This window comes from Geobacillus sp. YHL (genome assembly GCF_022341265.1).
Taxonomy (GTDB): domain Bacteria; phylum Bacillota; class Bacilli; order Bacillales; family Anoxybacillaceae; genus Geobacillus; species Geobacillus thermoleovorans.
The window spans coordinates 57,260-112,232 of record NZ_JAEIGB010000010.1 but is presented as its reverse complement, the minus strand read 5'-3'; the positions used below and the strand labels follow the sequence as shown (position 1 = coordinate 112,232).

The window sequence follows — 54,973 nt, the reverse complement described above, 5'->3', positions numbered from 1 at the left end:
GCTTACGATATTAATTCCTGAAAATGGTTCGCTAACTAGTGATTGACAACGCCCGTAGTGAACCGAAAAAATGTTCTCCACAAAGTCTTGACTGACTCCCGGCCTGTTTTGGAAGGAACATGATCATCAGCGAGGATGTACAATAGGAGAGGTTCGTTATTTATCTCGCTTTTAGCGCGCGGATTTCACTTTCATGCTCGAGCAAGTGCAAAGCGAGGGATTGAAGTACGAGCTCTTGCCGCGCTTGTCCGGCAATGACTTCATTGACTTTTTGTTGCATTTCTGTGAGGGTTTGTTTCATCGCCGAAATTTCATGGAGCGTTTCTAACGTTTCCACGACAGCTTGCCGAATAAACGGCAATTCGGCAACGTCCTCTTTCGTCGCCATCGTTTGTTCCATGCGCCCAATCCGGCTGTCGAGCGCCGCAATGTCGTCTCTGTTAGCCGCCACGGTCTCTTCGAGTTGCCCGATGCGCCCATCCAGCGCTGCGACATCCTCTTTCGTTGCCATCGTCCGCTCGATGGTCCCGATGCGCTCATCCAGCGCTGCGACGTCTTCTCTCGTCGCTGCCACGGTCTGCTCAAGCCGCCCGATGCGATCATTCATCCGGACAACGTCTTCTCTCGTCGCTGCCACGGTCTCTTCGAGTTGCCCGACGCGTCCATTTAACCGCGCAACATCCTCTTTCGTCGCGCTCACCGTTTGTTCAAGCCGATCGATGCGATCATTCACCCGCACAACATCCTGTTTGGTCGCCATCTGATTCCGTATTTGCCGCAGCTCATCGAAAAGGCGCTCCACCCATTCATCCATTGTTTCACCCCCTTTCCTATTCGCTTTCCATTATACCATCATCCCTCCACCAGTTTCTATCATTTTCTCTGCCAATCGACACGCCAATAAAAAAGCCACCCCCATTTCCCGAGCAGTGGCCGGAAAACGAAGATGGCTATAAAAGCGATCAACACCATTATGAAATTTTTTGTTCCTGCAGCGGCAGTGCAGCCGATTTTCTTGCCTTACCGAAATGGAAGACGGCGTTTAAGATGATGGCGGTCATGCTGCCGGCGACGATGCCGCTGTCGGTTAAAATGCGCAAGCCGGTCGGCAGCTCGGCAAACAAGTTCGGCACCGCCGTCACCCCAAGCCCCACGCCGACCGAGCAGGCGATGATCAGCAAGTTCTCTTGCACAGTTAGGTCAACTTGGCCTAACATTTTCACACCGTAGGCAATGACCATGCCGAACATCGCGATCAGCGCCCCGCCGACGATGAGCGGAACGACGATCGCCCCGGCGTACATGGCCAATACATGTTGGATGCCGAGCGATCCGACTTGCCACCATTTCATCTTCATCGACTCATCACCTCGTCAGCAAATTGAATGGCGCCGCCATCAAGCGATGCGATGCGGGCGAGCGACGCAACGCGGAAGCCGCGCGAACGAAGCAGCCGGCCGCCGTCTTGAAACGCTTTTTCAATGACAATGCCGATGCCGACCATATCAGCTCCCGCTTGCTCGATGATCTCCACCATTCCGAGCGCCGCTTGGCCGTTGGCTAAAAAATCATCAATGATCGATAGGCTTAATCTCTTTGCTGCATCGCATTGCCTGTTCAATCGCCGGCGCTTTACATGCCAGCAAAAAGAACATTGGCGGGCTCTGCTGCCGCGAGAGAAAATGACGTCTTCATCATTTTTTCACAAACGTCACCATTTGTTCACACTTCCAGCATCGTTTTTGTGAGAAAAGTCACTGTTGCCCCAGTTTTGTACAGTTATGATAGTGTCAAAGCAGGGAAATTGGCCGTTTGGCGCACCTGCCGAATTGCTGTTATGGGGGATGAATCCAACAAAGAGGAGGGATACGGCATGGCAAAACTGATCACAGCGGCCCGGCAAACGAAAAAGGAAAAAGAGCCGGCGCTCAAAGGCACGCTGGCCTCTGTGTTTCTGCTCGGCTTTTTCATCATTTTTTCTTGGGTCAGCGTCTACTTTTTATTTTTGCACCGCCTGTAAGCGGCAAAGGAGGGAATCGGTATGCACATCCATAAGTATGAAAAAATTTGGCTTGCGTTTGGCATCGGCTGTTTGATCGTTTTTTTGACGGTCGTCGGCGTAAGTGCATTCGCCGCCGGACAGCAGCCGCCGAGCTGCCTGACGACGATCGATCCAGAAAAAGTCGATTCGACCCCGCCGTTTGATCATCCGGGGCTCGTCAAAAAAGGAGACAAGGAATACGAGTTGAACATCGTCGTCGCCGCGTTTTCTTTTACACCGAATGCGATCGAAATTCCAAAAGGAGCGAAAGTGACGATCAACGTCACTTCGAAAGACGTCATCCACGGATTTGAAATCCCGGGAACGAACGTGAACATGATGGTCGAACCCGGTTATGTGAACAGCTTAACAACCACGTTTGACAAACCGGGCGAATATACGATTCTTTGCAACGAGTATTGCGGCGCCGGCCACCATATGATGACGGCGCGCATAAAGGTGGTGGAGTAACATGGCACAACCGTTGGAAAAAGTCGATCGCCGCGATGCGAAACTGGCGCTTGCCCATTTGTTCGTCGCCTTTACCGCCCTCGCGCTCGGGGGGTTCGCCGGCCTATTGCAAACATTAGTCCGTTCCGGCAAGTTTGAGCTCCCGGCTGGGATCAGCTATTACACGATTTTGACGACGCATGGCGTCTTGCTTGGACTCGTGCTGACGACGTTTTTCATTATCGGCTTTCAGTTCGCCGCGGTCAGCCGTACAACCGGGGCGCTCTCAGACGGTTCGCGCCGGACCGGTTGGATCGGTTTTTGGCTGATGACAATCGGAACAGCCATGAGTGCGTTTTTCATCTTAACCGGCAAGGCATCTGTCTTATATACGTTTTACGCGCCGCTGCAAGCGCACGCCGGCTTTTACATCGGCTTGGCGCTTGTCGTCGTCGGCAGCTGGGTGAGCGGCTTTGCGATGTTCGCTCATTATGCCCGCTGGCGGAAAACGCACCGCGGTCAAGTGAGCCCGCTGCTGGCGTTCATGTCAGTGACGAATATGGTGCTATGGCTCGTCTGTTCGCTTGGCGTCGCCGCCACCGTCGTCTTCCAGCTCATTCCGTGGTCGCTTGGGCTCACGGATCGGGTGAACGTGCTCTTGAGCCGGACGCTGTTTTGGTATTTTGGGCATCCGCTCGTCTACTTCTGGCTATTGCCGGCGTATATGGTTTGGTACGCCGTCATTCCGAAAGTGATCGGCGGCAAAATGTTCTCCGATTCACTCGCACGGCTGGCGTTTATCTTGTTTTTGCTGTTTTCGATTCCGGTCGGCTTCCATCACCAATTGCTTGAGCCGGGAATTTCGCCGTTTTGGAAATACGTGCAAGTCGTCTTGACGTTCATGGTCATCATTCCGTCGCTCATGACCGCGTTCGCCATGTTTGCGACGTTTGAATCGTACGGCCGCTCGCAGGGAGCGACCGGCTTGTTCGGCTGGCTGCGGAAACTCCCGTGGAGCGACGCCCGCTTTTTCGCCCCGTTTGTCGGAATGCTGTTTTTTATTCCGGCCGGCACCGGCGGGATTATTAACGCCTCGCACCAACTCAACCAAGTCGTCCATAATACGATTTGGGTGACCGGCCACTTCCATTTAACGGTGGCAACGACTGTCGTCCTAACATTTTTTGGTGCGTCATACTGGCTCATTCCGCATTTGACCGGCCGGGTGATGACGAAAGCGATGAACCGGCTCGCCATCATTCAAACGATCGTTTGGGCGGTTGGGATGACGTTCATGTCCGGCTCGATGCATTTTGCCGGTCTGCTCGGCGCACCGCGACGCTCGGCGTTCTCAACGTACGGCAATTCGCCGCAAGCGCTTGAATGGATTCCGTACCAAATCGCGCAAGCGGTCGGCGGCACCATCTTGTTCATCGGCATTATTTTGATTCTCGTCATCGTGATCAACTTGGCCTTTTTCGCCCCGAAAGGCGAAACGGAGTTTCCGGTCGCCGAGGCAGCTGCTCCGTATGAACGGGCTGCGCTGGCGCTTGAAAACTGGAAGCTTTGGATCGGCCTCGTCGTTGCGCTCATTTTGATCGCCTATACGGTGCCGATCATCGACATCATTCAAAACGCTCCGCCGGGGTCGAAAGGATACAAATTATGGTGAAACAAGAAGGTGTCCCCAAGCGATCGGGACACCTTCCTCTTTATGTGCATAAAACCGAGACACAATAGGACTTTGTCGACAGAAAAACTAAACGAACAGCGTAAGAACGATGTTTGCACTGACGCGCCTGTTTCTATAATCGATAAAGCGCCTTATATTTTTCTTCTAAATATTGAATAAGATAATCGGCTTTCAGCGTTTCGCCCGTCGCATCGCGCACAAGTTCGAGCGGCTTTTTCATTTTTCCAAACTGGTGGATATGAACGGTCAGCCATTCACGGATCGGTGCGATGTTCCCCTCTTCAAGCAGCCCAGCTACATCCAACTCTTTTTCCATCGCTTGCTTGAATTGCGCCGCATACATATAGCCGAGCGCATACGATGGGAAATAGCCGAAGCTGCCGCCGGACCAATGGACGTCCTGCAACACGCCGACCGCATCGTTGTGCGGGCGGATGCCAAGGTATTGTTCATATTTCTCATTCCATACATCCGGCAAGTCGATCGCTTCCAGCTCCCCAGCAAACAGCTGCTTTTCGATTTCATAGCGGATGATAATATGGAGCGGATACGTCAGTTCGTCCGCTTCAATACGAATGAGCGACGGCTTCGCTTCATTGATCGCCCGGTAAAACGCATCAAGCGAAACGTCGGCGAACTGCGTGGGCGCGTATTGCTGCAGGCGCGGATAATGCCGCTTCCAAAACGCATAGTGGCGTCCGATCATATTTTCAAAAAAGAGCGACTGCGATTCATGAATGCCCATCGACGCCCCGCTTGCAAGCGGAGTGCCGACAAGCGCCTCGGAAATGTGTTGTTCATACAGCGCATGGCCGCATTCATGGATCGTGCCAAACACCGCGGTGCGGAAGTCGCGCTCGTCGTAGCGCGTCGTAATGCGCACATCGTTCGGGTTGAGCCCGATCGCAAATGGATGGACCGTCTCATCAAGTCTCCCCTTGCCAAAATCATAGCCGAGCTCTTTAAGCAACTCAAGCAGAAAAGCGCGCTGCTTTTCTTTTGGAAACGGCGCGAACAAAAAGGACGTGTCCGGCTTGTCGGACGCGGCGGAAATGGCGTGCACAAGCGGGACGATGCGTTCGCGCAGGCGGCTGAACAGTTCGTCAAGCAAATCGACGGTCATGCCCGGCTCGTATTGATCGAGCAGCGTATTGTACGGGTGTCCTTCATACCCCCAATAACGGATAAAGCGGCGCTGAAACTCGATGATTTGCTCCAAATACGGGCGAAACCGGGCGAAATCAGCAGCCGCTTTCGCTTCTTCCCAAACGCTTTCCGCTTTGGAACAAAGCACGACAAACTCTTTGTATTCATCCGCTGGAATTTTTTTATTGCGCTCGTATTCTTTTTTGCATTCATCAAGCGTTTTCTTTGTCACATCATCCAGCTGCTCGTAGACGGCTTTGGGCGACAGCTTGGCGATAAAGGCTGCCATCTCCTCGGATGTCGACATGCGAAACACTTCTTCTGACAGCATGCCGATCACTTCTGATCGCTGCTCGACCCCTTTTTTCGGGGCGCCAGTCCGCAAATCCCAATACATGAGGCCAATCGCTTCGCGGTAGCCCGTCATTTTTTTCACGTATTGCAAAAACTGCGCTTCGATTGGTTTCACTATACTCAGTCCCCCTATGTATTTCATGGCCGTATCATCATTTCCATAACAAGGTGCCATTTTCCTGCTTGCCAGCGAGAAAATGCTATTTTTGTGGAAAATGAAAAAGGGAAGAATATCATTCTTCCCTCACCGCTGTCGGCAACACGTCTTTGATCGCCGCAATGACCCGTTCATCTTCCCTGTCGGTGACGAAAATGGAAACGATGCCGCGGTCATCGCGCGTGCGGATGAGCCGTCCGACTCCTTGGCGAAGGCGAAGAAGCATATACGGCACATCGACGTCCCAAAACGGGTTGCTATACGCTTTTCGCTTCGCCTGAAACACCGGATCATTCGGCGGATACGGCAGCGACCAAATAATGACGTTCGAAAGCGACGGCCCCGGGATGTCAAGTCCTTCCCATAAATGTTCGGAACAAAGCACCGTTTCCTCGTTACGCTGAAACTCGGCGACCAAATCGCTGATTTCACGGTCGCCTTCAAACAAAAACGAAAATGGTTCGCCGGCTGCCGCCTCTTTAAACTGAAGAAGCTCCTCGCGCGTCGGGAACAAGATGAGCGCCCGGCCTCCGGTTTCGCGCAATTTTTCAAGCGCATATGCGTATTTTTTGGCAAACAGCGTCTCATCCGTGCGGAACGTCGGCATAAAAATCGTCATCTGTTCGTCGTAATCAAACGGCGACGGCACACTGAACGATAAATAGTCATCAATGCCTAAGCTTTGGGCGATATAGGCAAACGATTTTCCGCTCGATAGCGTCGCTGACGAAAAGATAAACGGCATTCGTTTGCTGAACACTTTTTCGCGCAACACTTCTTGAACGGTGCGCGGCATGACGACAAACGTCGCCTCTTGACGCGACGACTCAAGCCACGTAATGGCGTCGGCGTTTTTCAAAAACAAATCGAGTGAATACTGGATTTGGTCCAAATATTCATCCACAATGTTCAGCTGGTAATGATCGATCGTATACGTCTCGCTTTCAAACACAAGCTCGTTGCCGATTTCGACCATTTGGCCGCGGAGCCGCTTCGCCCATTGTTCAAGACGCGGCGACGGCAAAATTTCTTTCCGGTTCGAACCCGGAACGTCTTTCGCGCACGCTTTCAGCTCATCAAAAAAGCGCGTGCTCGTCTCCAGCGTCTCCTCAATTAAATAGGCGAGCTCTTCACGGATGTCGTTTTCAAGAAGACGTGTCAGCAACGTCTCAAGCGTCGTCTCTTTCATTCGATATGTCAACGCCTTTTGCGCAGCGAACTCCAATAAATGCCCTTCGTCAAACACGACACAGCTCGCTTCCGGCAACAGCGGCAGCTGTCCTTCCCGCTTGCGCGCTTCATACGTCCAAACATGTTCCATATAAAAATCGTGCGAGCAGACGATCAAATCCGCCGCCTTCCGGTAATAGTCGCGCCAAAGCGTCTGTCCGCAGCGATGCCGCTTTTCGCACGTGAAACAGTCTTGAAACGGATCCCAGGCGATTTTTTTCCACTGTTCATCAGTCAGGTGGGCGTATTCTTTTCGGTCGCCGTAGCGGTAGAACGACTGCAACGGTTTGTTGTCATGGACGAAGGCCGGAAGTTCATCGTAAATTTGCTCATACAGCTCGATGTCGTCATCGTCATACGTCGTCACTTCTTCCAGTTTATTCAAACATAAATATTGATCCGGCGATTTCGCCAGCCGGACGTCGATTTCCAGCCCGAGCACGTTGGATAGCTTCGCAATATCGCCTTCCTTTTTGACGAGCTGCTCAATGAGCGTCTCATCGGCGCAGGCGATAATGGCCGGCTTGCCTGTATAACGGGCGTAACAAATCGCATACAACAAATACACGATCGTTTTCCCTGTGCCAACTCCCGCTTCGGCGAAGATCACCTTTTTTTCTCGAAACGCCCGCTCGAGCTGAAACGCCATATAAATTTGCTCGTCGCGCAGCTCAAAGCCGGCTTCCGGCAAAATGTCATAAAAAACATCGCCGATCCACTGGCTCAACTTATCAAAAAAGTTTTCATTTTTTTCTACAACAAACGGATAACGCTCATGGCCCATCGTCGCCACCCCTCCAATTGGCATAAACTCCCCCGGCATATCATGCATAAGCGCGCAACAAGTTTGTTGCGCGCCCGATCCCTAGTAACAAAACAATATTATGATCGATGGCCGCCGAGAAGTCAACTTCGAGCTTCGCGCGGCGGCCGCGGCCCCCAGTACTGGTAGTAATGCGTTTCAATAAAGCCGTTAAACAGTTTGCGCCGCTTCGTCGCCGGGCGGCCGTAATGCGTTTCAAAACCGCGGTGGGCGGTTAAAATGTACACCGACCACGTATCCAAGGCGGCGAAGGCGCGGCCGATGGCGCGATAGAGCGCTTCGACCTCCCGTTGTTCGCCAAGCCGTTCGCCGTATGGCGGGTTGCCGACGATCACCCCGTATTGTGCATCGGTCCGAAACTGCTCGGCGCGGCCCTCCCGAAAAGAAATGAGATCGGAAAGCCCCGCTTCGGCTGCATTCATCTTGGCGATCTCGACCATGTGCGGGTCAAGGTCAATCCCGCAAATATCAAGCGGTTGGTCGTAACGCGCCATCTGTTCCGCCTCTTGGCGCGCCTCTTCCCATACCGATTCCCCGATCCACGGCCATTGCTCTGAGACGAAATCCCGGTTAAACCCTGGGGCGATGTTTTGGCCGATCAGCGCCGCCTCAATGGCAATCGTGCCCGACCCACAAAACGGATCGACAAACGGGCGCTCGGGCGTCCAATTGGTGAGCAACACTAAGGCGGCCGCGAGCGTCTCTCTTAGCGGCGCCTCCCCTTGGCGAGCACGGTAGCCGCGTTTATGCAGCCCGGCGCCGCTTGTATCGATCGTCAACGTAGCGATATCTTTGTGAAGCGCCACCTCGATCCGATACAACGGCCCGGTTTCCGGGAACCACGACAAATGATAGCGCGCTTTTAAGCTTTCGACGACTGCCTTTTTCACAATGGCTTGGCAGTCGGAAACGCTGAACAGCGTTGATTTGACCGACTTCCCGATCACCGGAAACTCGGCATCTTTCGGCAAGTAATCGGCCCATGGCAACGCCTTCGTTTGTTCAAACAACTCCTCAAACGTCGTCGCTCGAAACTCACCGACTTTCAGCTTCACGCGGTCAGCAGTGCGCAGCCAAAGGTTGGCCCGGCAAATGGCGAGCGCATCGCCTTCAAACGTCACTTTGCCGTTCTCCACTTGGCACTCATAGCCAAGCCGGCGCACTTCTTCCGCGACGACTGATTCGAGCCCCATCGCGGCCGTGGCAATCAGTGAAAACGAAGTCATCCTGTTCCCCCTATCTGATAGGTGTATGTATCCTCATTCATGGCCTATACTTCCATTATAGTCATATGGAAGGAAAACACACAAAAGAGAAAGCCCTCCTTCCTGCAGGAGGGCTTTCCCACGATTCCAATCACCGCGTTAATCATGTTCTGTAAGCCATGTTCTGTACCTTCGTACTGCAAGCGGCTTTCGCCTCGTACTCCGGCGGTAATCATCTATCTACAGGCAGCGTACGCCGCCTGTCCTTCCCTCCGTTCATTTCCTTCGGGAAGGTGCCCCTACCATCATTTGGGTTTCTCGCTCGTGGGGTTTACCGCGTTCCACCTCTAAGGTTTCCCTTAGAGCTGCGTCACTGTGGCACTTTCAGGGTAATCGAACCATATCCGCATGCGGACGTAGGTTCTTTCCCCGCCGTCAGCCCAGCCGAAGCCAGACTGCCCTAGCTTATGGATTCGCTAGGCACGAACACTACGGGCATCTCAGCACCGTGCGAGCATGGACTTTCCTCTACGGCCGAAACCGGCCGCAGCGATTACCCGAACATGATTAACGCTGCGAGCATCTTACAGTATAGCTGATCTTGGTGTGAGAATCAAGAAGAAAAAATTAGAAATCCCTGCATCAACTTCGCCCTGCCGGCTGGTTATTCATACAGTTTCCGGCCAAACACATGCTTTTCTAAGTTGGAAAGGCGCTGCAAAATGTCGTAGTTCGTCGTTCCCGCCGACATCGCCGGCCGTTTTTGAAGCTCCTCGACTTGCCGCTTCAGCCGGGCGTTTTCCTGGCGCAGCTCGTCAATTTCTTGCTGAAATGCTTCATAATCTTTAATAATGAGATCCAAAAATTGATCCACTTCGTCTTGGTTGTACCCCCGTATGCTTACCTTAAATTCCTTTTCTAAAATGTCTTTCGGCGTCAGTTTCACTTGATGGGCTGACATGGCTTTTCACCTCAATCCGCATTCAACGATCATCTTCTCTTTATTTTTTCAGAAATTCAGCCGGTTGTCAATTGACGGATGGCTTGCCGCATCGATCGGGAAGCCGCATGGCGCCCACGCAGACTTCCCGGCGGCGCCGAAACGCCGTCCTCCCGCCCAAACGCCGCCGGCTGCCGGCGTTTTCCATCCGTAAAAAAACAGAAGCCGACAAAGCGGCTTCTGTTTTTGGCCCTTACTATCGCAACGGAAACGGCGGAAATGGCATCGGTCCCGGACCCGGGCAGTACAGATGGCGATTGGCAGCCTGAGCCACCGCCGATTCCGTATGCGGGAAATAATGTTGATGTTCATACAGGTGATGATAAACATGCGTCGTATGCGATGGATGGATATGCGGCACAATCGTTGCTTCGAAATGATGCAAAACGTTGCAACGAGGCGGATGAACGATCGGCGCCGTTACATTCGGCAGGCAATGCATCATATTCCTCTCCTTTCATCAATTTAGGCTGTTGCTTGACAATACTAGCCTATGATGAACGGAGTGGACTCGTACTAGTATAAACACCCATTTTGAAGAGCCATTCGCGCCAACAATCTACCGGCTCTCTCGCCCCCGGTGCTTCGGACGTTTTGGCATCGTCATTCGTCTTTTTGAATCCGTTATGCGGCGCCGGCCTCTCTGACGTTCATTAATAGATATAATTGAACACGACAAACGTCAAACCGACGACAATAAAAAAGAGATACAAAATTTTTTTGTACATGCTCCGCATCGTCTTCTTCTCCCTGCCATCGTTTTCGTTCATTCCGATGCCATTGTACACGTTTTTTCTTTTTTCTACAAGATTCACAACAAAAAGACGAAACATTTTCGTTTTCTGTCATATTTTGCGCTTGCCAGGGAAATGGACGAGTTCTCACCCGTTTTTCTTGCGTTCAAGCCGCGCGAGCCGCCTGCGCCATTCCGCTTCTTCTTTCTCGCTATGTTGTCGGCTCATCCTAGCGAGCGACCGCCACGCTTCATATGCCATAACGGCATAACGGTGCGCTTCGGCCGCATCCCGGAAATAATGTTCATACACCTTCGCCAGTTCAAGCCCGGCCTTCGCCTTCCAATAGCCATTTCCGTGGATCAACAAGTCGCGCCAAAGGAGAGCAGCCTCTTCATATCGTTTTTCTTTTCGGTATAAAAGCGAAAGCTGCCATTTCGCCGCCTGCGCTTCCTTCGCCCCTTTGCCGCTCGCCTCCTCGTACACCCCCCTTGCAGCCGCTGTTTCCCCGACCGCTTCGAACCAACGGGCGGCGGCCAACTGCTCCTTGGGGTCAGCGAGCCGGTCCGCTTCAAGCAGCTGAACGGATAGGTGAATGTAGAGAGCAATGAGCGACAACACGTCGCGCTCGTTATGGCGCAATACTGGCATGAGCCGGTCTGGATGGGGCGTTTGCAAAAACTCCTTGTACATCATCGGCGCCAAAAAGCCCGGCACATCATCGCCCCGCTCGACATGGAGAATGTGCCGCTCCACTTCCGAAAGGCGCAGCGAATCCAATTTGTCTTTCCATAAGCGGCGGGCGGCGTGATACAAATCAAAATGACCGAACGCTGGCAATTTTGGCACCATGTTGCGGACAAGCGCATGGCGCGTTTTCAGGCGCGGCCAGTCGAACGCTTTTCCATTATAGGTAACAAGCGTCGTATAATCGACGTCAGACAAAAAACTTTGATAGAGCGCCACTTCCGCCCCTGGGTATGGCAGAAGATGCTGGCGGATGGTGACGAAATCGCCAAGAATGCGGGCGTGGCCAAGCAAGAACATGATGTTTCCCGCCCCGCTTGAAAGTCCCATCGTCTCCGTGTCAAAAAAGAATAAGTCGCGAACGGCAAAGCCGCGGCAGGAGAGCGGATGGGAAAACGGCGCTTTCTGCCATCTTTCGTGCATTTCATACAGCGCTCCGAGCCGATAGCGGCCGTGCTGATAGTCAAGCGGATACACCGTTTCCCGAATGAGGCAGTAATCGCCGGCAAACCAATACGGCTTGGCGCCGTACTCCCGCCAAACGTCGGCATACGGCACGTCCGTCACAGGTCGTCCGTCCGGTTTCTCTTCTTCTTTTTCTTCATCGTTCTCCTTTTTATGCCGGGCGGCAAGCAATTCTTTCCATTGCGCCAACTTCGGCTTCATCCGTTCACCCCCTCCTTGCTTGACGTCGGCTTGCTTCTATAAGTTGATTCTCCCACACTCGGCAAAAACACGCATGACGACGCTTAAACGGACGGACCGGCCCAAACGGCAAGTTGTTCGTCCAAAAACTGGACAAGTTCGCGCTTCAACGACGGTCCGTCAGCGCTTGAAATGCCGATGCACGATGGGCAGCCGTCCGCACACGGGCAGCGTTCGACCCATTCTTTCACATGTTTCATGATCTCTTCATACCGTTCAAACACCGCCTCCGACAGGCCGACTCCGCCTGGATAGCGATCATAAAGGAAAATCGTCGGCCGTCCGGAATGCGGCGCCTTAAGCTGCGGCACGACGTGAAGATCGGAGCGGTCGCACATGACAAACACCGGCACGAGATGACCAAGCACATTGGCGATGCCGACAAGGAGTTGTTCAAACAGCGCCGGGGAAAACCGTGACGGCACCGCCTCCCACTCGATCCACGCCGCCGACGTATGAAGCGTTTCCTCCGGAAGGCGGATCGGCCCTGATCCGATGTTTTCAAACGTCGACAGCTTCAGCTTTTTAAAAATCGTCGCCATCGCTCGGACCGATACATCACCGTAACGCACCGCCATTTGTCCGCGCGTTTCGCTCCGGTCTTCCGACAGCACATCAAGCCGGACAGCCAAATTGGCGTCCGTAAAATATTCAACATCGACTTGGCGGACGTACGCCTTTTTCTCCTCCCAGTCGAGCTTTTCAACTTGGTATTGTGCTCCTTCGTGCAAATAAATCGCTTCATCATGAAGCAGCGTCATCGCGCTGAAGCGGTCCATTTCGCCGATGACGCGATGGTGGGCGGTGTCGGAAATATCGATGATGACGACGTTTTCCTGAGCCGCGGAGCGCAAACTGATATCATGCGCGGGAAACGCGTCACTCATCCAGTGCCAGCGCCCAGCGCGTTCGTTTAGCACCCCTTGCTCGGCCAAAAAGTCGAGCACCTCTTCGACCTCGACGCCGCCGAACGTCTCGCCGCGCCGGAACGGAAGCTCATAGGCGGCGCATTTGATATGATCGACCAAAATGAGCAGATTGTCCGGGTTGATGCGCGCCGCCTCCGGCGAGCGGGCGAAAAAGTATTCTGGATGGGAGATGATGTACTGATCGAGGGGGCTTGCGCTTGCGATCATCACAACGAGCGAATCGCCCTGGCGCCGGCCGGCGCGCCCGGCTTGCTGCCACGTGCTGGCGATCGTTCCCGGATACCCTGTTAAGATGCACGCTTGCAATTGGCCGATATCAACACCGAGCTCGAGCGCATTCGTGCTCACCACACCGATAATCTCCCCGCTGCGCAACCCTTTTTCAATGGCGCGCCGCTCGTTCGGCAAGTAGCCGCCGCGGTAGCCGCGGATCGTCGTATCGCCGATTCGTTCGTTCACCACCGCCTGCAAATGGCTTAAAATCAACTCGACACGGACGCGGCTGCGGGCGAAAACGATCGTCGGAATGCGGTTGACAAGCAGCTGTCTTGCGAGCTCAACGGCCGTTTTTGTCGCGCTTTGGCGGATGTTCATCGTCCGCTCGACAACCGGCGGATTGTAAAACACGAAATATTTCCGCCCGCGCGGCGCCCCATTGTTGTCAATAAGCGCCACCGGTTCACCGATCAGCCGCTCCGCCAACTCTTTCGGATTGGCGATCGTCGCCGACGTGCAAATAAACGTTGGTCGACTCCCGTAAAAGGCGCAAATGCGCTTTAAGCGGCGGATGACGTTCGCCACATGGCTGCCGAATACGCCGCGGTATGTATGCAGTTCATCGATGACGACGTAGCGCAGCTGTTCAAAAAGAGAAATCCATTTCGTATGGTGCGGCAAAATGGCCGTATGGAGCATATCTGGGTTGGTGATGACAATATGGCCCGCTTGACGGATTTTTTGCCGCAGCGCCGGCGCCGTGTCGCCGTCGTATGTATGGCTGTAAATCGACACCCCCATCTCGGCGATGATCTCGTTTAGTTCATTTTTTTGATCTTGAGCGAGCGCCTTCGTTGGAAAGATATACAGGGCGCGGCTTGATGGCTCTTTGGCAATGGCATCGAGCACCGGCAAATTGTAGCAAAGCGTTTTCCCTGAAGCGGTCGGCGTCACGGCGACAATGTTCCGCCCGCTTTGGACCGCGTCATAAGCGGCCGCCTGGTGCGTATACAACGAAGCGATGCCGCGCGCTTTGAGCGCCGCGCCAAGCCGCGGATCGAGTTCGTCTGGAAACGGAACGAAACTCGCTTCTTTCGGTTCGATTTCATGCCAATGCACGACATTCGGATCTTGGCGAAGCTGTTCGATCCATTCCGACAGCGTCTGTTTTTTCACGTCGCATATCACCTCGTTTCTATTTTACATGCATTCCGTTTGTTTGCACTACAAAAAACGCCCACCAAGAGGCAGTCCTCTCTCGTTTCAAACTGGCAGACAACCGATATATCGGAGCCGGCCGAACGACAGAACGTTCGATTGTATCTGAACGGTTTTGGAAAAAGGATGCCTTCCTCTCATCTTCCCCGCCAAGGCGGCATCCATATGGGTCATTCTTCTTGGCACAAAAAAACGTCCAGCCGCTACAGCTGGACGGAATGGGCTCCACGATAGCCGAGCCTTGCCGACAGTTCTTTGCCGATCTGCCGCATGCGCACAGTGAGCGATGTGATGCGGTCGTCCGTCATGCGGATCGTCGGGCCGGAAACGCTGATCGCCGCGACGACGCCGCCAGTATAGTCAAAAATCGGAACGGCAACACATCGGATACCGTACTCGTTTTCTTCCAAGTCAAGCGCATACCCGTTTTGCCGGACGGTCTCAAGTTCGCGGAAAAATGCCTCGCGGTCGGTGATTGTCCAATCGGTATGCTTCGGCAGTCCTTTCCGATCGATGATCTCTGCAGCCACCGCGGGCGGCAAATGGGCTAAAATGGCCTTGCCGACCGCCGTGCAATGCATCGGAGCCCGCTTGCCGACTTTGGAGTGCATGCGCAGCGTCTCCGTTCCTTCCAATTTTTCAATATAAATGACTTCCCCTTGATCATAGACGACGAGGTGGATGACCTCGTTCGTTTCTTTTTCGAGCTCGCGCAAATATGGCTTCGCCTCTTGGCGCAAATCGATCGAATCAAGCAGCTTTGAGCTGAGCTCTAAAAACTTGTAGCCGAGCTTATACCGCTCCGTTTCCGGATGTTGTTCGATATAGCCGTATTGGGCAAGCGTCGTTAAAATGCGGTACACCGAACTTTTGTTGATGTCCATTTGTTTCGCGATTTCCGTCACGCCCAGCCCGTCCTTTTTCGTGCTGACGATTTCGATAATTTGCAGCGCCCGGCGGACCGATTTGACCGTGTTTTCTCGTTCCATCGCATTCACCTCGATTTGTTCTCTCCGCTCGCCATTATACACGAACAGCCGGGCTTTTGCAGGCGGGAGAGCAGCGCAGGCGCGCATGGCAGCGAGCGCCGCCTTAACGGACGGAACGTATTCACCGTCAGGACGCGCCTGATGCCTTGTTTGGCCCAGAGATGCCGCAGGTTCGTTATGAACGTCGGATGGAAACGGCTGGCGCTTTGGCGGCGACGAACGTATTGCGGAGCGTGCCGATGCCGTCCACATCGCATTCAATGACCGTCCCCGGGCCGACAAGCTCGGCGCCGACCGGGCTTCCCGTCAAAATGACGTCGCCCGGTTGCAGCGTCATGACATGAGACAAATACGAAATCATTTTGCTGATGGAAATGATCATCAGCTCGGTCGAGCTGTTCTGCTTTTCTTCACCATTGACCCGCGCTTTCACCGATACAGCCCGAGGATCGAGCTCTGTTTCAATGACCGGGCCGAGCGGTGTAAACGTATCGAACGATTTTCCGATCGTCCAATGGCCGTCCGGGTGGAAAAACTGCGGCGCGGTGACATCGTTGGCGACCGTATAGCCGAAAATATACGACCACACGTCTTCTTCGCTCACCTGCTTTGCCTCTTTGCCGATCACAACCGCCAGCTCGGATTCAAATTTCACTTCACCAACCCCGCTCGGAATGACCACCTCCGCTTCCGGCCCGACGACCGACGAGGATGGTTTAAAGAAAAAGACAGGAATATCTGGCAGTTCCACCGGCAGCTGTGCACTTGAGGCCACATAGTTGGCGCCAATGCCGATCACATGGCGCGGTGCAAGCGGCGCCACGAGCGAAACGCGATCATAGCGAAATACGTTTCCCGTATAATCCCAAGCGGTGAACATATTTCCTTCGATTTCGCGGATCACTTCACCGTTCACCACACCGGCGCGAATCACGCCATCAGCGAGAAAACGGGCAAATTTCATCGATGGCTACCCCTCTCTGACACGATTTTGTTCCTCAACTTTTTCCTTGACTCGAGCCACCCCGGTCTCCATGGCGGCGCGGGCGACGGCGGAAGCGACGGCCTCGACGACGCGACGGTCAAACGGATTCGGGATGACATACTCTTCCGTCAGCTCTTCCGGCTGGATGAGCCCGGCGATGGCTTCGGCAGCGGCAATTTTCATCGCCTCATTAATTTGCGTCGCCCGCACATCGAGCGCGCCGCGGAAAATGCCAGGGAACGCCAACACGTTGTTCACTTGGTTCGGCAAATCCGACCGGCCGGTCGCGACCACGGCGGCGCCGGCGGCTTTTGCCTCATCCGGCATGATCTCAGGGACCGGATTGGCCAAGGCGAATACGACCGCCCCGCGGTTCATCGTCCGAACCATCGCCGGCGTCAACGCCCCAGCAACCGAGACACCGATAAACACATCCGCGCCTTGAATGACGTCCGCAAGCGTCCCGGAGATACGGCGGTGATTCGTTTGCCGGGCGATTTCTTCCTTGATAGCGTTCATCCCATGCGAGCGCCCTTCATAAATCGCTCCTTTTGTGTCGCAAACGATCAGTTCGCCGACTCCGATCGACAGCAGCAATTTGGCGATCGCCACCCCGGCAGCGCCGGCGCCGTTGATGACAACCCGGCAATCGGCAAGCTGTTTGCCAACCACTTTCAAGGCGTTCGTCAGCCCAGCGGCCACGACAATCGCCGTGCCATGCTGATCATCATGAAACACCGGGATCGCCATCTCTTGGCGAAGACGCTCTTCAATGACAAAGCAGGCGGGGGCGGCGATATCTTCCAAATTGATGCCCCCAAACGCCGGTTCCAGCAACTTGACCGTTTGAATGATTTGTTCCGGATCTTCAGTATCGAGGCAAAGCGGCACGGCATCAATCCCGGCGAACGCTTTGAACAAGGCGGCTTTCCCTTCCATGACCGGAAGCGCCGCCCGCGCGCCAATGTTGCCAAGCCCAAGCACCGCCGTGCCATTCGAGACGACGGCGACAAAATTTCCCTTCACTGTATAGTTGTACATTTCGTCTTGGTCGACGTAAATTTCTTTGCACGGTTCAGCCACTCCCGGCGAATAAATGAGACTTAAATCATTGGCATTCACGACCGGCACTTTCACTTCAACTGACAGCTTTCCTCTTGCCTGCCGATGGACAAGCAACGCTCGTTCTCGCAAATGTTCCATCACTGATCCCTAGCTACTAGCCTTCCCCATCCCCTTGTACCGCCTTTTGTGCTGCTTTGCGTTTGACAACCGGCCAATAGTAACTAGGAGCTGCCTCCTTTCTCCATTTATTTTCTTAATTTTCTGATCATAATAGATAGGAAGGAACAAGGTCATCCATCCCTTGTTCCTTATACAACTTTTGGCGTTTATTGCTGAATGGCGGCAAATTTCGCTTTTGCTTCTTGACGGCGGCGGTGCAAAATCGGCTCGGTATAGCCGTTTGGCTGTTCATAGCCGCGGAAAATGAGATCGCACGCCGCTTGGAACGCCACCGAATCATCGTAATTCGGCGCCATCGGACGATAGTTCGGATCGCCGGCGTTTTGTTCGTCGACGACTTTCGCCATCCGCTTGAGCGTCTCAAGCACTTGCTCTTTCGTGCAAATGCCATGATGGAGCCAGTTGGCGAGAATTTGGCTCGAGATGCGAAGCGTCGCCCGGTCTTCCATCAGTCCGACGTTGTGAATGTCCGGCACTTTCGAGCAGCCGATCCCTTGGTCGATCCAGCGGACGACATAGCCTAAAATGCTTTGGCAGTTGTTGTCGAGCTCTTCTTGAATCTCTTCCGCTGTCCATTGCGGATGGTCAACGACCGGGATTTGCAACATGTCGTCGCGATAATCGTTCCGATCGTTCGCCAGTTCGCTTTGCACAGCGGAGACGTTCACTTGATGGTAATGAAGCGCATGGAGCGTGGCCGCTGTCGGCGACGGCACCCATGCCGTATTGGCGCCTGCTTTGAGCTGCGCTCCTTTTTGCTTCAGCATTTCTGCCATCAAATCCGGCATCGCCCACATTCCTTTGCCGATTTGCGCCCGGCCGCGGAAGCCGGCGGCAAGCCCAACGGCGACGTTCGATTTTTCATACGCCTGCAGCCAAGTCGATGATTTCATCTCGTTTTTGCGCAGCATCGGCCCCGCTTCCATCGACGTATGAATTTCGTCTCCGGTCCGGTCGAGGAAGCCGGTGTTGATAAAAATGATGCGGTCGCGCACTTGGTAGATGCAGTTTTTCAAGTTGAGCGACGTGCGGCGCTCCTCGTCCATCACGCCGATTTTAATCGTATTCCGCTCAAGGCCGAGCATATCTTCGACACGGTCAAACAGCTCGTTGGCAAACGCCACTTCCGCCGATCCGTGCATTTTCGGCTTGACGATGTAGATGGAACCTTTGCGCGAATTCAAGTAGCGTGTATTGCCGATGAGCGAATGTTTCATAATCAAGCTTGTAATGACGGCGTCCATGATCCCTTCATGCACTTCCTCGCCATTCGCATGCAAGATCGCGTTGTTCGTCATTAAGTGCCCGACGTTGCGCACGAACATGAGCGAACGGCCCGGCAGCACGAGCTCCCCGCCATCCGGCGTTTTGTATACGCGATCCGGGTTCAGGGAGCGCGTCATGATTTTGCCGTTTTTCTCAAATGTCGCTGTCAAATCGCCTTTAACGAGACCAAACAAGTTGCGGTAAACGAGCACTTTGTCTTCGGCGTCAACGGCCGCCACCGAATCTTCACCGTCCATGATCGTTGTCACGGCCGCTTCTAGGACAATGTCTTTGACCCCGGCTTGATCCGTTTTTCCGACCGCATGCTCGCGGTCGATTTGAATTTCAATGTGAAGGCCATTGTTCTTCAGCAACACCGCTGTCGGATGTTGCGGGTCGCCTTGGAAGCCGACGAATTTTTCCGGCTCTTTCAGCCCCGTCGTCGCCCCGCCTTCTGTCGTCACGACAAGCTGGCCATCAACAATGGCGTACTGGACAGCGTCTTTATGGGAATATTGCGCCAGCGGCACCGCTTCATCTAAAAACTGCCGCCCGTAGGCGATGACTTTCGCCCCGCGCACCGGGTTGTACGACGAACCGCGCTCGGCGCCGTCTTCTTCGCTGATGGCATCGGTGCCGTACAGCGCGTCGTACAGGCTGCCCCAACGGGCGTTGGCAGCGTTTAATGCATAGCGGGCGTTCGTCAACGGAACGACGAGCTGCGGCCCGGCTTGCACGGCAATTTCATCATCGACATTGTCGGTCGTAATCTCAAAGTCCTCGACTTCCGGCTCCAAATAGCCGATGTCTGTCAAAAATGCTTTATATTCGTTAAAATCAAAGCGGCCGCGATGCGCTTTATGCCACTCATTCAATTTTTCTTGAATTTCGTCGCGGCGGGCGAGCAATTCTTTGTTGCGCGGCGTCAAGTCGGAAATGAGCGCGCCGAAATCGCTCCAAAACTTGTCTTGATCCAACCCGCTGTTCGGCAGAAGCTCCTCGTTGACAAAGTCGTACAACACTTTGGCGACTTGGATGTTCCCTTTTTGTACGTATTCGCCCATTATTCTCTTCCCCTCTCTTGTTTCTTATTACGAAACATCGTTTCTCAATTTCTCTAAAAAGATGATACCATGAAACGAAATGACTGGCAATCGTTTTCAAAAAATTTTCATTTCACTGTCGACGGCGTCTTTGTCTCTACACAACGCCCCGGCGTCGGGAACAGCTTGCCGGCGTTGAGCAAGTTTTTCGGGTTAAACACGTCGCGGATTGCCGTTTGCGCCAAAATTTCCTCATCAGTGAAAATGAAGCGCATCTCTTCTTTTTTCTCAATGCCAACGCCATGTTCCCCTGTAATTGATCCGCCGACCGCCGCGCACGCCTTGAGGCATTCGCTTCCGGCGGCAAGCGCCCGCTCCGTCTCCCCAGGCTTGCTCGCATCAAACAGCACAAGCGGGTGCAAATTGCCGTCGCCGGCGTGGAAAATGTTTGCGATTCTCAGTCCATACTTGCGGCTGATATCGGCGATTTCCCGCAGCACTTCCGGCAGACGGCTGCGCGGAATGACGCCATCTTGCACTAAATAGTCAGGCGAAATCGCCCCCATGGCGCCAAAGCCGGTTTTCCGGTTCGCCCACCAGCGGGCCCGTTCTTCCTCTGACTGGGCGACTTTCACTTCGCGCACATGATGGCGGCGGCAAATCGTTAAAATATCGTTGATTTGTTCGTCGATCCCGGCGGAAATGCCATCCACTTCAATGAGCAACAGCGCGGCGATGTCTTTCGGATGCCCGACCGGAAACGCGGCCGCTTCGACCGCCTCGATGGCCGTTTGGTCCATCATCTCGAGCGCCGCCGGCACGATTCCAGCGGAAATGATGTCAGAAACGGTCTGGCTCGCATCTTCCACTTCGTCAAAATAGGCGAGCACCGTCTGTTTGGCCTCGGGATTTTTCAACAAACGGACGGTGATTTTTGTCACGATGCCAAGCGTCCCTTCCGACCCGGTCAGCAGCCCGAGCAAATCGTAGCCTGGCGGATCGGGAACGCCGTTTCCGCCGATTTCAATCACTTCGCCGTTCGGCAAGACGACTTCAAGCCCTAAAATATGGTTCGTCGTCACTCCGTATTTTAAGCAGTGGGCGCCGCCAGCGTTTTCAGCGACGTTGCCGCCGATCGTGCAGCAATATTGGCTTGACGGGTCGGGCGCATAGTAATAGCCGCGGTGGGCGACCGAGTTCGTCAACTTCAAGTTGACAAACCCCGGCTCGACGACGGCGCGCCGGTTTTCGAGATCGACGTGCAACAGCCGCTTCATCCGCGTTAGGCTGATGACGACTTCGCCGTTTAGCGGAATCGCCCCGCCGCTTAACCCCGTGCCGGCGCCGCGGGCGAGAAACGGAAGATCATGCTCATGGCAGTATTTGACGACCGCCGCCACTTGCTCCGTGCTGTTTGGAAATACAACCGCCCTTGGCAAATGGCGGTGGACGGTGAAGCCGTCGCAGTCATACGCCATTAAATCTTCTTTCCGGTATAAAATCGCCTGTTCCCCAACGATGCGGGCGAGCGCTTGGATGTGCGGGTCGTTCGTTGCAATCGGCCGTTTTCTCATATGCGCACGTCCTTCCCTTCTTCTTTTTGGTACGCCCAATCGAGCAGCTGCACCGTATGGACGATTTTTTGGTTTCGTCCATGTTTCATGACGCCAAGCGCCATTTGCAGCATGCAACCTGGATTGCCCATCGAGATCAGCTCCACCTCTTGCGGCACGTGTTGCATTTTGCTCTCAAGCACCGCTTGTGCCATCTCCGGATGGGTGAGGTTGTAAATGCCGGCGCTGCCGCAGCAACGATCGGCGTTTGGCATGGCGACCATTTCCACCCCCGGAATGCTTTCAATCAAAGCGCGCGGCTCTTGGCGGATGCCCTGGCCATGGGCCAAATGGCACGCATCATGGTAGGTGAGGCGCACGTTCAATTCCGCTTTCGGTGGTTTGAAGCCCGTGTCATGCAAAAATTTGGACACATCCTCAACTTTGGCGGCAAATTGCTCCGCCTTTTCATGCCATTCCGGGTCATGGCGGAACAGTTCCGGATATTCTTTCAACATGCAGCCGCAGCCGGCGGCGTTAACGATGACATGGTCGACATGTTGAAACGCCTCAATATTTTGCTTGGCGAGCTTCCGGCCGGTTTCGCGGTCGCCGGCGTGAACGTGAAGCGCCCCGCAGCACGTCTGGTTCGGGACGATGACGACATCGTTGCCGTTATGGGTCAATACACGGATCGTCGCTTCGTTAATATCACTAAACATAACATCCATGACGCATCCGGTCAAAATCGCGACGGTTCGCTTTGTTTCCCCCTTCGCCTTAATGAGCGGCTGATGTTTATACTTTCTCCGAACCGGCGTACCGACCGCTGGCAAAATCGCCTCCATCTCAGCCAAGTGATCGGGCATGACACGCAGCAGTCCGGTTTTGCGCGCCACCGTCTGCAAGCCGCTTTTTTGGTACCATTTCAGCAGGCGGCCGAGCCAATCGAGGCGCGACGGATGCGGAAAAATGCCTTTTAAGAAAACGTCGCTGACAAGCGCCTTCCAACCGGTGAGCGGAACCGCCTGGCGGAGCTGGCCGCGCACTTGTTCAATGAGCCCACCGACATCGACATCGGCCGGGCAAGCCGTCGTGCATGCACGGCAATCCAAGCACGTAAAAATCGGATCGAGCAAATCAGGCGTCAACTCAAGCTTCCCTTCGCCGACCGACTTCATCAAATGAACGCGGCCGCGCGGAGAGTGCTGTTCTTCACCCGTCTGTTCGTACGTCGGGCATGATTCTAAACACATGCCGCAATGAACGCAATCAGCCCACTTGCTCGGGTCCGGCAAATCGTGAAAACGATAGTTTCCAAGACTCGCGGTCGCACACGCCGGGCTGTCCGCCCGCTCATTGGTCATCGTGCTCATCATTAAATCCCCCCAATAAAGCGTTGATCGTTGACCGTTTTGTTCGGATCGATTTTTCGCTTAATGCCTTCGAGCAGGAAAAAGTACGACGGCTTTCCGCCCCAGACGTCGACGCGCTGGCGCAGCGAAAGCGGCAAATGTTTCACAATCGCGTAGCCGCCCAGGCGAACCGCTGCCTGACGCAGCTCCTCTATTGCCGCCAACACTCCTTCTTCACTCCCATGTACATACGCCTGACAAAGCCCGTGGCCCAATCCGCCGTGCGCCTCAAGACGGACGTGGCAGCGATCAGCGATGAGAACGCTTTCCCGCAAGACGGCGAGCACATCCAAGTTGACGACGCCGATTTTCACCGCCGCTTCCACGCCGTTTTTCGCCAACGCCAGGCGCCCGTTCGGCGCCGCTGTATAAAACGCCTGCCAAAAGGCGGAAGCCTCCTCAGCAGCTAAAATGGACATTTCCGCCATTTTCGGCCGCAGCCGTTCCACCCATTGTTCTTGGTAATGGACGGCGTTTTCCACATCTTCAAACCCGATCACAAGCGTATAAACCGGCCGTCCCGTCAGCCGCTCGGAAAGCGCCGGGTTAAGCAGTTCAAAGCAAACCGGCTCCATCATCGTATCAAGGAAGGAAACCGCAAACGAGCGAATATCATGAACATCGCCGGTTGGAAATGACAATAAAACAACACTTTCATATTTTGGCAGCGGCCGGAGCTTGAGCGTGATCTCGCTCAACACGCCGAGCGTCCCCATCGCTCCAATGAACAGCTTGTTCATATCGTAGCCGGCGACGTTTTTCACGACTTTGCCGCCTGAACGGATGATCGTCCCATCTGGGTACACGATGCGCATCCCGATGACGGAATCGCGCGCCGACCCGTAGCCGAGACGCTTCGGTCCGCTGTCGTTGGCCGCAATCACTCCGCCGATCGTCGCTTCCTCCGGCCAAAACGGATCTAAGGCGACCTTTTGCCGATACGGGGCGAGCGCGCGCTGCAAATCGCCAAATTTCGTTCCTGCCTTCACGGTGACCGTCATATCAGCGGCCGCATGTTCGACAATGCCGGTATAGTGTTCCAACGACAACAAGATGTCTGCCTGTTCCCGCTGCCCGCCAAATCCCCGTTTTGTGCCGCGTCCAGCGATGACGACTTTTTTGCCATGGCGGTCGGCATAGCGGAGCACCGCAGCGATTTCTTCCTCTGCTCGCGGATAGACGGCCACCGCCCCATCATTGCCGAGGGGATGGAACGATTCATTCCGTTTGATCTGTTCTGGATGCAAAAACGCCTGCAGCTCCTCAATCCATGTCAATGAAAGCATGAGCGCCCTCCTTCGTTTCGTAATAAGAAACATTGTTTCTTTTTATCTGTAAAAAAAAGCGAACCGCTCGAACCGTTTTCTTTATCAGGCGGAGGGTGTCCCAAAAGAATCGGGACACCTTTTCTGATCACCGTCATATATACAAGTGATTTAGCCCAAAACAACCTTTGGAGCCAACCCTCCCTGCTACTTCTATTAAACCATCGCTCCTCCATTTTTTCAACGAATTTTTTGAATTTGACGATCATTTTGTCCATTCTATCTCTTTTACCACCACCCCGACCTGCTGCTCGAGTGGCTGAATGACCGCGGCCATATCCAAGTCGGCAAGGCCTGCGGCGACCGCTTCGGCAAACGCTTCTTCCGCCTGCATGCCGAGGCGGCGGCCAAGGCCGATCTCGTCCATCAACTCGTTCGCCAGGCGCACGTCCTTGTGCACATACTTCACCGCCCCGCCAGGAGTGAATTGACGCGGCAGCACGAACTGCTCCATATGGCGGCGCAGCATCCGGCTGTCTCCGTAGCTTTCTTTTAACAGCCGATACAGCTTCCCGGCATCAAGCCCATAAGCGACGCCAGCGACCATCGCTTCCGCCGCGGCGACGGAATGGACAGCAACCAAGTACTGATTGATCACTTTCGCCGCGCTGCCGGCGCCGCTTTCCCCTAAATATTCGACCGTTTTTCCCAACGCCTGAAGCAGTGGGCGCACCTGCTCCCATGCTTCTTTCGCTCCGCCGACCATGATTGTCAGCGCCCCTTGCTCCGCCCCTTCCGGACCGCCGCTTACTGGCGCATCCAAATAGGCGACGCCGCGCTCACCGGCGCGCCGGGCGACAAACCGGCTTGTTTTCGGGCCGACGGTCGTAAAATCAAGACAAATCGTCCCAGGCCGGGCCACGCTGAGGACGCCGCCTTCACCTGTATACACTTCGATGACATCATCCGGCATCGATAAACACGTGCAAATGATATCCGCCTCACCGGCCAGTTCTGCCACTGTCGCCGCCTGTCGGGCTCCAAGGTTGACAAGCGGAACCGCTTTTTCTGTCGTACGGTTGTACACTGTAACATTGAATCCCGCTTCAAGCAGCCGTCTAGCCATGCGCGAGCCCATCACGCCCAATCCGATAAAGCCGACGCGTGTCATCGTCCGCCTCCCCCTTTCATTCCGCGGTATTCATCATACCAGACAAAACTTTCGCTGCTTTTCCCTGATGGAATGTACTCAAGCCCAATCGCTCCATTGTAGCCGTGCTCTTGCAAAAATGCGAAAATCTCGCGATACGGAAGCTCTCCCGTCCCCGGCTCATGCCGCCCGGGGGCATCAGCGAATTGCACATGCGCGATGAGCGGTGCGTAGTCGGCAAACGTCGCTGTCACATTGCGTCCGAGCCGAGCCATATGATAGACGTCATATTGCAATTTCACATTCGTCCGGCCGAGATCGCGGATGATCGCCGCCGCTTCCTCAATATCGGTTAAAAAGTAGCCGGGCATATCGAACGGATTGATCGGTTCAATCGTCAGCGTCAAACCATGAACAGCAAGCGTTGCAGCCGCTTCGTCAATGCGGCGCATATACGTCTCCTTCGCCCGCTCGCGCGGCAAGTCCCTTGGCAACACTCCGGCCATGCAATGAAGATTCGGCACACCGAGCGCGAGCGCATAACGCACTCCTTCCTCCAGTGCACGCCGGAATTCATCATGACGGTCAGAAAAAATGGCGAGCCCGCGCTCCCCCTTTTCCCAATCGCCAGCGGGCAAATTCAGCAAAACAAGCGACAGCTCAAGCTGCTCGAGTTCATCAGCAATCGCCTCAGGAGCCACCGAGTACGGAAACTGGCATTCAACGTGCGAAAACCCATGCTGCTTCGCCTTGGCAAACCGGGCGAGAAACGGCGCTTCCGTGAAAATCGTCGATACATTGACGGCAAACTTCATCATGAGGCTCCTTTCTTCTCCATTTCTTTCTCTATATTCGCCCCACCGTTTGCCGATTCCTGCCTCACCGCGTTTCCCCTTTAATGCCGTAAAAAAACAGCCGCACCATTTCGACTTGCCGCTTTGATCAATGCCACAGTCATGGAAAAAAGGCTGCCCCAAAGGAGCAGCCCTTTTTGGCGCTCAATCCTCATCGCTGGCGAAAAAACGCAAAATGTAGACAAACAAATTGATGAAATCAAGGTAAATATTGACGACAATCATCGGGATATCCGCTTCCGTAAAGCCGTAGCGGGCCAAACGGTTGATGTCGTAAATCGTAAAGCCAAGGAAAATCAAAATCCCTAAAGCAGCGATGCCCATTTGCCCGACGCTGGAAAATGGAATGAACCATTGGATGATCAGCAAGCCAAGAAGCGCAAACGCGCCAAGCATCAAAAACCCGCCGAGGAACGAAAAATCTTCTTTCGTTCTCGCTGCGTAAATGGCAACGCCGGAAAACGATACAACGGCCAGCGCAAACGCTTTGAACACCGCCGCCGCGCCGATGATGGAAATGTAATAGCCGATGAGCGGATAGAGCGTCGCCCCCGAGACAAACATAAACGCAAACATAAGCGGATAGCCGACAGCTTTTTTCACGCGGGCGAACATCATGACCAACAGCAGCACAAGTTCAAGCCCGTAAAGGGGCAAATACAGGCCAGCCGGCACCCATTGCCCGGCATACAGCCCCGCCGTCGCGACGGCCAGCGCCGCTAAAAAGGAAACCGCCAACTTCGCCACTGGGCTATGCGGACGATAAACGGTCGAATGATTCATGGCAACCCCCTCCTTTTTCTTTCTAGTTTAGCATATATTTGTTTCTTGTCACAGCCCTTTCTTTTTGATTGACGCAGACTGCATGGACCGTCCACCATGATGTATGGCCCATCGTTCGATCCATCGAAACCAGCGGGCGGCAAACAGTTTTTTCAGCACCGGTGGAACGACAAGCAAAATGAAAAAAATGCGGAACATTTGATAACTTGTCACAACGGCAAGGTCGGCATGCGCTTCCCGCGCCAAAATTCCCATTTGATCCATGCCCCCCGGCGCCAAGGCGATGAACGCTGTCAAATACGGCACGCCATGCAGAGCCGTTAAGACAAATGCCGAAGCCATGGAAAACAAAATGAGCGCAAGACCGGTAACCACAGCCGCCAGCACGGCTCTTCCCTTTTCCGCGATGCGAGCCGGTTTCAGCATTAAGCCTAGATAAGCGCCCATCGCGATTTGCGCGATATCTAACAAAGGAGCTGGCAAATGGGGCGCCGGTGTCCCGGCAATGACCAGAGCCGATGTTCCGATGATCGGGCCAAGCAAATAGGCAGTCGGCAGTTTGATGCGCCTTCCGATGATCGCGCTGGCAACCGTGACGATCAAATACAGCCAAACAAGACCGACGCTCCAATGCGCCCCTTGTCCGCATTCTGCGCCCGTCCCCGCCTCAGCGCCGCCGGAAAAGAACGGGCTTAAGGCGATAAGCGGGACGAGAAACACGACGCCCATCAGGCGCATCACTTGAAAAAACGTGACAATCGTTGCATCGACACCGTCGAGCTCCTCGCCCAACACAAGCATTTGCGACAATCCGCCGGGGATGCTGCCGGTGACAACCGAACGGAGCGGAATCCTTGTCCATCTCGCGACAAGGCAAGAAACAAGGAAGCTAAACAACAAAATCAACACCGTCGCCAGCAACATCGCCGGCAATTGTCGGCCCATCTCCACAAGCGTTCCTGCCGTCATCGATGTCCCTAGCGTATAGCCGATCGGAATGAGCGCAGCGTTGCGAATGCCGACCGGCCAATACAACTTTCCCTTCAAAAAACGACCAACCAAAAGCAACGCAGCTGCTGGACCGAGCATCCAATGGAGCGGAACGCCAAACAAGGCGAAAATGAAGCCGCCGAGCGCCGCGATCACCAGCGTCAACGCGATGCGCGCCATGCTGTTCCGCCCTTGTTGTCTTTCCAAAGCCAAGCGAACACTTCCTCTCCACCTTACATCAACGAAATTGTGCTTGCTGTCAATGAACAAAACTTGACAGCGCAGCGATTGTACTTGACTGCCGGTTTTATCGACAGCGGACGGCGGCGCGAAGGAAAAAAGGGGCGACAACTGTTGCTCTATTATCCTCTTTCTGCAACCTAGAAGTCTGCCCGACGAAACCATTTTGGCGGATTCCAAAATAGTGAAATAAACAAATGTTCCAATCGTATAAAACGGAAGATTTTGCATAAATATTCGCTGACTTCAATCCATCGGACAGTTCCTAGGAACGATTAAACAAAAGCATTCCTCTTCGTTTTGCAGAGAGGAATGCTTCCCTTCCCATGAAAGGCAAGAAATCCTCGCTTTTTTCGTCGATCGACGTCCGCTTAATCAGCGAATAAATCGGATGACAAATACCGCTCGCCGGAATCGGGCGCCATGCAAAGGACGCGGGCGCCTTTGGGGAGCTGTTTCGCCACTTTGATGGCGTAATAGGCACTGGCAGCGGCCGAAGCGCCGACCAAAATGCCTTCCTTCGCCGCCAGTTCGCGCGCCATCTGTTGGGCATCCTCATCTTTGATCAAAAAAATGTCATCATAAATCGAGCGATTTAAAATTTTCGGGATAAACCCCGGACCCGTGCCGGGAATTTTGTGCGGCCCCGGCTTGCCGCCCGACAACACAGGCGAACCGTACGGTTCAACGACGTAAATGCGCAAATTCGGGATGCGTTTTTTCAGCTCCTCCCCTGTTCCGGTCACCGTCCCGCCGGTGCCGGCGGTTAACACGAACGCATCGAGCCGTCCATCAAATGCTTCATAAATTTCCACCGCTGTTGTATGCCGGTGTGCATCCGGATTGGCCGGATTTTCAAACTGCATCGGAATAAAGCTGTCAGGGATTTCGCTAGCAAGCCGGTTTGCCTCATCGATCGCCCCTTGCATCCGCTTCTCCGCCGGCGTCAAATAGACTTTGGCTCCGTACGCCTTTAAAATTTTCACCCGTTCGACCGTCGCATTGTCGGGCATCGTAATGATGCAGCGATACCCCCTGGCGGCGCACACCATGGCCAGGCCGATGCCGGTGTTGCCGGACGTCGGTTCGATGATCGTGCTTTTTCCCGGTGTAATTTTCCCTTCCGCCTCCGCGCGTCGGATCATTTCCCAAGCGGGCCGATCTTTGACGCTTCCGCCTGGGTTGAACGATTCGAGCTTTATGTATACCTCTGCCCCGTTTGGATCAGGAAGGCGGCGCAACTTGACAATCGGCGTGCCGCCGATCAAATCTAAAATCGAGTCATACAATTTCACGATCGTCCCCAACCTTTTGCAAAATATTTGTTCGTCCCATTCATTATAAATGATTTTTCCTTTTTCATTCAAACAGTCTGTCCGGTCCGCAGCACCAGGCGTTTTTGGATCGCTTTTCGCAAAAGGACGTTCATTTAGCCGGATCGATTGCGATTTTTCCTCTGTTCTAGTCCGATATTCCCCCTTATAATTAAAAAATAAACGATGGAAAGCGAGGTGGCTTTTTTGGCATCTGCGGCACAGCAGCTCGTCACCCATTTAGAAGCCCATTTGCCGAACTTTCTCGCCTATTGGCGGCAACATATGAAAATTGCCGACGATGACAAATACATCGATCATGTCGAACAAAACGGCTTAGCAGTGTTTGAGCTGGTCAAAGAAGCGCTGTTGCGGTCGCTATCTAGCGAGACGGTCGAACGGTTAGCCAACAAAATCGCGAAAGAACGTGCGGAAATGAATGTCGGCATCGGAGCTCTCGTCTACAACGTCAACCTTGGGAGGCGGCTCGTCATCAACCACGCGCTCGCCGCGCCGCTGTCGGTCGACGAGCTGTCCCCGCTCATCGACCATTTGAACGAGCTGTTTGACCAATTTCTGTTTCATGTCATCACAAAATACAATGAGTTAAAGGAAAAAGAACTGCATGAAAAAAACGCGCTCATTGCCAGATCGCATCAAGACCGGCTGACGCTGCTTGGGCAAATGTCATCGAGTTTTGTCCATGAGTTTCGCAATCCGCTTACGGCTATTATTGGTTTTATTCAATTATTGAAGTTTGAGCATCCGCATCTTCCTTATTTAGACATTATCGACCATGAGTTGCAGCAGCTGAAATTTCGCATTTCGCAATTTTTGCATGCCTCACGCAAAGAAATTGTTGAAAGCGAAAAAGAAACGTTTTCGCTGTACCAGTTGTTGGAGGAAATTATCGAGTTTTTATACGCCACGATCGTCGACAGCGATGTCGACCTTTCGGTGGCGATCGATGAATCCATACATATATTTGCCTATAAAGATCAGCTGCGCCAGGTGCTGGTAAACATTTTGCTCAACTCGATCGAAGCGGTGAAAGAGAGGGAAAAACCGCGGCGGATCAACATCGCCGCCCGTTGCCAAGACGGAAGCATCATCATCGAAATCGCCAACAACGGTCCGTCCATTCCGGCCGACATTGTGGAAACGATTTTCGAGCCGTTTTTTACGACAAAAAAACTCGGAACCGGCATCGGCCTGTACATTTGCAAAAAAGTGATTGAAGACCATGGCGGAGATATCCGCTGTTTATCCGATGAAGACATGACGACGTTTTCCATCCGCCTCCCTGCATAATGAACAGCGGAAATGGGCATGATGGATGAAAAAAGGTGATGCCGATGAAAACGTTTTGGAAAGGCTGGTTGGAGCAGGCGGCAAGTGCCATCCGCGAATGGCTCGAGCGGGAGATGCATTCGTTCGCCGAGCTCGCTGCGTTCATCCGCCATCATCCGGATACCGTTCGACAAGAACGCACATGGCTTGGCTTGACGTACCGGTTCTACTCGCTCACGATAAACGGAGTGTCATTGAAAATGGAAACGAAAGTCGCCCGTGAAGGCAAGGAGCGCATTCTCTTTTTATCGGTCCATGCTCCGCGTACGAAAGCCGCTGTCTACCGCGCCTATGACGAAGACGGCGATTTGGCGGACATCATCGCCACTCCGCCGCTGTCCCAAAAAACCGCACCAGTTTGACCACGGTGCGGTTTTTTCATCATCATTTCGCGAAAAAGCCCCGCTTCCGAGCGAAATGAAAGCAGGAAGAAAGGTCAACCTTTCATGCCCTGCAGCCATTCTTGGTAACATTCCGGACAAAGCGTTTCTTCGTGTTCTTCGCCATTCGTATGGAACGATACGTAATGCACCTTGTCATCGCACTCGCACTGACAGTAAAAACATGTTTCGCTCATCGCTTTCCCTCCCTTGCCTATTAGTGTGAGCCGTCTTATAACAGCGTTGCAAGGGAACTATTCCCAGCGGCATGAGCACAGAATAAACGACGCTCGATGCGATCAGTGCGACGTGAGCGACAACAAATAGTCCAATACCGCCTCTTGCTCTTCCTTCGTAAACCCGGCTTGATGGTCGATCCAATACCGGTGCCCGGCGCCGGTCACATGCACCGACTTTAGAGCTGGAACGGCGGCATTCGCGGCAATGACGCGGCCGCGCCACGTCCGGTCGATCAGCGCCCGCAGACTGTTGCGCGCATCAGGGGCGATGCCTTTTTGAACGGTGCCCGAAAGCCCGAGCTCACCGTTCGGCCCAACCGCCACGCCGCCGTCGTGCAAATACGGCGCACTCCACGCCAGGCCGATGAGGCTCGGCACTTTATACCCGCCCGGCGAATCACCGTGGGCGAAGGCAAGCCTGAGTTGTTTTGGATCTAAACGGTTCGTCGGCACGTTCAATACTTTCGCCCCCTTTGGGATCGGGACCGGCGTATCCGGAGCGTACAACACGGCCTCTCCGAACACTTTTTCTGTCTTTTTCAGTGCTTTCGCCCGTGACGGTTCCGTGCCGATGACATTCGCCGCCACGACGCGGTTGTTCGTCAAATACGCCCCGGCATGGCAGCGGATGCAGCCGGCGCGGACAAACACCTCTCTTCCTCTCGCCGCCCGCTCCTCGCTGATCCGTTCATTTGGCGGCGGAGGATTGAGCGTATTTTGCCAAGCGGCTACGGCATTGTTTTGCTCATTGAACCGATAACCCGGCTCGCTGACGATCAACCCATCTCTGTTTGCTCGCTTCATACGGCGCAATATCGCTCCCATCCGGCACAAACGCATACTCGCCCCGGCGCAAAAGAAGAACGGCGCCGGCGGCTAAGAGAAGGAGAACAGTAACGCTTAGCACACTAGATGCAATCAAAACGTTTAACATATCTTGGACAGAAAAGCCGCTTATCTATTTTTCGACTGTCGAGGGCAAGCCACAGGCTTGCCCCCGTCACGCCTTGGCGTGGCGGAAGACTGAACAACCACCCGCTTCCTAGACCCATACATGAGGCTGAAAGCGGCGTTGTTCGGTCTCCCGACAGTCGATCAAATGCTCGGCAAAAGCCGCAAATGTGAAAACTTCAAATTGCATCTGTATGCAATCGGTCGGCCGCTGAAGAAGAAAATGGGATTTCACCATGGCAAAAGGTGAATCCCATTTTTCATGATTTGTCCGTCAATCGCCCATCCTAACAACAAAGGAGGTGAACAGCGTGAAACGCCGATACCGAATATGGGCCGCGGCCAGCGCGGTTGTTGCTCTACTCGTTGCCGCAGCCGTCTTGGGGCGACCGGCTCCAGAAGAAAACGCCCCGGCTCCACCGCGGCTGAAGCCGTTTGACGCCGAGGTCGCACCCACCCATCCAACCGTTGTCGCCTTAGACAGCTTAAGCGCAGGCGAGCAGCTGAAACAGCAGTTGAACAAGCACCCGCGCATTCGGGAAATCCTCCATAATCGCCGCGGTGACCGAAGCCATTATTTCGCCAATGAGATCGTGGTCCGCTTTCGGGCATTGCCATCGGAAAGCCGTCTTCAACAAATGGAGGCAGCCATCGCCGGCCAGTTCATCAAGCAGGTCGACCACGTGTTTGTATTCCGCTCGCGCGAGCAAACGTATGAGGAAATGCGCCGCTATTTCCGCTCTCTTCCAACGGTTGATTATTGCGAACCGCACTACATTTACATGCAAAATGAGTGGAACAAGCCGGCGCCGGTGCCGAACGATTCGTTTTACGCCCGCTACCAGTGGAACTTGCCGGCCATTCATACCGAAGACGGCTGGACGCTGTCGCGCGGCAAGCGGAATGTGCCTGTCGCCATCATCGACAGCGGAGTCGATTTGACCCATCCCGATTTAACCCGCCGCCTTCTGCCCGGATATAACGTATTGGCCGACGACCGCTCTCCGAATGACGAAAACGGCCATGGCACCCATGTCGCTGGCATTATCGCCTCACAGCCGAACAACGGCGAAGGAGTCGCCGGCATAACATGGTTCAACCCGATCATGGCCGTCAAAGCATTAAATGCGGACGGCTATGGAACGAGCATTGATGTAGCGAAAGGAATCCGCTGGGCGGTCGACCACGGGGCAAAGGTCATCAATTTAAGCCTTGGCAACTACCAACCGTCCTCGGTGCTTGAGGAAGCGATCCGCTACGCCGACGCCCATGATGTCGTGCTTGTCGCCGCTTCCGGCAACGACAGCACGTCGCAGGCGAGCTTCCCAGCCGCTTATCCAGAAGTGATCAGTGTTGGCGCTGTCAACCCGGATCTTTCCTATGCGCTTTATTCCAACTACGGCGACTATGTGGATGTCGTCGCGCCTGGAACGAACATTGCCAGTACGTTTGCCGGCCACCGGTACGCCGCCCTTTCCGGCACGTCGATGGCCGCGCCGCACGTCACCGCGCTCGCCGCTTTGATCCGCTCCGTCAACCCGCGGCTTTCGAACGATGAAGTGCGCGACATTATTCTCGAAAGCGCTGACGATTTGGGAGAGAGAGGAAAAGATCCGTATTACGGCTATGGGCTGATTAACGTCTACCGCGCGCTCGAGCTGGCTAAGCGATAACCGATGCTCCTTCCGCCAATGATTGGGGAACTCGTCGCTGGGAAAGGTCAAACGGACAAAATTCTCATCTCCTGTGCGAACGATGTTAAAACTCCCCCACAGCATCAATCAGCAAACAGCCGGAAACGGCGCCTTCGGTGCCGCATTCCCATAGAGGAGCGCCTATCTGCTGAAACGAAAAACGATGGGGATTCGGGCTATACCCCCATCGTTTTTTCGCGCGTCAACATCGTCGTCACCGCCCCGACGACCGTGACAACGACAAGCGAGTGGACAAACGGCACTGAGTCGATGATCATGCTCCCAGCTGAAATAATGCAGGCGTCAATGACAAAAATGATGATCCCGACGTTCCAGTTCGTCCATCTAGCGATAAACTGGGCGAGCAGGTCGGTCCCGCCCGTGCTCGTCTCCTCGCGCAGCATCAAGCCGATGCCCGCGCCGACCAGCACCCCGCCGATGACCGCGCTCAAAAGCGAATCCAACACCACCACGCCGCGCAAAACGGACAATACGTCAATCATCCATGAGGAAAATAAAAGTCCGTGCAAGCTGTTGTAAAAAAACGGGCGGTAGTAAAACCATGCGGCTGCATAAAGCGGAACGCTTAAGACGATCATCGTCAACCCAGCCTGAACGTGCCACACGTATTTGGCGATCAGCCCGAGCCCGATCATCCCCCCATCAAGCAAATGGTGAGGGACTAAAAAGACGTTGATGCCAACGCCAAGAAGCAGACTGCCGACAATCACCGCCGCCATTTTTTTGATCATCACGAAACCCCTCCGCCACGGCTTATCCCAACGAGCCAACATGCCTCCATATATATGTATATAGCGCCCCTTGACAGAGCTTGTCTCTTTTTTGCCGCATCGCGGAGGAAATGGCTAGTCACGGACGAAATACAAAAATAAGAGGCCAGGCCTCTATGCCCAACCTCTTATTTTTGCGCTTTTGTCGTCTCGTCATCGTCGATGATGCCTTTTGTCGCATTCTTAAATTCGCGCAGCGTTTTCCCGGCCGCTTGTCCTAACTCCGGCAGCTTTTTCGGTCCGAAAATGAGCAAAGCGAAAAAGACGATGAGCGCAATTTCTCCAAAGCCGATGTTCATGTTTGTCACTCCAATGTTCAAGCGTCGTTTCTTGAATCATTATACCATAGAAGAACGGACGGTGTCATCGTCTTTCCCTTGACAAAACGGCGACAATTTGCACATCTCTCATTGTTCCTCAAGCAGTCGCACCGGTACGTCTTGTTCGTGTTCCGGCTCATCGGTGAAATAAACGCGAGCCATTTCGCGCTCATCATCGACGTGCTGAATCACCACTTGTTTCCCTTTATACATCACCGGAACGATCTCCCCAGCTTCAGCCATTCGCTTCGCCCGCAACAGTTCCATCTACTCCCCTCCTTTCGCACTGTCCTCCGCCTGCGCCCGCAAGCTTTTCCAAAACAACTCGTCGCTGCAGACGATCTCATGAAGCTCGCCTTCGTCTCCTTTGGCGTTGATGATTTCAAGCAACTGCGTCATATCGCCCATTTCGTGCCGATCGTTTTTCACCGAATCATCCCCTTTCTTTGGCAAACTGATGACAGCGGACATCCCATCGCTTCGTTTCTGCGTTGACTCCCTCAAAAAGAAGGAGTATGATTCGAATTGGTGTGTATAGAAAGGAGGAAACACTATGAAGGAGCGGGACTATTATTTTGACAACGCGAAATGCGCGCTCATGCTCCTCGTCGTGTTTGGCCACTTTCTACGCCCGTACATTGACGGCGTCTTATGGGTGCACAGCTTGTATACGTGGATTTTCTTTTTCCACATGCCAGCGTTCATTTTCATTTCCGGCTATTTCGCCAAAAAATTCCATGAGCACGGCTACTTGCAAAAAATCACGAAAAAATTGCTCATCCCGTACGTTCTGTTCCAGCTGCTGTATTCGATCTACTATTTCTTCCTGTATGACAAACAGTCGCTGGAACTTGACTTATTGACCCCGCATTGGAGTTTATGGTTTTTGCTCAGCCTGTTTAGCTGGAACGTGCTGCTGTTATGGTTCGGCCGGCTGCCAAAGCGGATCGCATTGCCGATGGCGCTTCTTCTCGGCTTGACCGGCGGCATGATGGAAGCGGAAAAATGGCTGAGCTTGTCGCGGACGCTCACGTTTTTCCCGTTCTTTTTGCTTGGATTTTTCTTTCAAAAGTCGGCGATCGAGCGCTTGTTTGCCGCCCCAGTGCGCCTCGTTTCGCTATTTGTGCTTGTTAGCATGTTTTTCGTCATCCATTTCGGGTTTCCGGATTTGCCGCAAGATTGGCTGTACGGCTCGAAATCGTACGATACGCTCGGCGTCTCGGAACCAGCCGGCATTGCGAGCCGCCTCGCCATTTATGGGGCGAGCCTGCTCATGATGTTTGGCTTTCTGTCGCTCATCCCGAGCCGTCGCTTCTCCTTTTCCGTGCTCGGGGCGCGCACGTTTTACATCTATATCTTGCACGGGTTTATTTTAAAATATTTGCACGAGACGCCATTCCCAGACTTTATTATGGATGTGCACGGCTATCCGCTTCTGCTTGCACTGTCGGTTGCCATGATGCTCATCCTTGGAAGCAAGCCGGTCGTCCGGCTCGTGCGGCCGCTGTTGGAATGGCGATGGCCGAACTGGCGGCAGACAACGACCTAGCAGTCAAAAAAGAAGGGGGTGTCCCAAAAGGATCGGGACACCCTCTTTCGTCTCTATATATACGTACTGACCTCTTCTTTCGCACTATATTTTGTGTCTATCCTGAAGGCAGACAGCCTTTTGGGTCAGCCCCTTTTTCCATTTATGTTATGGCGCTTTGCCTACAAGTGGAAACCGACTTTTTCATTCAGCGCGTGCGAGCTGCCCGCACCGCTTCCGCTAAGGCGGCGGCCGTCGCCTTTGGCGACGGAGCCGAAGCGATGGCGCTGATGACGGATACTCCATCCGCCCCGGCTTCCACAACGGTTTTGGCGTTCGCAGCCGTAATGCCGCCAATGGCGACGATTGGAATGGTGATGCCGGCTTCGCGCAAGCGGCGGAGAACATCCGGTCCTTGCGCTTCCTTTGCATCCTCTTTCGAACTGGTCGGGTAAATCGGGCCGACGCCGAGGTAATCGGCGCCCGCCTCAACGGCCGCCATCGCTTCTTCGACGTTGTGCGCTGAGACGCCCAAAATTTTATCGCCGATTTTTTCCCGCACGCGCCGCGCGTCCTCATCGTCTTGACCGACATGGACGCCGTCGGCATCAATGGCGAGGGCCAGCTCGACGTCATCGTTGACGATAAACGGCACCCCATAAGCGCGGCAAAGGCGCTGCAGCTGCCGGGCGAGCGCCTCTTTGTCCGCCCCTTTTAAAGCGCCCGGCCCTTTTTCGCGGAATTGAAACAACGTCACACCGCCGTCAAGCGCTTCTTTCAGCACATCGGCGGCCGGACGTTCGCTGTTTTGGCTTCCCATAATGAAGTAAACAGCCAGCCGCTCCTTCATTTCGCCGCTCGCGATGCGCACCATCGTTCTCACTCTCCATATTGGCGGTACGCCCAATGGTTCGTCGGCCCATGGCCTTGGCCGATGCCGAGCGGGTGGGCAATCGCCGATTGCACAAACGCCTTCGCCGTCGCGACAGCGTCGACAGGATGCCGCCCTTTCGCCAGCTCAGCGGCGATCGCCGCGGCAAATGTACACCCGGTTCCGTGCGTATGGCGCGTGTCAATTCGCTTGCTTTTAAAATAGGAAAATTCGCTGCCGTTATACAGCAAGTCGACGGTTTCTTCGCCATCATCGTCATGGCCGCCTTTCACGACGACATAGCGGGCGCCCATCCGGTGGAGGAGGCGCGCGGCTTCGCGGCGGTCATCCATCGTGCGGATGACAACGCCTGTCAACGCTTCCGCTTCTGGAATGTTCGGTGTAATGACAAGCGCCATCGGCAGCAGCTCTTCTTTCAGCGCGGCCACCGCTTCCTCTTGCAACAGCGGAGCGCCGCCTTTGGCGATCATCACCGGGTCGACGACCAGCCGCTCCCATTTATGTTTTTTCACTTGTTCAGCAACCGTACGAATGATCTCGGCACTAAAGAGCATGCCGGTTTTCACCGCATCCGCGCCTAAATCGGCGGCCACCGATTCGATCTGGGCGGCGACTGCTTCCGCCGAGAGCGGATAGACTCCTTGCACGCCAAGGGTGTTTTGCGCCGTCACCGCCGTGATCGCTGACATGCCAAAGACGCCGAGCTCCTGGAACGTTTTCAAGTCAGCCTGAATGCCGGCGCCGCCGCCGCTGTCCGACCCGGCAATCGTCAACGCTTTGTACACCATCGTGTTTCTCCTCCCCTTTTACCGTTGTTCCACCCGGCCATGCCGTTTGACATCATCGACGCTTGTATACGCCAACGCGTCCAAAAACGCCGTCTGGAAGCTGCCCGGTCCGCGCTCCCCGGCTTTGGCCACCGCCTGCTCCGCTGCGACGCCGTAATACACAAGCGCGGCCACCGCCGCTGCCGCCGCATCGCGCTCAACGGCCGCAAACGCTCCGATGACCGATGTCAGCAAGCAGCCCGCTCCGGTCACTTTCGTCAACAACGGATGGCCGTTCTGAATAAGATACGTCGTCTGTCCGTCCGCAACGACGTCCTCTTTTCCAGTAATCGCGACAACGGCGCCGAGCTGCTCCGCCGCCCGTTTGGCCAACGCCACTCGATCGCCGCTGCCGCCGCCGGCATCGACTCCTTTAATCGTCCACGCCTCACCAATCATATTGGCGATCTCCGCCGCATTGCCACGGATCACGGCAAGCTTGACTTGTTCCGCGATGCGGCGCGCCGTCTCCGTCCGGTAGCGCGTGGCCCCGGCCCCGACCGGGTCGAAAATGACCGGCACGCCGGCTTCATTGGCTGCCTGGCCGGCGACAAGCATCGCTTCCACCTCTTTGTCATTCAACGTCCCAATATTGAGGACAAGCGCTCCAGCGAGCTTCGCCATCTCGCCCACTTCCTCTTTCGCATACGCCATCACCGGTGAAGCGCCAAGCGCAAGCAATCCATTCGCCGTCCAATTCGTCACAACGACATTCGTGATATTATGGACGAGCGGATTCTCCTCTCTTACCCGCTCGAGCAGTTCCGCCCATTCATGCCAATTGGCCATTTCCGGTTTCTCCCCTTTCCAAGCCCTTTCGCCGGCCATACACTGGCTTTCGCCGTACTTTCGGCCAATAGAATGATCCATTCTCCCCATCCATCAGTCTACTCTTTCTTTTTTTGAATTGCAAGACAAAGAAAAAAGGCGGCCGCCAAAGCGCACCTCCCTTTTTGTTCCATTACGAACGCGTCCATTCGGCCGCCCCTCCCTCTTCGGACGGCGCCGCCGGCGACAGCCGCTGCGGCAGCGGCCAATTCCACAAATCCAAATCGATGATATAGCGCGGCCGCCGTTTTGTTTCTTTGTAAATTTTTCCAATATATTCACCAATCAGCCCGAGCGCCATCAGCTGCAAGCCCCCTAACAGCCAAATGGACGTAATGAGCGACGTCCAACCCGTTTCCGTATGCCCGACCCATTTGAGGAAAAGAAAATAGGCGCCAAACATCAAGCTGACGACAAACGAGAGAAACCCAACGAGCGAAATGAAACGGATCGGGGTGACGCTGAACGACGTCACGCCGTCAAGCGCAAAGGCGATCATTTTTTTCAGCGGATATTTCGTTTTCCCGGCCAGCCGCTCTTTTCGGTCATAATAAACCGTCGCCGACCGAAAGCCCAAAAGTGGAACGATGCCGCGCAAAAACAAGTTCACTTCCCCGAACTGTTCAAGCGCGTCCACAGCGCGCCGGCTCATAAGGCGATAGTCGGCGTGATTGTAAACGAGATCGACGCCAAACGCCTTCATCAACCGATAAAACCCTTGCGCCGTATGGCGCTTGAACCATGTATCGGCATCGCGCCGCCGGCGCACGCCGTAGACGATGTCATAGCCTTCGCGAAACTTTTGCACAAATTCCCGAATCGCCGCTACATCATCTTGCAAATCGGCGTCGATCGAAATGAGGCAATCGGCATGCCTTTTCGCGGCGAACAGCCCAGCAAGCAGCGCGTTTTGGTGGCCGGCGTTATGCGCCAGTTTCAGCCCTTTCACTTCCGGGTGACGCAAACTCGCTTTGTATATGATCTTCCATGTGTCATCACAGCTGCCGTCATCGACGAACAAAAGCGCGCTGTTGGATGAAATGAGCTGCTCTTCAATCAATTGTTCGCGCAACTCCCGTAAGCGGCGGATCGTCTCCGGCAGCACCTCTTCTTCGTTGTAACACGGCACAACAATAGCCAACGTCGGTTCGAACATGTTACCTTCCTCCCTCCGGCACGACTTTGTATAAATAGATGGTCCACGCGGACTCTTTGGAACGGAACACCCGCTCAAGGCGCAAGGCGTTTTCGTCGGCATTTTCAATCGGCAGCGCTGAAAAAATGTAGCGCCCGCCCATGTTATAAAACACGTTTGTGTTCAATTCCAAGCTGCGAATCGTCCGCTTCGAGTTTTTCTGAAACATATACCGCTTGCCGAGCTCATCGACGAACAAATAGCAGCGCCCGCCCCATTCATCGAAATACTCGCGCAGTTTTTTGTTTTTCGCAAGCTCCTTGGCGATGATGCGGCGAAACCGATGCTTGTATTCGAGCGGATAAAAGTTGTTGTACGTATCGAGTGTGTAAAAGCCGTTGTATTGAGCGATCGCCGGGTGGATGCCGATGCTGGCGACACGGTATGTATGCACCGGGCGGCCGATATAGCGGCGAATGGCGGCAAACTGCTTTTCCGCGTAAAACTCGCGAAACGACGGCTTGTCGCGGTAGACGATTTCCTCATTGCATAAAGCAAGCACGACAAGCTGCAAGACAATGGCCGCCGCACCGACCGCCCGCCACCTTCGGCCTTCCTGCCAAAAAATTTTCAGCGCCAGTGCAAACAAGACGTAAATCACCATTGGCCGCAAAAAATGGTAGCGGGCGAAATTGAACTTATCGAGCAAATCAAACCGTTCGGTGAGCGGCAGCCATCCTTTGTAAAACCAAAACGCATACCATGTCGACAGCGCGAAGTTCAACCCGTGCAAAATCAAAAACAGTTTCTCCCGCCGCCAGCTTTTCCGCTTCCATACAATGTACAAGGCAACGAGCGTCACCGGTAAAATGACGAGCCCATGCACGGTCATGACGTGGGTATGGCCGAGCACATAGTTTTTGAACGTCAGCCGGATGACGCGCCAAAGCGGCAGACGGGCGTGGAAATATTCGTCGCGGCTTGTCGGCTCATTGGAAAACAAGAGCGAATGGACAAGCCGGTAATCGACCGCCAAATAGAGCATCGTCATATAGACGATGGCCGCCAAAAACCGCCAATTCCAACCCTTGCCGCGGATGACATCAATGAGCCACCAAATCCCAAGCGCGCTCAAGAAAAAGAAAAATCCAAGCACGAAGCTCGAATAGAGCGGCAAAAGCGTCAACACCGCCCAGTTCACCCATGAACGCTCGCCGCCCCGAATGTTTAAAAACGCCCAAAGCGCAAGCGGCATCCCGAGCGTACTTAACATTCCCGATGGCCAAAACGGCGTCAAGGCAAACGTCAACGAAGAGCCGATGCGAATCCATCCCCAGCGCTCGCCCGGCAGCACATGTTTTCGCAGCAGCAAATACATGCCGATGAACGCCAATACGCGGGTTGCGGCTTGACTGAGCCCATAGGCGTAAATGGATGGAAACAAAGCGTGAAGCCAGACGATGCCGCTGAATTCTGTGCCGAACGCGTTGCGCGGCAGTCCGTTGATGATTTGCGGGATGATGCCATCGACCGGTCCAAACAGCTCACCGCTTCGAGTGAGCACCTTATACCAGGCGATGTTCGAATCCAAATTGTCATGAACGCGCATATGCGCATCTTCACCGAGCACAAAGTACGGCGACACGTACAAGGCGATGGCAACGAAAGAGAAGAGCAGGAGTCTCTTTTCGATGGACGGCACCTTTTCTCCCCCTTTCGCTTTTACTCATGTCTTTCCTTATTGTTCAACCCAACAGGAAAATTATTCATGAGAATGGAAAAAAACGGACCCCTGTCCAAACAAAAAAACCGCCGTCGGCCAATTGAAGCCTGATGACGGCGGTTTTCTATTCACCTTTTGAACAGCCTTTTGCAGGCAACACAACGTTGCCCAAAAAAGCTGGTGATGGAACGAAAAAAACGCTCGGACCATGGAGATTTCGCTCTTGAACGCTCTCCACCTACGCTCACGCGTGGAAGTGTGGGGTCTTCTCGGTTTAGGATGATCAACAACCGCTTTTCCGCGCGTTCGCAACAACGATTTTGCAGAAAGCGCGGTTTTTACCGACCTTACAAACGGCGTCAAGCCGAGAACAGCGCCGCCGGATTGCCGATGAACATTTGCTCAAGCACTTCGTCGCGGATTCCTTCATTTTTCAGCGCGGGGATGATGTTCACAAACAAATGCTCGACATGCCAATTTTTCATCATTTCCGCAAACGGTTCCGGCAGCGTAAACGGACGACCGAGCCAAACGTTGACAGTGTCATGCGACAGCATAATTTGTTTCTCGTACCCATCGCGGAGCAGAGCAAGGAGCGTCCGCACCCGCTCCTCATCAGTCGGCGCGCCGACCATCCCTTGGATGCCGAAGCGGTCAAACGCAATGTAAACGCCGTAAGCAAGCGTCTTTCGATGATAGTCCGGGTCCGTGTTGCCGCACATATGGCCGATGACAATTTTTTTCGGATCGGCGCCGTGCTCAAGCAAATAGGCGGCTTGTTCCGGCCCCATCGTTCCTTCTTGCGTATGGGTGATGATGACCGCGCCCGTCTCTTTTTGCGCGCGGGCGGCGGCGCGGAAGAACATCTTTTCGTACTCGGTGATGCGCCCTTTGCTCGAGGCGAGCTTGATGACACCCGCCTTGATTCCGGTATCGGCAATGCCCTCGGTCAGCTCGGCCATAAACATGTCGTAAATGTCATCTTCTGCTGTTCCGAGAAGCCGGCGGAATTGGAAGTACGGCGGCGCCCCTTCCCCTTCATAATAATAGCCGGTGGCGCAAATAATGTTCAGCCCCGTCTCTTCAGCGACGCGCCGCAAAAACGCCGGGTTGCGCCCGCAATCGTTCGGCGTCGGATCGACAACCGTTTGAATGCCGTGCCGCTTCATCTTTTCCGCCGCCTCGACTGCGACGCGAAGCGCCTCGTCTTCACGGAACGTGCCGCGCGTCACATCGCCTTGAAACCCTGGATAGCCGAAGAGGAAATGCTCGTGGATGAGCGTTTTGCCAAGCTGTTCCACCGGCACCGGCCCGCATACCGTTTCTACCATCTCCGCCATCAGTTGTTCACCCCTTTCCCCGCTTTTTCATACTCCTCTTCCTGCAGTTTCCGCCAAAGCAGCTTGCCGCTTGACGTCATCGGCAGCGATGAGCGGAATTCAACGAGGCGCGGATATTTGTACGCCGCCATTTGCGTCTTGGACCATTCAATGATCTCTTCTTCCGTTACTTTGCCGACATACTCGTCATGAAGGACGATAAACGCCTTCACCGTTTCGCCGCGGCGCGGATCCGGCACGCCGACAACGCACGCCTGCTGAACAGCCGGATGTTTGTACAAAAGCGACTCGACTTCGGTCGGCCACACTTTGTATCCAGAAGCGTTGATCATCCGTTTGACGCGGTCGACGATGAAAAAGTAGCCTTCCTCATCCATCCGCCCGATGTCGCCGGTGCGGAAAAACCGCTTGCCGTCGAGCTCGATGAACGCTTCTTCCGTTTCTTTTTCACGCCGGTAATAGCCGCGGAACACTTGCGGGCCACAAACGATGATCTCCCCGACTTCGCCGACGCCAAGCTCCCGCCCCGTCGCCGGGTCAATGATGCGCGCGTCGACGTCAAACGACGGAACGCCGAGACATTGCAATTTCGGCCGGTCCGGCGGATTGAAATGCGTCTGCGAAATCGTCTCCGTCAGCCCGTAGCCTTCAAAATAACGGACGCCGGTGAGCTGGAACAATTTTTCCCCGACCGCTTCCGGAAGCGCCGCTCCGCCGCCGGAAATGCTCGAAAGCGAGGAAATGTCATACCGGCCAAGCGCCGGGTTGGCCAAAAAGTCGATCAGCATCGTGCTGATGTTCACCCAATGCGTGCAGCGGTGCAATTCAATCAGCCGGGCGGCCGCGTCCCGATCCCAGCGCGTCATCAACACCATGGCGGCGCCGGCGAAAATCGGCGTATGCATGCTATGGACCATCCCCGTGACATGGAAAAACGGCAGCGTCGCCAACGCGACCGAATCGCTCGTCACATCGCCCCAGTGGTAGGCGCCGACGATGTTGGCGTTCACCGTCCGGTGCGGGTGGATGCAGCCTTTTGGCACCCCGGTCGTCCCGGATGTGTATGGCAAGACGGCGATGTCATCAACATGGCCGTTGTATGGAAGCGGCGGCAATTGGGCGCCGAGGCAGTCCGCCCATAAAAGAATGCGCTCATCCCCAATGGCCCGCCGCGGCGCCGCCACTTCAGCCGGAAGCGAAACCGGCGATTCATCGGAAGCATAATCAGAATAAGCGGCGACGATGATTTGTTCCAACGCCGTTCGTCCAAGGAGCGGGGCCGCTTTGTCAAGCAGCTCCTGCCCAACGATGGCGACTCTCGTTTCGCAATCATTGACGTAAAAGGAAAGCTCCTCTGAGGTGTTCATCGGATTGATCGGCACGACGATCGCTTCAGCGCGCAAAATGGCATAGTAGGAGATGACAAACTGCGGAGAATTTTGCATGTACAATAGAACGCGGTCGCCCGGTTTGACGGACAGCTTTTGCTGCAAATAGCCGGCCAACGCGTTCACTTCATCGAGCAGCTGTTTGTACGAATAAGCCGCTCCGTAATAGTAAATCGCCGTTTTGTTCGGATAGCGCTTCGCCGTTGTTTCCAAATGGTCGACCAGCGTCGTCTCCGGCACAGCCAGCGTTTTTGAGAGCCGTTTCGGCCAATACGGGTAATGTCTCGTATTCATCCAACCGTTCCCCCCTCTTTTTGTCTGCTTTGCAAATCGGCAGCCACCGCCCAAAAGAAAGCGGTTGCAATAACATCCATATGCCCAAGCCTTTCGATTCATACCGTTGATTGTCTGGCTAGCATGTACACTTTTCATTGTACATGCTTCCACCTTTTATTTCAATAATATTCTGAATAGTTGAAACAAAATGGTATGCGCCGCCTACAGCAGGCGGCGCAGCACCGGCACACACGCTGACGTGGAGGCGACGATGACGTCGGCATCACCCGGCTTCGCCAAACCGTACGCGTCAATCAACATCGTTCGGCAGCCGAGCCGGCGGGCCGGCGCGATGTCATTGCCGATGTTGTCGCCGACGCAGAGCATTTGCTGATAGTCGACGCCAAAACGCGCCCGGATCGCCGCTAAATGGGCGGCTGTTTTGATTGGCTTGGCCGCCTGAAAAATTTTCTCGTCGAACAAACCAGCAAGGCCGAGTTTCCGCAAAATCGCTTCGCTGTCCGGCTCCGGGCTGTTCGTCATCAACACGAGCGCCGCTTTTTCACGCAGCTGGGCAAGCGTCTCAGCCAGCCCCGGCGCTCCATTCATCTGGAATTCCGTCCCCATCATCCATTCGCGCGTCTCCAAAAACGCCGCATATGTATCCGCATTGGCCAATCCGTAATGGCGGCCAATCGAGCTCGGCACCCACCAAAGGTCGCCGATGCTGAAAAACCGATCCAAATCGATCGCCACCGGCCCAGGGTAGGCCGCTTTGACGTCGGCTGCCGGCAACAGCTCGCCGCTCCAACGGCGCACTTCGCGAACATCTCCTTCTTCAAGCTGCAAAATCAAATCTTCCTTTGTATCGTACACCGTGCCGATGCGAAGCGGATGGCGCCCGGCCAGCACCGCCCGGTAGTCGTCCCAAAACCGCGGCCGGTCCGCTGTCTTCAGCCGCTTAGCCACCTGTTCGGCGTAATAGTCAAAATGCTCTGTTTCCTCGTACAGCGTTCCATCTAAATCAAAGACGATCGCTTTGATGTCTGCTCCGTTCATGTTCGCTCTCCTTTCCTGCCCGGCGCCCTGTTTTGCGCCTTCTTTATCTTACAAGATGAGAGAAGAAAAGTGCAAATGATGGAAACCGTTCCAATGGCTTCAGGACGCAAGCGCGGGGATGATCCGCTTGCTTGGAAAATGGCTGTCCACTTTGCCGAGAACGCAGCAAACCGCCTCAAATGAAAACAGCGCCCTAAACAGCTTTTGCTGCTTCGGACGCTTTACGTCAGCGGTGTTGCCGATGTTAAACGGCAGCCCGCCAAGAAGCAGGATAATCGCGAAGATATAGCCAAGGCCGGGAAGCACCGCGTTGGCAATGTCTTGCGCCCTCCGCTCAGACACCGCAATAATGCGCCAAATGTTCGCCTGGGCGCCGATGTCAAACAAAATGAAAAGCAATATAACGAACCCGGAAGCTCGCCGCCAGTTGGGCCGTAAACACCGTCGTCTGCGTCAAAAACCCGAGAGCGATGGCCGATGTCGCCATCAAAAAACGGCCCCGATCAACACGCTTAATCGGCTTTCATTCTTATGCATTGTCTCTCTTCTTATCGCAGCGCCTGAATGGCAATGCCTTCTTGCTGCAACGCTTCATACAACCGCTTGGCAAATCGCACCGCCTGCTCATTGTCGCCATGCAGGCAGACGGTGTCGGCTTCAATCGTCACGTCCGTCCCTTGCAATGAGCGGACGCGCTGTTCGCCAACCATGCGAAGCACTTGGCGGACCGCCTCATTTTCATCCACAATGATGGCACGTGCATCACTTCTTGGAGTGAGCGAACCATCCGCCTGATACGTCCGGTCGGCGAACACTTCGCTCGCGGTTCGCAAGCCATAAGCGCGGCCCGCGCGGATGAGCTCGCTCCCCGACAAACCATACAAGACAAGCGACGGGTCGACATCGCGCACCGCTTTGGCGATCGCTTCGGCCAACGCCGCGTCTTTCGCCGCCATATTGTACAAGGCGCCGTGCGGCTTCACATGCGTCATCACGCCGCCTTCCGCCTTGACAAAGGCTGCAAGTGCGCCGATCTGGTAAACAACGTACGCATACACTTCTTCGGGCGAAACCGCCATCGCCCGCCGCCCAAATCCGAGCAAATCAGGAAGACCGGGGTGGGCGCCGATGGCAACGCCATGCTGGATGGCGAGCTGCACCGTCCGCCGCATGACGAGCGGATCGCCGGCGTGAAACCCGCAGGCGATGTTGACAGACGTAACGTATAACAATATTTCTTTCTGTCCAAGCTCGTATGCACCAAAACTTTCGCCAAAATCGCAATTGAGATCAATGACCGTCATGATTCTTCCCCCCATTGGCGGCGAATGGCGGCAATCCACCGATCCAGCCGCCGCTGTTGTTCGATATAAAGCTGCACCGCTTCCTCAGGCGCGATCGGTCGAAACTGGATACGGTCGCCGGGACGCGCCTGCGCCAACAAAGGCAAATCGACCGCTGCCACTTGGGCGATGCGCGGGTAGCCGCCCGTCGTCTGGCTGTCGGCCATCAACACGATCGGTTGGCCGGACGATGGCACTTGCACAGTGCCGAAGACGACCGCTTCCGAGACCATTTCCCGCTCGCGCACAAGCGCCAACGTTGGGCCGGAAAGCCGATAGCCGATCCGGTCGGATTGGGGCGTCACCTCATAGAAGGCGGCAAACAACTGAGTGCGGCTGTCCGGCGTAAACTCGTCATATTCCGGACCAGGGACAGCGCGCACCGTTTTCGTTTTTCCGCCGATATAGCGGCTGGCCAACCGGGAGAGCCCCCAATGCAGCGGCTTTGAAGGGAAAATGAGAGCGGCCGTCCCAATCTTCAACACATCCCCGCGCCGCAACGGCCGGCCCGATACACCGCCAAGCTGCGCCGGGACGTACGTTGAACGGCTGCCCATCACAGGCGGAACATCAATGCCACCTGCTACGGCCATATACGCTCTCCATCCCACTCGACATGCCCCGATTTCCAACACATCGCCCGGCTTGACGGCCGCCGGCTTCCAAAGCGCCAACGGCTGCCCGTTCAGCGCGCATGAGAACTCGCCGCCGCATATGGCGATCACCGTTTCGGCGTGAAACCGAATCGTCGGCCCGGCCATCGTCGCCTCGAGCACCGCCTCATCGCCATGGTTGCCGGCAAGCGCATTGGCAAGGCGGTACGCCCACGCGTCCATCGCCCCGCCCACCGGCACCCCGGCATGCCGGTAGCCGAAACGCCCGCTGTCTTGAACGGTCGTAAAAAATCCGCCCTCCATGACTTCAATCATGTTCATCTCTCCAACGTGCAAATTCATCGGCGCCAATCGGCCGAAATTCAACAATGTCACCGGCGGAAAGCAAGCTCGGCTCCTTCCGGTGCGGGTCAAATACGCGGAGCGGCGTCCGGCCGATCAGCTGCCAGCCGCCCGGCGTCGCCAGCGGATAGACGCCCGTCTGCCCGCCGGCGATGCCGACCGAACCGGCGGGCACTTTTGTGCGCGGCACCGCCCGCCTCGGTGTGGACAAACGCGGCGACAAGCCCCCCAAATACGCAAACCCGGGCGAAAACCCGATCATATAGACACGGTAGCGGCCGGCCGAATGAAGCGTAACCACCTCATCTTCCGATATCCCGTGAAAGCGGGCGACCTCTGGTAAGTCCGGCCCAAATTCACCGCCATAGCAGACAGGAATAACAACCGTTCGCGCCAAAGGCCGTTCCGTCTGTCCAGACGACTCGACCTTTTCGCGCAGCCACCGACATACGTCCGCATAACCAATCGCCAGCGGGTCGTAATACACGGTAAGCGATGAAAACGCCGGCACAATTTCGTTGACCCCTTCTTTTCGTTCTCTCTTTAGGCGAACCGCTGTCTCATGAACGATATCATTTACGGTCTCATCGATATAATCGGCAAACCGGACGGTCACTGCATATTCACATAACGGAAACAGCGTATAGTTCATTTCCATCCCTTTCCTTGAAAACCAAGTTCACGTGAAATCTCCATCGCCGCCTGCCGAAGCAACGGAACGATGCGCGCCACATCATCCGGCAAAAAACGCTGTTCCGGGCCGGCGACACTCAGCCCGGCGATGGCCGCGCCTTCATGGTTAAAAATCGGCACAGCCACAGCCGCCGAATAGTTTTCCAGCTCAGAATAGCTGACCGTATAGCCCCGTTTCCGATCTTCTTCCAACTGCCGACGCAACGCCTGCTTGTCCGTTACGGTATTTTTGGCGATTTTGACAAGTTTTGTTCGTTCCAAATAGCGTGCTTGCTCTTTTTCGTCCATAAAGGCCAGCAAAGCGCGCGGGCACGCGCCGGCGTACAGCGGCGCGCGCCGGCCGACTTTCGTATAGACGCGCACCGGCTCGGACGTCTCGACTTTTTCAATATAGAGCGCCTCATCACCGTCGCGGATGACAAGATTCACCGCTTCGTTCGTCGCTTCTTTCAGCCGCTCCATCACCGGCAGCGCCACCCGACGAATATCGAGCCGCTCGGCAACGAGCGACCCAAACGTCAACAATGCCAAACCGAGTTCATAGTGATCGCCCCGCTTTTGCAAAAAGCCAAGCGCGACAAGCGACTGCGCCATCCGGTATACCGATGTTTTCGGCATCTGAAGCCGTTCGACCATCTCTGGCAAAGTCAACCGTTCGCAGTCGAGAAACAAATCAAGCAGTTCTTTTGTTTTTAACACCGTTTTGTTCATCATTGCCCCTCAATTCCGAATATCAGAATATTAATTCCAAAATACGGACTATATATTCTTATTATAATGAAAAGTAGGACAATTTTCCACCCCCAAAATGAAAAGCGTCTGCTGAACAGACGCCGTTGGATTCAACTCGATAAGCGTTTTGAAAACACATAACTGACTTTTGCATATTCCATTTTTTCCTCATAAAAGCGATGGGCGTCTATCCGTTGCAGGCCGGACGACAGCGAAACAATCCCGTAGCCGTGCTCCCTCGCCCACTCGTGCACATAGGACAACAACGCCTTTCCATATCCTTTCGAACGTTCGCTCGAAGCGGTAACCAAATCGCACACCCAAATAAAGCGGCCGTTATAGAGCGTGATCATCGGCATGAATCCGACAACCGCAACCATTTTGTCCTGATCATATAACGCCACAAGCTGATACCCTTCTTGTTCTTGCGCTTCTCGCACGAGCGCCGTGTAGGTTTCCTCATCCAAATGGGTGCGCAGCTCACGCATCACCGGAAAGGCGCTTCTCACTTCTTCCTCCGTTTCAAGCCAAACGAATCGCAGCACGATTCCCATCTCCCTTCTTCTATTTCTACATTCATGATATCAATATTTATCTAAAAATGGAACTGCCTCCTTTCCGCAACGTTGATCATCGTTTCGAAAGAAGACTCTCGCTTCAAACGCGTAAAGGTCGCAGCCCAGCGATCAGCGGAAGCTGAATGTCGGCTGATAAACCAACCATTACAGCCGCAGGCGCAAATACGGCTTCAGCGGTGAACTACCCACCACCTACGCTTCACTTAGAGGTGGGGGCTTCAAGCGACTTGTGTGTGTTCGCTGAACGGTAAGCCACACACAAGAACCCTTTACGCTTCCCTTCGTTCCGAAGGTGTCCGTTCTAGCCATATTCTATCCTATTCGTTGGCTAACGCCAACCGACATTCATCTCCCACTTTCACTGGTGCTGGCGCACCTTCACGTTTAGAAGTAGGAGACTTCTTTCGGAGGGAAGTTGAAAATGGGATCGAGAATTCGCAAATGCCGGCGGTGTAAGGGGCTATTTCATACAGCCCATACGCCAGCCGGTCATCGCAAACCGGCAGGAATCGTGTTCATCCCCCATTGTCCCTTTCAATGGGCCGGTTGATCACGTCAGCGAAGTGAGCACAGCCGGCAAGGCATCCACAACGTCCGACGCCAATACATCCCAGGACGAATGACCGTGTTGAACAAGCCAATCAGCAGCCTTTCCATGCACGAACACCGCATTGCTCACCGCCGGCTGCACCGCCTCGTGCTGCAGCAAAAACGCCGCCACGATGCCCGTCAACACGTCGCCGCTCCCGCCTTTCGCCAAAGCCGGGTTGCCGGTCGTGTTGACATATTGCGATCCATCCGGCGCCGTCACAATCGTATACGGCCCTTTCAACACGACATACACGCCATATTCCATCGCCAGCCGCTTCGACACGCCAAACCGGTCGCGTTCCACCTCGCTGACCGGGCGGCGAAGGAGGCGCGCCATTTCCCCCGGATGCGGCGTGATCACCGTCGGCGCGCTCCGTTCGCGCACCAGCTCGGCGTAATCGCCCCAAAAAAACAAGGCATCGGCGTCGATGACAAGCGGCACCGGCTGGCGCACAAGCTCATTGACCAAGCGGCGAACCCCTTCCGTCCGGCCCATCCCTGGGCCGACAGCGATCGCATCGATCTCAAGCCCATCCCAATCGGCCGCGCCGGCAAACGCGCCGCCCTCGGCCGGCCATAATCGACACATCGCCTCCGGCACGCGGTTGGCAACCGCCTCGTACACCGTTTCCGGAACCGCCATGGTCACAAGTCCGGCCCCGCTTCGCAGCGCCGCTTTGGCGGCGAGCGTCACCGCTCCGGCCATCGCCTTGGACCCGCCGACGATGAGCAACTTGCCGTACGTTCCTTTATGAGATGACCGTGTTCGCTTCGGCATCGTCCGCACCACATCGCTCTTTTCCCACAAAAACCGAGCAGCCGCCTTCGCCTGCACCGCTAGCGGCGGGATGCCGATATCGACAACAGCGATTTCTCCGTAATAATCGGCCGCCGGGAACGTATACGCCCCAAGTTTCGGGCATTGCACCGTCAGTGTCGCATCAGCGCGGACCGCCATGCCGGCTTCCCCACCGTCCGCCGGCACCCCGCTCGGCACGTCAATCGCATAAACGACCGCCGGCGAACGGTTCACTTGCTCGATGATTTCCTTATATGGCGGACGTACGTCCCCTTTGACGCCGATGCCAAGCAAGGCGTCAATGATGATGTCATAATGCGGCAAGAGCGCCGCCAACTCCCGCTCTTTTCCTTCATAAGCGATCCATGCATAACCGGACCGCTCGTACACCTCAAGCGCCGTGCGCGCCGCCCCTTTCACCTTTTCCTTTGGCGGAACGAGCCAGACATCGGTTTCATAGCCATAACTTTTCAACATGCGCGCGATGACGAACCCATCGCCGCCGTTGTTGCCCGTGCCCGCGAGCACCGCCACCTTGGCAGCGGGCGGAATCCGCTTCTTCAGCGCCCAAAACAGCGCCTGTCCGGCGTTTTCCATCAACGAGTCAGCGCTGATGCCGATCCGTTCTGCCACTTCCCGGTCAATGGCGTACATTTCCTCAGCCGTTACGATCGGAATCATATACGTTGCCCCTTTCGATTGTTCTTCCCATACATATAAATTGTACAATTTTACCAGGAAACTTCACAAAAGAATACCACTTAGATCTTTTAGAGGCCATCGTTGCACCGACCGCCCCGATGGGCATTGACTCGGACAAATTCAAATCTCACCAACATCTGCCGCCTTGCGGGCGGCGGGTGTTTCTTTTTGTAGACGATCAATCGGGAAAAGCAGTATAGTAGAAAGTAGAAATGTTCAGTCTTCGTTCACTCGAAAAAAAGAGGCGACCGACCTTGACATACATCGAAAAGGGAAGCATCACCTATCTGAAAGCAAGCATATCGCTCTTTTTCGGCGGGTTTGTGACGTTTGCCGTGCTGTATACACCCCAGCCGTTGCTGCCGATTTTCGCCAAACAGTTTCACGTTTCGGCCGCAGCGGCGAGTTTAACCGTATCAGCATCGACCGGCGCACTTGCCGTCGCGATGCTGGCCGCGGCCAACTTGTCGGATCGGATCGGCAAAAAGCGGGTGATGGCCGCCTCGATGTGGCTGACATCGCTGTTGGCCATCGCAATGGCGTTCAGCCCGGATTTTCCGACGCTGCTTGCGGCGCGCACGCTCGTTGGCATCACGGCAGCCGGCATCCCTTCCTTGGCCATGGCGTATGTCGCCGAAGAGTTCCATCCGGCCAGCATCGGCAAGGCCATGGGGCTCTATATTAGCGGCACATCGATCGGCGGCATGGCCGGGCGGATTTTGACGGGCGTACTGACCGATCTTTTTTCCTGGCGCTCGGCGCTGATCACGATCGGATTTCTATCATTGGCGCTTTCCCTTGCCTTTACCGTCTTTCTGCCCGCACCAAGACAGGCCGTCCGGCGGCGGAACAGGGAAACGCTGCGGCAGGCATACGCCGTCCACCTTCGCAACAAGCCGCTTATGGCGCTCGTAGTGCTTGGCTTTTTGTTCATGGGCGGGTTTGTGACGCTGTACAATTACATCGGCTTTTTGCTGAGCGAGCCTCCGTATTCATTCCGACAATCCGTGCTCGGCTTTTTGTTTATCGTTTACATATTTGGCGGCATCGGCTCTGTCTATATGGGACGGCGGGCGGATCTTCGCGGCCACGCCTGCACCTTGCGTTTGTCGGTCGCTTTGACGGCGCTCGGGGCGCTCGCCACGCTCGCTCCGTCCGTGCTCGTGAAAATAGCCGGTTTGGCGCTGTTTACGTTTGGCTTTTTCGGCTGCCACTCCATCGCCAGCGCCTGGATCGGCGAACAGGCGCACGTCTATAAGGCGCAGGCGTCTTCCTTGTATCTTCTTTTCTATTATTTAGGGTCAAGCCTTGCCGGAACAGCCGGCGGCTACGTCTGGACGCATTTCCATTGGAGCGGTGTCATCGCTTTTGTCATCACACTCCTCGCTCTGTCCGGCCCGCTTATCTTCTATGCGGAAAAACGGCGGCCATCGCCTTCGCGATGACCGCCGCCTCGATTACGGCTGCTTGGCGATCACTTGCAGCCCAAACTGCAGGCAATCGTCGCAAATCGCCGCCAGCGGACCTTTGGCCAGCCTTGGTTTTTCTTTGAGACAAAATGAGCAGCGGCCGCCGCCATGCGCCTCTTCGGCCTCCAAGGCCAGCGTTTCCTCAAGTTTTTCCAATGAGAAGACAGCCAACGCCTCGTATACATTATCAAGCAAATAATCATCAATATAGGCACATTTTCCTTCCCAACGGAGCGCGATGAGTTTCGCCCCCACCGCCATCCCTTCGTAAAACCGGCGCCGGGCTTCGTCCTCCCTTTGCTCGGCCATAGCGATCAATTCATCGGCAAAACGCTCGAGCGCCCGAGGCGTGCATTCATCAAGCCATCTTGTTGTTCCGCTTGTCATGCACATTTCCCCTCCCTCGTTTCTTTCCCTTTTCAATACGACAAACGGGCGTATTTTCCTTCTTCACCGCGGCCATTCATCAAGAAAACGGGATCGCAGCTCAAGCGGCGGCAGCTGGCAATGATCACGCTTTGGAACGAGACGATGCCGACGATTGGCAATCGCGTCATACATATGATCGCGCAACAGCCGAGGGATGAGAAACCCAGCCGCTGCCAGCCAATTCCACGGCCAAGCTAGACGCCGGCCGATGCGCAGGACAG

Annotated in this window: 50 protein-coding genes, 1 other RNA gene and 4 pseudogenes (1 of these 55 only partly in view); 9 read left to right on the top strand and 46 right to left on the bottom strand. The window is 54.8% G+C overall.

The annotated features are described in order from the left end of the window. Window positions 1-160: 160 nt before the first annotated feature. The 3 genes and pseudogenes from JCR24_RS10915 to JCR24_RS10905 form a co-directional block, all read right to left on the bottom strand. Complete coding sequence (locus tag JCR24_RS10915) at window positions 161-814, bottom strand: hypothetical protein (protein ID WP_062898592.1); 654 nt, start codon at window positions 812-814, stop codon at window positions 161-163. Between the two features lie 157 nt (window positions 815-971). After that, window positions 972-1,274: pseudogene (locus tag JCR24_RS10910) on the bottom strand (solute carrier family 23 protein); the annotation flags it as partial. An 80-nt stretch (window positions 1,275-1,354) separates the two neighbouring features. Beyond that, a pseudogene (locus tag JCR24_RS10905) lies at window positions 1,355-1,579 on the bottom strand (type I phosphoribosyltransferase); the annotation flags it as partial. A gap of 294 nt (window positions 1,580-1,873) precedes the next feature. Between JCR24_RS10905 and JCR24_RS10900 the strand changes: the two are divergent. From JCR24_RS10900 to JCR24_RS10890, 3 genes are read left to right on the top strand one after another with little or no spacing between them, the layout of a single operon-like run. Continuing rightward, window positions 1,874-2,020: a cytochrome c oxidase subunit 2A gene (locus JCR24_RS10900; protein WP_011231044.1), complete on the top strand. Its 147-nt coding sequence runs from the start codon at window positions 1,874-1,876 to the stop codon at window positions 2,018-2,020. 21 nt (window positions 2,021-2,041) lie between these two features. Continuing rightward, window positions 2,042-2,512, top strand: coding sequence for a cytochrome c oxidase subunit II (locus JCR24_RS10895; protein WP_011231043.1), 471 nt, complete (start codon window positions 2,042-2,044; stop codon window positions 2,510-2,512). A gap of 1 nt (window position 2,513) precedes the next feature. After that, entirely contained in the window at window positions 2,514-4,163 is a 1,650-nt protein-coding gene (locus JCR24_RS10890) for a b(o/a)3-type cytochrome-c oxidase subunit 1 (RefSeq protein WP_013145461.1), read from the top strand. Between the two features lie 133 nt (window positions 4,164-4,296). Here JCR24_RS10890 and JCR24_RS10885 read toward each other — a convergent pair whose 3' ends face one another. The 5 genes from JCR24_RS10885 to gpsB all read right to left on the bottom strand — a co-directional run bounded on the left by JCR24_RS10885 (window position 4,297) and on the right by gpsB (window position 10,060). Next, a complete protein-coding gene (locus tag JCR24_RS10885) occupies window positions 4,297-5,799 on the bottom strand; it encodes a carboxypeptidase M32 (protein ID WP_338147120.1) in 1,503 nt (500 codons plus the stop codon). A 118-nt stretch (window positions 5,800-5,917) separates the two neighbouring features. Further along, on the bottom strand, window positions 5,918-7,855 hold the full coding sequence (locus tag JCR24_RS10880; RefSeq protein WP_238980609.1) for an ATP-dependent DNA helicase: 1,938 nt from the start codon (window positions 7,853-7,855) through the stop codon (window positions 5,918-5,920). Between the two features lie 122 nt (window positions 7,856-7,977). Continuing rightward, window positions 7,978-9,120 (bottom strand): THUMP domain-containing class I SAM-dependent RNA methyltransferase, encoded by a 1,143-nt coding sequence (locus tag JCR24_RS10875; protein ID WP_014195686.1) that lies wholly within the window; start codon window positions 9,118-9,120, stop codon window positions 7,978-7,980. Between the two features lie 147 nt (window positions 9,121-9,267). After that, an RNA gene (gene rnpB, locus JCR24_RS10870) (RNase P RNA component class B) lies at window positions 9,268-9,664 on the bottom strand. A gap of 99 nt (window positions 9,665-9,763) precedes the next feature. Continuing rightward, window positions 9,764-10,060, bottom strand: coding sequence for a cell division regulator GpsB (gpsB, locus tag JCR24_RS10865; protein WP_011231037.1), 297 nt, complete (start codon window positions 10,058-10,060; stop codon window positions 9,764-9,766). On the opposite strand from gpsB, the gene JCR24_RS10860 reads away from it, so the two are divergent. Then, window positions 10,059-10,253 (top strand): hypothetical protein, encoded by a 195-nt coding sequence (locus JCR24_RS10860; RefSeq protein ID WP_014195685.1) that lies wholly within the window; start codon window positions 10,059-10,061, stop codon window positions 10,251-10,253. The genes gpsB and JCR24_RS10860 overlap by 2 nt on opposite strands. A gap of 42 nt (window positions 10,254-10,295) precedes the next feature. Here JCR24_RS10860 and JCR24_RS10855 read toward each other — a convergent pair whose 3' ends face one another. The 15 genes from JCR24_RS10855 to cysK form a co-directional block, all read right to left on the bottom strand. Further along, window positions 10,296-10,541, bottom strand: a complete 246-nt coding sequence (locus JCR24_RS10855; protein WP_025950050.1) for a CotD family spore coat protein — start codon at window positions 10,539-10,541, stop codon at window positions 10,296-10,298. 439 nt (window positions 10,542-10,980) lie between these two features. Continuing rightward, complete coding sequence (locus tag JCR24_RS10850) at window positions 10,981-12,246, bottom strand: ribonuclease H-like domain-containing protein (RefSeq protein ID WP_238980608.1); 1,266 nt, start codon at window positions 12,244-12,246, stop codon at window positions 10,981-10,983. Window positions 12,247-12,329: 83 nt separating this feature from the next. Further along, window positions 12,330-14,606 carry a DEAD/DEAH box helicase gene (locus JCR24_RS10845; RefSeq protein WP_023634477.1) on the bottom strand — a complete coding sequence of 759 codons (2,277 nt, stop codon included), beginning with the start codon at window positions 14,604-14,606 and terminating at the stop codon, window positions 12,330-12,332. A 245-nt stretch (window positions 14,607-14,851) separates the two neighbouring features. Beyond that, window positions 14,852-15,637, bottom strand: a complete 786-nt coding sequence (locus JCR24_RS10840; protein ID WP_031213154.1) for an IclR family transcriptional regulator — start codon at window positions 15,635-15,637, stop codon at window positions 14,852-14,854. A gap of 175 nt (window positions 15,638-15,812) precedes the next feature. Further along, window positions 15,813-16,601, bottom strand: a complete 789-nt coding sequence (locus JCR24_RS10835; RefSeq protein ID WP_238980607.1) for a fumarylacetoacetate hydrolase family protein — start codon at window positions 16,599-16,601, stop codon at window positions 15,813-15,815. 6 nt (window positions 16,602-16,607) lie between these two features. Next, window positions 16,608-17,825: an NAD(P)-dependent malic enzyme gene (locus JCR24_RS10830; protein WP_011231030.1), complete on the bottom strand. Its 1,218-nt coding sequence runs from the start codon at window positions 17,823-17,825 to the stop codon at window positions 16,608-16,610. A 188-nt stretch (window positions 17,826-18,013) separates the two neighbouring features. Beyond that, window positions 18,014-20,197 (bottom strand): malate synthase G, encoded by a 2,184-nt coding sequence (locus JCR24_RS10825; protein ID WP_011231029.1) that lies wholly within the window; start codon window positions 20,195-20,197, stop codon window positions 18,014-18,016. A 107-nt stretch (window positions 20,198-20,304) separates the two neighbouring features. After that, window positions 20,305-21,750, bottom strand: a complete 1,446-nt coding sequence (locus JCR24_RS10820; RefSeq protein WP_013145472.1) for an FAD-linked oxidase C-terminal domain-containing protein — start codon at window positions 21,748-21,750, stop codon at window positions 20,305-20,307. Then, on the bottom strand, window positions 21,747-23,108 hold the full coding sequence (locus JCR24_RS10815; protein WP_014195676.1) for a (Fe-S)-binding protein: 1,362 nt from the start codon (window positions 23,106-23,108) through the stop codon (window positions 21,747-21,749). Before JCR24_RS10815 ends, JCR24_RS10820 begins: the two co-directional genes overlap by 4 nt. Beyond that, the gene (locus JCR24_RS10810) at window positions 23,108-24,430 is read right to left on the bottom strand and encodes an FAD-binding oxidoreductase (RefSeq protein ID WP_081132520.1); all 1,323 of its coding nucleotides are present in this window, start codon (window positions 24,428-24,430) and stop codon (window positions 23,108-23,110) included. The genes JCR24_RS10815 and JCR24_RS10810 overlap by 1 nt, the downstream gene beginning before the upstream one ends. 244 nt (window positions 24,431-24,674) lie before the next feature. Beyond that, on the bottom strand, window positions 24,675-25,580 hold the full coding sequence (locus tag JCR24_RS10805; RefSeq protein ID WP_238980606.1) for an NAD(P)-dependent oxidoreductase: 906 nt from the start codon (window positions 25,578-25,580) through the stop codon (window positions 24,675-24,677). Then, the gene (gene hyi, locus JCR24_RS10800; protein WP_031213236.1) at window positions 25,577-26,374 is read right to left on the bottom strand and encodes a hydroxypyruvate isomerase; all 798 of its coding nucleotides are present in this window, start codon (window positions 26,372-26,374) and stop codon (window positions 25,577-25,579) included. Before hyi ends, JCR24_RS10805 begins: the two co-directional genes overlap by 4 nt. A gap of 183 nt (window positions 26,375-26,557) precedes the next feature. Continuing rightward, the gene (locus tag JCR24_RS10795; protein WP_011231023.1) at window positions 26,558-27,196 is read right to left on the bottom strand and encodes a Bax inhibitor-1/YccA family protein; all 639 of its coding nucleotides are present in this window, start codon (window positions 27,194-27,196) and stop codon (window positions 26,558-26,560) included. Window positions 27,197-27,244: 48 nt separating this feature from the next. Continuing rightward, on the bottom strand, window positions 27,245-28,366 hold the full coding sequence (locus JCR24_RS10790; protein ID WP_369793562.1) for an AbrB family transcriptional regulator: 1,122 nt from the start codon (window positions 28,364-28,366) through the stop codon (window positions 27,245-27,247). A gap of 431 nt (window positions 28,367-28,797) precedes the next feature. Then, window positions 28,798-29,721: a cysteine synthase A gene (gene cysK / locus JCR24_RS10785; RefSeq protein WP_033025319.1), complete on the bottom strand. Its 924-nt coding sequence runs from the start codon at window positions 29,719-29,721 to the stop codon at window positions 28,798-28,800. 225 nt (window positions 29,722-29,946) lie between these two features. On the opposite strand from cysK, the gene JCR24_RS10780 reads away from it, so the two are divergent. Together JCR24_RS10780 and JCR24_RS10775 are read left to right on the top strand one after the other, a co-directional pair. Continuing rightward, window positions 29,947-31,050 (top strand): sensor histidine kinase, encoded by a 1,104-nt coding sequence (locus JCR24_RS10780; protein WP_238980605.1) that lies wholly within the window; start codon window positions 29,947-29,949, stop codon window positions 31,048-31,050. Window positions 31,051-31,094: 44 nt separating this feature from the next. Next, window positions 31,095-31,451, top strand: a complete 357-nt coding sequence (locus tag JCR24_RS10775) for a hypothetical protein (protein ID WP_033025256.1) — start codon at window positions 31,095-31,097, stop codon at window positions 31,449-31,451. A gap of 74 nt (window positions 31,452-31,525) precedes the next feature. On the opposite strand, the gene JCR24_RS10770 is transcribed toward JCR24_RS10775, so the two are convergent. Together JCR24_RS10770 and JCR24_RS10765 are read right to left on the bottom strand one after the other, a co-directional pair. Further along, window positions 31,526-31,666 carry a hypothetical protein gene (locus JCR24_RS10770; RefSeq protein WP_164977981.1) on the bottom strand — a complete coding sequence of 47 codons (141 nt, stop codon included), beginning with the start codon at window positions 31,664-31,666 and terminating at the stop codon, window positions 31,526-31,528. Between the two features lie 102 nt (window positions 31,667-31,768). After that, a pseudogene (locus tag JCR24_RS10765) lies at window positions 31,769-32,494 on the bottom strand (electron transport protein); the annotation flags it as partial. A gap of 476 nt (window positions 32,495-32,970) precedes the next feature. On the opposite strand from JCR24_RS10765, the gene JCR24_RS10760 reads away from it, so the two are divergent. Continuing rightward, complete coding sequence (locus JCR24_RS10760) at window positions 32,971-34,332, top strand: S8 family peptidase (RefSeq protein ID WP_238980604.1); 1,362 nt, start codon at window positions 32,971-32,973, stop codon at window positions 34,330-34,332. A 197-nt stretch (window positions 34,333-34,529) separates the two neighbouring features. On the opposite strand, the gene JCR24_RS10755 is transcribed toward JCR24_RS10760, so the two are convergent. The 4 genes from JCR24_RS10755 to JCR24_RS10740 form a co-directional block, all read right to left on the bottom strand. Beyond that, on the bottom strand, window positions 34,530-35,105 hold the full coding sequence (locus JCR24_RS10755) for a YitT family protein (protein WP_033025253.1): 576 nt from the start codon (window positions 35,103-35,105) through the stop codon (window positions 34,530-34,532). A gap of 167 nt (window positions 35,106-35,272) precedes the next feature. Continuing rightward, the gene (locus tag JCR24_RS10750; protein WP_011231011.1) at window positions 35,273-35,443 is read right to left on the bottom strand and encodes a twin-arginine translocase TatA/TatE family subunit; all 171 of its coding nucleotides are present in this window, start codon (window positions 35,441-35,443) and stop codon (window positions 35,273-35,275) included. Between the two features lie 108 nt (window positions 35,444-35,551). Further along, window positions 35,552-35,731, bottom strand: a complete 180-nt coding sequence (locus JCR24_RS10745; protein WP_011231010.1) for an H-type small acid-soluble spore protein — start codon at window positions 35,729-35,731, stop codon at window positions 35,552-35,554. Then, complete coding sequence (locus JCR24_RS10740) at window positions 35,732-35,893, bottom strand: hypothetical protein (RefSeq protein ID WP_227456639.1); 162 nt, start codon at window positions 35,891-35,893, stop codon at window positions 35,732-35,734. Between the two features lie 124 nt (window positions 35,894-36,017). Here JCR24_RS10740 and JCR24_RS10735 point away from each other — a divergent pair, with 124 nt between their 5' ends. Continuing rightward, window positions 36,018-37,013, top strand: a complete 996-nt coding sequence (locus tag JCR24_RS10735; protein ID WP_013523631.1) for an acyltransferase family protein — start codon at window positions 36,018-36,020, stop codon at window positions 37,011-37,013. Between the two features lie 187 nt (window positions 37,014-37,200). Here JCR24_RS10735 and thiE read toward each other — a convergent pair whose 3' ends face one another. The 15 genes and pseudogenes from thiE to JCR24_RS10660 form a co-directional block, all read right to left on the bottom strand. Continuing rightward, entirely contained in the window at window positions 37,201-37,866 is a 666-nt protein-coding gene (gene thiE / locus JCR24_RS10730; RefSeq protein ID WP_238980603.1) for a thiamine phosphate synthase, read from the bottom strand. A gap of 5 nt (window positions 37,867-37,871) precedes the next feature. After that, window positions 37,872-38,672 carry a bifunctional hydroxymethylpyrimidine kinase/phosphomethylpyrimidine kinase gene (gene thiD / locus JCR24_RS10725; protein ID WP_011231006.1) on the bottom strand — a complete coding sequence of 267 codons (801 nt, stop codon included), beginning with the start codon at window positions 38,670-38,672 and terminating at the stop codon, window positions 37,872-37,874. A gap of 18 nt (window positions 38,673-38,690) precedes the next feature. Beyond that, on the bottom strand, window positions 38,691-39,500 hold the full coding sequence (thiM, locus tag JCR24_RS10720) for a hydroxyethylthiazole kinase (RefSeq protein ID WP_238980602.1): 810 nt from the start codon (window positions 39,498-39,500) through the stop codon (window positions 38,691-38,693). A gap of 172 nt (window positions 39,501-39,672) precedes the next feature. Next, window positions 39,673-40,695 carry a glycosyltransferase family 2 protein gene (locus tag JCR24_RS10715; RefSeq protein ID WP_053413476.1) on the bottom strand — a complete coding sequence of 341 codons (1,023 nt, stop codon included), beginning with the start codon at window positions 40,693-40,695 and terminating at the stop codon, window positions 39,673-39,675. A gap of 1 nt (window position 40,696) precedes the next feature. Further along, entirely contained in the window at window positions 40,697-42,376 is a 1,680-nt protein-coding gene (locus JCR24_RS10710; protein ID WP_238980601.1) for a DUF6044 family protein, read from the bottom strand. A gap of 380 nt (window positions 42,377-42,756) precedes the next feature. Then, window positions 42,757-43,737: a phosphotriesterase family protein gene (locus JCR24_RS10705; RefSeq protein ID WP_021322572.1), complete on the bottom strand. Its 981-nt coding sequence runs from the start codon at window positions 43,735-43,737 to the stop codon at window positions 42,757-42,759. Then, complete coding sequence (locus tag JCR24_RS10700) at window positions 43,737-45,419, bottom strand: long-chain fatty acid--CoA ligase (protein WP_238980600.1); 1,683 nt, start codon at window positions 45,417-45,419, stop codon at window positions 43,737-43,739. Before JCR24_RS10700 ends, JCR24_RS10705 begins: the two co-directional genes overlap by 1 nt. A 204-nt stretch (window positions 45,420-45,623) precedes the next feature. Beyond that, window positions 45,624-46,460 (bottom strand): HAD family hydrolase, encoded by an 837-nt coding sequence (locus JCR24_RS10695; protein ID WP_190305216.1) that lies wholly within the window; start codon window positions 46,458-46,460, stop codon window positions 45,624-45,626. Window positions 46,461-46,688: 228 nt separating this feature from the next. After that, window positions 46,689-46,997, bottom strand: a pseudogene (locus JCR24_RS10690) (hypothetical protein); the annotation flags it as partial. Between the two features lie 11 nt (window positions 46,998-47,008). Further along, complete coding sequence (locus JCR24_RS10685; protein WP_033015378.1) at window positions 47,009-47,764, bottom strand: 5-oxoprolinase subunit PxpA; 756 nt, start codon at window positions 47,762-47,764, stop codon at window positions 47,009-47,011. Continuing rightward, window positions 47,761-48,732: a 5-oxoprolinase subunit C family protein gene (locus JCR24_RS10680; RefSeq protein ID WP_238980599.1), complete on the bottom strand. Its 972-nt coding sequence runs from the start codon at window positions 48,730-48,732 to the stop codon at window positions 47,761-47,763. The genes JCR24_RS10685 and JCR24_RS10680 overlap by 4 nt, the downstream gene beginning before the upstream one ends. Beyond that, window positions 48,725-49,417, bottom strand: coding sequence for a 5-oxoprolinase subunit PxpB (gene pxpB, locus JCR24_RS10675; protein ID WP_174704286.1), 693 nt, complete (start codon window positions 49,415-49,417; stop codon window positions 48,725-48,727). The genes JCR24_RS10680 and pxpB overlap by 8 nt, the downstream gene beginning before the upstream one ends. Beyond that, window positions 49,408-50,163, bottom strand: coding sequence for an IclR family transcriptional regulator (locus JCR24_RS10670; RefSeq protein WP_033017487.1), 756 nt, complete (start codon window positions 50,161-50,163; stop codon window positions 49,408-49,410). Before JCR24_RS10670 ends, pxpB begins: the two co-directional genes overlap by 10 nt. 131 nt (window positions 50,164-50,294) lie before the next feature. Beyond that, complete coding sequence (locus JCR24_RS10665) at window positions 50,295-50,738, bottom strand: GNAT family N-acetyltransferase (protein ID WP_047818269.1); 444 nt, start codon at window positions 50,736-50,738, stop codon at window positions 50,295-50,297. A gap of 574 nt (window positions 50,739-51,312) precedes the next feature. Next, entirely contained in the window at window positions 51,313-52,833 is a 1,521-nt protein-coding gene (locus JCR24_RS10660) for an NAD(P)H-hydrate dehydratase (RefSeq protein ID WP_238980598.1), read from the bottom strand. 275 nt (window positions 52,834-53,108) lie between these two features. Here JCR24_RS10660 and JCR24_RS10655 point away from each other — a divergent pair, with 275 nt between their 5' ends. Then, window positions 53,109-54,299, top strand: a complete 1,191-nt coding sequence (locus JCR24_RS10655; RefSeq protein ID WP_015374684.1) for an MFS transporter — start codon at window positions 53,109-53,111, stop codon at window positions 54,297-54,299. A gap of 12 nt (window positions 54,300-54,311) precedes the next feature. Here JCR24_RS10655 and JCR24_RS10650 read toward each other — a convergent pair whose 3' ends face one another. Both JCR24_RS10650 and JCR24_RS10645 read right to left on the bottom strand, forming a co-directional pair. Beyond that, window positions 54,312-54,710: a hypothetical protein gene (locus JCR24_RS10650; RefSeq protein ID WP_238980597.1), complete on the bottom strand. Its 399-nt coding sequence runs from the start codon at window positions 54,708-54,710 to the stop codon at window positions 54,312-54,314. Window positions 54,711-54,773: 63 nt separating this feature from the next. Further along, window positions 54,774-54,973: the 3' portion of a thiol-disulfide oxidoreductase DCC family protein gene (locus JCR24_RS10645; protein ID WP_238980596.1), read on the bottom strand. 205 nt of this gene lie beyond the right edge of the window; 200 of the gene's 405 nt are visible here — the last part of the coding sequence; the start codon falls outside the window, past its right edge — the gene reads right to left on this strand; the stop codon is at window positions 54,774-54,776.

Excerpts from the sequence above, each read along its gene's own strand:
- JCR24_RS10915 (WP_062898592.1), bottom strand. The coding sequence starts at position 814 with ATGGATGAATGGGTGGAGCGCCTTTTCGATGAGCTGCGGCAAATACGG.
- JCR24_RS10900 (WP_011231044.1), top strand. The coding sequence starts at position 1,874 with ATGGCAAAACTGATCACAGCGGCCCGGCAAACGAAAAAGGAAAAAGAG.
- JCR24_RS10895 (WP_011231043.1), top strand. The coding sequence starts at position 2,042 with ATGCACATCCATAAGTATGAAAAAATTTGGCTTGCGTTTGGCATCGGC.
- JCR24_RS10890 (WP_013145461.1), top strand. The coding sequence starts at position 2,514 with ATGGCACAACCGTTGGAAAAAGTCGATCGCCGCGATGCGAAACTGGCG.
- JCR24_RS10880 (WP_238980609.1), bottom strand. The coding sequence starts at position 7,855 with ATGGGCCATGAGCGTTATCCGTTTGTTGTAGAAAAAAATGAAAACTTT.
- JCR24_RS10875 (WP_014195686.1), bottom strand. The coding sequence starts at position 9,120 with ATGACTTCGTTTTCACTGATTGCCACGGCCGCGATGGGGCTCGAATCA.
- JCR24_RS10860 (WP_014195685.1), top strand. The coding sequence starts at position 10,059 with ATGGCTTTTCACCTCAATCCGCATTCAACGATCATCTTCTCTTTATTT.
- gpsB (WP_011231037.1), bottom strand. The coding sequence starts at position 10,060 with ATGTCAGCCCATCAAGTGAAACTGACGCCGAAAGACATTTTAGAAAAG.
- JCR24_RS10855 (WP_025950050.1), bottom strand. The coding sequence starts at position 10,541 with ATGCATTGCCTGCCGAATGTAACGGCGCCGATCGTTCATCCGCCTCGT.
- JCR24_RS10850 (WP_238980608.1), bottom strand. The coding sequence starts at position 12,246 with ATGAAGCCGAAGTTGGCGCAATGGAAAGAATTGCTTGCCGCCCGGCAT.
- JCR24_RS10840 (WP_031213154.1), bottom strand. The coding sequence starts at position 15,637 with ATGGAACGAGAAAACACGGTCAAATCGGTCCGCCGGGCGCTGCAAATT.
- JCR24_RS10835 (WP_238980607.1), bottom strand. The coding sequence starts at position 16,601 with ATGAAATTTGCCCGTTTTCTCGCTGATGGCGTGATTCGCGCCGGTGTG.
- JCR24_RS10830 (WP_011231030.1), bottom strand. The coding sequence starts at position 17,825 with ATGGAACATTTGCGAGAACGAGCGTTGCTTGTCCATCGGCAGGCAAGA.
- JCR24_RS10825 (WP_011231029.1), bottom strand. The coding sequence starts at position 20,197 with ATGGGCGAATACGTACAAAAAGGGAACATCCAAGTCGCCAAAGTGTTG.
- JCR24_RS10820 (WP_013145472.1), bottom strand. The coding sequence starts at position 21,750 with ATGAGAAAACGGCCGATTGCAACGAACGACCCGCACATCCAAGCGCTC.
- JCR24_RS10815 (WP_014195676.1), bottom strand. The coding sequence starts at position 23,108 with ATGATGAGCACGATGACCAATGAGCGGGCGGACAGCCCGGCGTGTGCG.
- JCR24_RS10810 (WP_081132520.1), bottom strand. The coding sequence starts at position 24,430 with ATGCTTTCATTGACATGGATTGAGGAGCTGCAGGCGTTTTTGCATCCA.
- JCR24_RS10805 (WP_238980606.1), bottom strand. The coding sequence starts at position 25,580 with ATGACACGCGTCGGCTTTATCGGATTGGGCGTGATGGGCTCGCGCATG.
- hyi (WP_031213236.1), bottom strand. The coding sequence starts at position 26,374 with ATGAAGTTTGCCGTCAATGTATCGACGATTTTCACGGAAGCGCCGTTT.
- JCR24_RS10795 (WP_011231023.1), bottom strand. The coding sequence starts at position 27,196 with ATGAATCATTCGACCGTTTATCGTCCGCATAGCCCAGTGGCGAAGTTG.
- JCR24_RS10790 (WP_369793562.1), bottom strand. The coding sequence starts at position 28,366 with ATGGCGCGCATCGCGTTGACGCTGGTGATCGCGGCGCTCGGCGGCTTC.
- JCR24_RS10775 (WP_033025256.1), top strand. The coding sequence starts at position 31,095 with ATGAAAACGTTTTGGAAAGGCTGGTTGGAGCAGGCGGCAAGTGCCATC.
- JCR24_RS10770 (WP_164977981.1), bottom strand. The coding sequence starts at position 31,666 with ATGAGCGAAACATGTTTTTACTGTCAGTGCGAGTGCGATGACAAGGTG.
- JCR24_RS10755 (WP_033025253.1), bottom strand. The coding sequence starts at position 35,105 with ATGATCAAAAAAATGGCGGCGGTGATTGTCGGCAGTCTGCTTCTTGGC.
- JCR24_RS10750 (WP_011231011.1), bottom strand. The coding sequence starts at position 35,443 with ATGAACATCGGCTTTGGAGAAATTGCGCTCATCGTCTTTTTCGCTTTG.
- JCR24_RS10745 (WP_011231010.1), bottom strand. The coding sequence starts at position 35,731 with ATGGAACTGTTGCGGGCGAAGCGAATGGCTGAAGCTGGGGAGATCGTT.
- JCR24_RS10735 (WP_013523631.1), top strand. The coding sequence starts at position 36,018 with ATGAAGGAGCGGGACTATTATTTTGACAACGCGAAATGCGCGCTCATG.
- thiE (WP_238980603.1), bottom strand. The coding sequence starts at position 37,866 with ATGGTGCGCATCGCGAGCGGCGAAATGAAGGAGCGGCTGGCTGTTTAC.
- thiD (WP_011231006.1), bottom strand. The coding sequence starts at position 38,672 with ATGGTGTACAAAGCGTTGACGATTGCCGGGTCGGACAGCGGCGGCGGC.
- thiM (WP_238980602.1), bottom strand. The coding sequence starts at position 39,500 with ATGGCCAATTGGCATGAATGGGCGGAACTGCTCGAGCGGGTAAGAGAG.
- JCR24_RS10715 (WP_053413476.1), bottom strand. The coding sequence starts at position 40,695 with ATGTTCGAACCGACGTTGGCTATTGTTGTGCCGTGTTACAACGAAGAA.
- JCR24_RS10705 (WP_021322572.1), bottom strand. The coding sequence starts at position 43,737 with ATGGCGGAGATGGTAGAAACGGTATGCGGGCCGGTGCCGGTGGAACAG.
- JCR24_RS10700 (WP_238980600.1), bottom strand. The coding sequence starts at position 45,419 with ATGAATACGAGACATTACCCGTATTGGCCGAAACGGCTCTCAAAAACG.
- JCR24_RS10695 (WP_190305216.1), bottom strand. The coding sequence starts at position 46,460 with ATGAACGGAGCAGACATCAAAGCGATCGTCTTTGATTTAGATGGAACG.
- JCR24_RS10685 (WP_033015378.1), bottom strand. The coding sequence starts at position 47,764 with ATGACGGTCATTGATCTCAATTGCGATTTTGGCGAAAGTTTTGGTGCA.
- JCR24_RS10680 (WP_238980599.1), bottom strand. The coding sequence starts at position 48,732 with ATGATTGAAGTCATGGAGGGCGGATTTTTTACGACCGTTCAAGACAGC.
- pxpB (WP_174704286.1), bottom strand. The coding sequence starts at position 49,417 with ATGGAAATGAACTATACGCTGTTTCCGTTATGTGAATATGCAGTGACC.
- JCR24_RS10670 (WP_033017487.1), bottom strand. The coding sequence starts at position 50,163 with ATGAACAAAACGGTGTTAAAAACAAAAGAACTGCTTGATTTGTTTCTC.
- JCR24_RS10665 (WP_047818269.1), bottom strand. The coding sequence starts at position 50,738 with ATGGGAATCGTGCTGCGATTCGTTTGGCTTGAAACGGAGGAAGAAGTG.
- JCR24_RS10660 (WP_238980598.1), bottom strand. The coding sequence starts at position 52,833 with ATGATTCCGATCGTAACGGCTGAGGAAATGTACGCCATTGACCGGGAA.
- JCR24_RS10650 (WP_238980597.1), bottom strand. The coding sequence starts at position 54,710 with ATGACAAGCGGAACAACAAGATGGCTTGATGAATGCACGCCTCGGGCG.